Source organism: Paenibacillus sp. AK121 (assembly GCF_019042715.1).
In the GTDB taxonomy this organism is placed as follows: domain Bacteria; phylum Bacillota; class Bacilli; order Paenibacillales; family Paenibacillaceae; genus Paenibacillus; species Paenibacillus polymyxa_C.
The window spans coordinates 173,015-230,685 of sequence record NZ_JAHPJM010000010.1; the positions used below are offsets into that span (position 1 = coordinate 173,015).

At 46.0% G+C, this 57,671-nt stretch carries 59 protein-coding genes, 1 pseudogene and 1 riboswitch (2 of these 61 running past the window's edge); of the genes and pseudogenes, 43 read left to right on the plus strand and 17 right to left on the minus strand.

Translation table 11 applies throughout. The features are described 5' to 3' along the window. Window positions 1-846, plus strand: partial view of an MFS transporter gene (locus KSP24_RS18050; protein WP_216976127.1) — the 3' portion only. 531 nt of this gene lie to the left of the window's left edge; the window shows 846 of its 1,377 coding nt (coding positions 532-1,377); its start codon lies off the left edge, out of view; it ends in the stop codon at window positions 844-846. Between the two features lie 125 nt (window positions 847-971). Here KSP24_RS18050 and KSP24_RS18055 read toward each other — a convergent pair whose 3' ends face one another. The 4 genes and pseudogenes from KSP24_RS18055 to KSP24_RS18070 form a co-directional block, all read right to left on the minus strand. Then, a complete protein-coding gene (locus tag KSP24_RS18055; protein WP_013373076.1) occupies window positions 972-2,438 on the minus strand; it encodes an amino acid permease in 1,467 nt (488 codons plus the stop codon). A gap of 134 nt (window positions 2,439-2,572) precedes the next feature. After that, a riboswitch (Lysine riboswitch) is annotated at window positions 2,573-2,775 on the minus strand. 121 nt (window positions 2,776-2,896) lie between these two features. Beyond that, window positions 2,897-4,030 carry a virulence factor gene (locus tag KSP24_RS18060; RefSeq protein WP_016324726.1) on the minus strand — a complete coding sequence of 378 codons (1,134 nt, stop codon included), beginning with the start codon at window positions 4,028-4,030 and terminating at the stop codon, window positions 2,897-2,899. Window positions 4,031-4,428: 398 nt separating this feature from the next. Next, window positions 4,429-5,675, minus strand: a pseudogene (locus KSP24_RS18065) (MFS transporter). Between the two features lie 86 nt (window positions 5,676-5,761). Beyond that, a complete protein-coding gene (locus tag KSP24_RS18070; RefSeq protein WP_058710434.1) occupies window positions 5,762-6,316 on the minus strand; it encodes a MarR family winged helix-turn-helix transcriptional regulator in 555 nt (184 codons plus the stop codon). A gap of 358 nt (window positions 6,317-6,674) precedes the next feature. On the opposite strand from KSP24_RS18070, the gene KSP24_RS18075 reads away from it, so the two are divergent. The 4 genes from KSP24_RS18075 (at window position 6,675) to KSP24_RS18085 (ending at window position 10,386) form a co-directional block, all read left to right on the plus strand. After that, window positions 6,675-8,021 (plus strand): cytochrome ubiquinol oxidase subunit I, encoded by a 1,347-nt coding sequence (locus KSP24_RS18075; protein WP_013373071.1) that lies wholly within the window; start codon window positions 6,675-6,677, stop codon window positions 8,019-8,021. Next, complete coding sequence (locus KSP24_RS18080) at window positions 8,018-9,049, plus strand: cytochrome d ubiquinol oxidase subunit II (RefSeq protein WP_025674833.1); 1,032 nt, start codon at window positions 8,018-8,020, stop codon at window positions 9,047-9,049. The genes KSP24_RS18075 and KSP24_RS18080 overlap by 4 nt, the downstream gene beginning before the upstream one ends. 6 nt (window positions 9,050-9,055) lie before the next feature. Further along, the gene (cydS, locus tag KSP24_RS25730) at window positions 9,056-9,166 is read left to right on the plus strand and encodes a cytochrome bd oxidase small subunit CydS family protein (protein WP_014278118.1); all 111 of its coding nucleotides are present in this window, start codon (window positions 9,056-9,058) and stop codon (window positions 9,164-9,166) included. 209 nt (window positions 9,167-9,375) lie between these two features. Beyond that, window positions 9,376-10,386, plus strand: a complete 1,011-nt coding sequence (locus KSP24_RS18085) for an MBL fold metallo-hydrolase (protein WP_216976128.1) — start codon at window positions 9,376-9,378, stop codon at window positions 10,384-10,386. 116 nt (window positions 10,387-10,502) lie between these two features. On the opposite strand, the gene isdG is transcribed toward KSP24_RS18085, so the two are convergent. From isdG to KSP24_RS18105, 4 genes are read right to left on the minus strand one after another with little or no spacing between them, the layout of a single operon-like run. Next, window positions 10,503-10,853, minus strand: a complete 351-nt coding sequence (isdG, locus tag KSP24_RS18090) for a heme oxygenase (protein WP_025674837.1) — start codon at window positions 10,851-10,853, stop codon at window positions 10,503-10,505. A 1-nt stretch (window position 10,854) separates the two neighbouring features. Next, window positions 10,855-11,646 (minus strand): ABC transporter ATP-binding protein, encoded by a 792-nt coding sequence (locus KSP24_RS18095; RefSeq protein WP_216976130.1) that lies wholly within the window; start codon window positions 11,644-11,646, stop codon window positions 10,855-10,857. Beyond that, entirely contained in the window at window positions 11,643-12,641 is a 999-nt protein-coding gene (locus KSP24_RS18100) for a FecCD family ABC transporter permease (protein WP_216976132.1), read from the minus strand. The genes KSP24_RS18095 and KSP24_RS18100 overlap by 4 nt, the downstream gene beginning before the upstream one ends. A gap of 9 nt (window positions 12,642-12,650) precedes the next feature. Further along, a complete protein-coding gene (locus tag KSP24_RS18105) occupies window positions 12,651-13,631 on the minus strand; it encodes an ABC transporter substrate-binding protein (protein ID WP_216976134.1) in 981 nt (326 codons plus the stop codon). Window positions 13,632-14,029: 398 nt separating this feature from the next. On the opposite strand from KSP24_RS18105, the gene isdC reads away from it, so the two are divergent. The 8 genes from isdC (at window position 14,030) to KSP24_RS18145 (ending at window position 24,854) form a co-directional block, all read left to right on the plus strand. Next, window positions 14,030-14,545, plus strand: coding sequence for a heme uptake protein IsdC (isdC, locus tag KSP24_RS18110; protein WP_216976136.1), 516 nt, complete (start codon window positions 14,030-14,032; stop codon window positions 14,543-14,545). A gap of 72 nt (window positions 14,546-14,617) precedes the next feature. Beyond that, window positions 14,618-15,085, plus strand: a complete 468-nt coding sequence (locus KSP24_RS18115; RefSeq protein ID WP_013373063.1) for an NEAT domain-containing protein — start codon at window positions 14,618-14,620, stop codon at window positions 15,083-15,085. Between the two features lie 32 nt (window positions 15,086-15,117). Then, window positions 15,118-15,615, plus strand: coding sequence for an NEAT domain-containing protein (locus KSP24_RS18120; protein WP_040102878.1), 498 nt, complete (start codon window positions 15,118-15,120; stop codon window positions 15,613-15,615). Between the two features lie 99 nt (window positions 15,616-15,714). Beyond that, window positions 15,715-20,073 carry an NEAT domain-containing protein gene (locus tag KSP24_RS18125; RefSeq protein ID WP_216976138.1) on the plus strand — a complete coding sequence of 1,453 codons (4,359 nt, stop codon included), beginning with the start codon at window positions 15,715-15,717 and terminating at the stop codon, window positions 20,071-20,073. Between the two features lie 157 nt (window positions 20,074-20,230). Further along, window positions 20,231-21,190, plus strand: a complete 960-nt coding sequence (gene isdE / locus KSP24_RS18130) for a heme ABC transporter substrate-binding protein IsdE (protein ID WP_216976140.1) — start codon at window positions 20,231-20,233, stop codon at window positions 21,188-21,190. 14 nt (window positions 21,191-21,204) lie between these two features. After that, a complete protein-coding gene (locus KSP24_RS18135; RefSeq protein ID WP_013373059.1) occupies window positions 21,205-22,188 on the plus strand; it encodes a FecCD family ABC transporter permease in 984 nt (327 codons plus the stop codon). Next, window positions 22,178-23,011, plus strand: coding sequence for an ABC transporter ATP-binding protein (locus tag KSP24_RS18140; protein WP_058712535.1), 834 nt, complete (start codon window positions 22,178-22,180; stop codon window positions 23,009-23,011). Before KSP24_RS18135 ends, KSP24_RS18140 begins: the two co-directional genes overlap by 11 nt. Before the next feature lie 214 nt (window positions 23,012-23,225). Continuing rightward, window positions 23,226-24,854, plus strand: coding sequence for an ABC-F family ATP-binding cassette domain-containing protein (locus tag KSP24_RS18145; protein WP_013373057.1), 1,629 nt, complete (start codon window positions 23,226-23,228; stop codon window positions 24,852-24,854). A gap of 181 nt (window positions 24,855-25,035) precedes the next feature. Here the strand turns inward: KSP24_RS18145 and KSP24_RS18150 are convergent, their stop codons facing one another. Then, window positions 25,036-25,221 (minus strand): hypothetical protein, encoded by a 186-nt coding sequence (locus KSP24_RS18150; protein WP_007432127.1) that lies wholly within the window; start codon window positions 25,219-25,221, stop codon window positions 25,036-25,038. Between the two features lie 476 nt (window positions 25,222-25,697). Between KSP24_RS18150 and KSP24_RS18155 the strand changes: the two genes are divergently transcribed. Then, window positions 25,698-26,567, plus strand: a complete 870-nt coding sequence (locus KSP24_RS18155; protein ID WP_013373054.1) for a cation diffusion facilitator family transporter — start codon at window positions 25,698-25,700, stop codon at window positions 26,565-26,567. Window positions 26,568-26,755: 188 nt separating this feature from the next. Beyond that, window positions 26,756-27,946: a C40 family peptidase gene (locus KSP24_RS18160; protein WP_216976141.1), complete on the plus strand. Its 1,191-nt coding sequence runs from the start codon at window positions 26,756-26,758 to the stop codon at window positions 27,944-27,946. 129 nt (window positions 27,947-28,075) lie between these two features. On the opposite strand, the gene KSP24_RS18165 is transcribed toward KSP24_RS18160, so the two are convergent. Then, window positions 28,076-28,243 carry a DUF1328 domain-containing protein gene (locus tag KSP24_RS18165; RefSeq protein WP_013373051.1) on the minus strand — a complete coding sequence of 56 codons (168 nt, stop codon included), beginning with the start codon at window positions 28,241-28,243 and terminating at the stop codon, window positions 28,076-28,078. A 261-nt stretch (window positions 28,244-28,504) separates the two neighbouring features. Between KSP24_RS18165 and KSP24_RS18170 the strand changes: the two genes are divergently transcribed. The 11 genes from KSP24_RS18170 (at window position 28,505) to KSP24_RS18220 (ending at window position 40,551) form a co-directional block, all read left to right on the plus strand. Next, the gene (locus KSP24_RS18170; RefSeq protein WP_137079259.1) at window positions 28,505-29,026 is read left to right on the plus strand and encodes a DUF948 domain-containing protein; all 522 of its coding nucleotides are present in this window, start codon (window positions 28,505-28,507) and stop codon (window positions 29,024-29,026) included. Window positions 29,027-29,076: 50 nt separating this feature from the next. Further along, the gene (locus KSP24_RS18175; RefSeq protein WP_013373049.1) at window positions 29,077-29,595 is read left to right on the plus strand and encodes a hypothetical protein; all 519 of its coding nucleotides are present in this window, start codon (window positions 29,077-29,079) and stop codon (window positions 29,593-29,595) included. Window positions 29,596-29,691: 96 nt separating this feature from the next. Beyond that, window positions 29,692-30,033, plus strand: coding sequence for a YflT domain-containing protein (locus KSP24_RS18180; RefSeq protein WP_013373048.1), 342 nt, complete (start codon window positions 29,692-29,694; stop codon window positions 30,031-30,033). Between the two features lie 235 nt (window positions 30,034-30,268). Then, window positions 30,269-31,453: a PP2C family protein-serine/threonine phosphatase gene (locus tag KSP24_RS18185; protein ID WP_064963543.1), complete on the plus strand. Its 1,185-nt coding sequence runs from the start codon at window positions 30,269-30,271 to the stop codon at window positions 31,451-31,453. Then, complete coding sequence (locus tag KSP24_RS18190) at window positions 31,437-35,153, plus strand: response regulator (protein WP_216976143.1); 3,717 nt, start codon at window positions 31,437-31,439, stop codon at window positions 35,151-35,153. Before KSP24_RS18185 ends, KSP24_RS18190 begins: the two co-directional genes overlap by 17 nt. A gap of 80 nt (window positions 35,154-35,233) precedes the next feature. After that, complete coding sequence (locus tag KSP24_RS18195; protein ID WP_016820280.1) at window positions 35,234-36,103, plus strand: CheR family methyltransferase; 870 nt, start codon at window positions 35,234-35,236, stop codon at window positions 36,101-36,103. 19 nt (window positions 36,104-36,122) lie between these two features. Then, entirely contained in the window at window positions 36,123-37,793 is a 1,671-nt protein-coding gene (locus KSP24_RS18200; protein WP_064963541.1) for a response regulator, read from the plus strand. A gap of 100 nt (window positions 37,794-37,893) precedes the next feature. Then, entirely contained in the window at window positions 37,894-38,232 is a 339-nt protein-coding gene (locus KSP24_RS18205; RefSeq protein WP_013373043.1) for an STAS domain-containing protein, read from the plus strand. Window positions 38,233-38,250: 18 nt separating this feature from the next. Then, complete coding sequence (gene rsbW, locus KSP24_RS18210) at window positions 38,251-38,703, plus strand: anti-sigma B factor RsbW (protein WP_064963540.1); 453 nt, start codon at window positions 38,251-38,253, stop codon at window positions 38,701-38,703. Beyond that, the gene (locus KSP24_RS18215) at window positions 38,700-39,473 is read left to right on the plus strand and encodes a sigma-70 family RNA polymerase sigma factor (RefSeq protein WP_013373041.1); all 774 of its coding nucleotides are present in this window, start codon (window positions 38,700-38,702) and stop codon (window positions 39,471-39,473) included. Before rsbW ends, KSP24_RS18215 begins: the two co-directional genes overlap by 4 nt. A 118-nt stretch (window positions 39,474-39,591) precedes the next feature. After that, window positions 39,592-40,551: a magnesium transporter CorA family protein gene (locus tag KSP24_RS18220; protein ID WP_064963539.1), complete on the plus strand. Its 960-nt coding sequence runs from the start codon at window positions 39,592-39,594 to the stop codon at window positions 40,549-40,551. A 115-nt stretch (window positions 40,552-40,666) separates the two neighbouring features. On the opposite strand, the gene KSP24_RS18225 is transcribed toward KSP24_RS18220, so the two are convergent. From KSP24_RS18225 to KSP24_RS18240, 4 genes are all read right to left on the minus strand, one after another. Beyond that, window positions 40,667-41,137, minus strand: coding sequence for a DUF5665 domain-containing protein (locus KSP24_RS18225; RefSeq protein ID WP_044786240.1), 471 nt, complete (start codon window positions 41,135-41,137; stop codon window positions 40,667-40,669). A gap of 95 nt (window positions 41,138-41,232) precedes the next feature. After that, complete coding sequence (locus KSP24_RS18230) at window positions 41,233-41,634, minus strand: YtxH domain-containing protein (RefSeq protein WP_064963538.1); 402 nt, start codon at window positions 41,632-41,634, stop codon at window positions 41,233-41,235. Between the two features lie 42 nt (window positions 41,635-41,676). Then, window positions 41,677-41,934 (minus strand): GlsB/YeaQ/YmgE family stress response membrane protein, encoded by a 258-nt coding sequence (locus KSP24_RS18235; protein WP_039276219.1) that lies wholly within the window; start codon window positions 41,932-41,934, stop codon window positions 41,677-41,679. A gap of 140 nt (window positions 41,935-42,074) precedes the next feature. After that, a complete protein-coding gene (locus tag KSP24_RS18240; protein ID WP_064963537.1) occupies window positions 42,075-42,788 on the minus strand; it encodes a phosphatase PAP2 family protein in 714 nt (237 codons plus the stop codon). A gap of 347 nt (window positions 42,789-43,135) precedes the next feature. Between KSP24_RS18240 and KSP24_RS18245 the strand changes: the two genes are divergently transcribed. Beyond that, window positions 43,136-43,738, plus strand: coding sequence for a pirin family protein (locus tag KSP24_RS18245; RefSeq protein ID WP_254207873.1), 603 nt, complete (start codon window positions 43,136-43,138; stop codon window positions 43,736-43,738). A gap of 158 nt (window positions 43,739-43,896) precedes the next feature. Here KSP24_RS18245 and KSP24_RS18250 read toward each other — a convergent pair whose 3' ends face one another. After that, window positions 43,897-44,124 carry a DUF1128 domain-containing protein gene (locus tag KSP24_RS18250; protein ID WP_013373034.1) on the minus strand — a complete coding sequence of 76 codons (228 nt, stop codon included), beginning with the start codon at window positions 44,122-44,124 and terminating at the stop codon, window positions 43,897-43,899. Between the two features lie 120 nt (window positions 44,125-44,244). Between KSP24_RS18250 and yyaC the strand changes: the two genes are divergently transcribed. Together yyaC and KSP24_RS18260 are read left to right on the plus strand one after the other, a co-directional pair. Then, a complete protein-coding gene (gene yyaC, locus KSP24_RS18255; protein ID WP_049789364.1) occupies window positions 44,245-44,838 on the plus strand; it encodes a spore protease YyaC in 594 nt (197 codons plus the stop codon). Between the two features lie 88 nt (window positions 44,839-44,926). Further along, window positions 44,927-45,721, plus strand: coding sequence for an alpha/beta fold hydrolase (locus KSP24_RS18260; protein WP_216976145.1), 795 nt, complete (start codon window positions 44,927-44,929; stop codon window positions 45,719-45,721). 100 nt (window positions 45,722-45,821) lie between these two features. Here the strand turns inward: KSP24_RS18260 and KSP24_RS18265 are convergent, their stop codons facing one another. Next, complete coding sequence (locus tag KSP24_RS18265; RefSeq protein ID WP_216976147.1) at window positions 45,822-46,388, minus strand: pyridoxamine 5'-phosphate oxidase family protein; 567 nt, start codon at window positions 46,386-46,388, stop codon at window positions 45,822-45,824. Window positions 46,389-46,787: 399 nt separating this feature from the next. On the opposite strand from KSP24_RS18265, the gene KSP24_RS18270 reads away from it, so the two are divergent. Continuing rightward, on the plus strand, window positions 46,788-47,444 hold the full coding sequence (locus tag KSP24_RS18270) for a DUF6483 family protein (RefSeq protein WP_216976149.1): 657 nt from the start codon (window positions 46,788-46,790) through the stop codon (window positions 47,442-47,444). After that, the gene (locus tag KSP24_RS18275) at window positions 47,431-48,645 is read left to right on the plus strand and encodes a class I SAM-dependent methyltransferase (RefSeq protein WP_040102893.1); all 1,215 of its coding nucleotides are present in this window, start codon (window positions 47,431-47,433) and stop codon (window positions 48,643-48,645) included. Before KSP24_RS18270 ends, KSP24_RS18275 begins: the two co-directional genes overlap by 14 nt. A gap of 82 nt (window positions 48,646-48,727) precedes the next feature. Here KSP24_RS18275 and KSP24_RS18280 read toward each other — a convergent pair whose 3' ends face one another. Continuing rightward, a complete protein-coding gene (locus KSP24_RS18280) occupies window positions 48,728-49,051 on the minus strand; it encodes a hypothetical protein (protein WP_013373028.1) in 324 nt (107 codons plus the stop codon). Between the two features lie 145 nt (window positions 49,052-49,196). On the opposite strand from KSP24_RS18280, the gene uptA reads away from it, so the two are divergent. The 12 genes from uptA to KSP24_RS18340 form a co-directional block, all read left to right on the plus strand. Next, window positions 49,197-49,811, plus strand: a complete 615-nt coding sequence (uptA, locus tag KSP24_RS18285; protein ID WP_013373027.1) for an undecaprenyl phosphate transporter UptA — start codon at window positions 49,197-49,199, stop codon at window positions 49,809-49,811. 1 nt (window position 49,812) lies between these two features. Beyond that, complete coding sequence (locus tag KSP24_RS18290; RefSeq protein WP_013373026.1) at window positions 49,813-50,382, plus strand: thioredoxin family protein; 570 nt, start codon at window positions 49,813-49,815, stop codon at window positions 50,380-50,382. Window positions 50,383-50,385: 3 nt separating this feature from the next. Further along, window positions 50,386-51,015, plus strand: a complete 630-nt coding sequence (locus KSP24_RS18295) for an MBL fold metallo-hydrolase (RefSeq protein ID WP_013373025.1) — start codon at window positions 50,386-50,388, stop codon at window positions 51,013-51,015. Between the two features lie 244 nt (window positions 51,016-51,259). Then, the gene (locus tag KSP24_RS18300; RefSeq protein WP_025675432.1) at window positions 51,260-51,469 is read left to right on the plus strand and encodes a hypothetical protein; all 210 of its coding nucleotides are present in this window, start codon (window positions 51,260-51,262) and stop codon (window positions 51,467-51,469) included. 80 nt (window positions 51,470-51,549) lie between these two features. Continuing rightward, window positions 51,550-51,936 (plus strand): hypothetical protein, encoded by a 387-nt coding sequence (locus KSP24_RS18305; RefSeq protein ID WP_025675434.1) that lies wholly within the window; start codon window positions 51,550-51,552, stop codon window positions 51,934-51,936. A gap of 293 nt (window positions 51,937-52,229) precedes the next feature. Further along, window positions 52,230-52,517 (plus strand): Asp-tRNA(Asn)/Glu-tRNA(Gln) amidotransferase subunit GatC, encoded by a 288-nt coding sequence (gene gatC, locus KSP24_RS18310; protein WP_013373022.1) that lies wholly within the window; start codon window positions 52,230-52,232, stop codon window positions 52,515-52,517. Between the two features lie 27 nt (window positions 52,518-52,544). Next, complete coding sequence (gene gatA, locus KSP24_RS18315; RefSeq protein ID WP_025675437.1) at window positions 52,545-54,002, plus strand: Asp-tRNA(Asn)/Glu-tRNA(Gln) amidotransferase subunit GatA; 1,458 nt, start codon at window positions 52,545-52,547, stop codon at window positions 54,000-54,002. A 26-nt stretch (window positions 54,003-54,028) separates the two neighbouring features. Next, window positions 54,029-55,474: an Asp-tRNA(Asn)/Glu-tRNA(Gln) amidotransferase subunit GatB gene (gene gatB / locus KSP24_RS18320; protein WP_216976151.1), complete on the plus strand. Its 1,446-nt coding sequence runs from the start codon at window positions 54,029-54,031 to the stop codon at window positions 55,472-55,474. 131 nt (window positions 55,475-55,605) lie between these two features. Next, complete coding sequence (locus KSP24_RS18325) at window positions 55,606-56,067, plus strand: GNAT family N-acetyltransferase (protein WP_216976153.1); 462 nt, start codon at window positions 55,606-55,608, stop codon at window positions 56,065-56,067. 59 nt (window positions 56,068-56,126) lie between these two features. Beyond that, window positions 56,127-56,840, plus strand: coding sequence for an MgtC/SapB family protein (locus KSP24_RS18330; protein WP_025675440.1), 714 nt, complete (start codon window positions 56,127-56,129; stop codon window positions 56,838-56,840). An 82-nt stretch (window positions 56,841-56,922) separates the two neighbouring features. After that, entirely contained in the window at window positions 56,923-57,558 is a 636-nt protein-coding gene (locus KSP24_RS18335) for a hypothetical protein (protein WP_025675442.1), read from the plus strand. 7 nt (window positions 57,559-57,565) lie between these two features. Beyond that, on the plus strand, window positions 57,566-57,671 hold the 5' end (the start) of the coding sequence (locus KSP24_RS18340; protein WP_216976155.1) for a DUF4097 family beta strand repeat-containing protein. It continues 1,298 nt past the right edge of the window; the window shows 106 of its 1,404 coding nt (coding positions 1-106); it begins with the start codon at window positions 57,566-57,568; its stop codon lies beyond the right edge, outside the window.

Below are 57,671 nucleotides of genomic sequence, written 5' to 3' on the forward strand. Positions count from 1 at the left end.
GCGCTGATCTTCACCAGCTTGATTCGAGATCCCCTAGAGGGCAAAGCTCATTATTTGCTTCAGCCTGGAACAAGGGTACAAAATGGGGATGTCTTGGCTTCTGAGATTGTAACCGAGCCGGGACAAGGGCAACATGACTTGCCTCCAGCGCAGTTGGAAGATAAGCTGTATGGTCCGGAATCAGAGAGCCCAGCGGTGCCTCCTAAACGTAAAAAAGAAATACTGCGTGAAGGCTGGAGTCTCATCGGAGCCAGTCACAGACTGAAGGCTCTTATTTTTATGGATATGATTGACCTGCTGGGGGGATCGGTTTGGGTAGGCGCGTTCACGCTTGCCTTCGCTCAGCAGGTCTTGCACAAGAGCGAGGCATGGTGGGGATACATTAATGCGGCGTATTTTGCAGGTGCGATTGGTGGTGGCATCATAGTCCTTGCCTGCGTCAAGCATTTGCAGCGCAGACTGCTGCCCGCTATGCTGGTGGGGATGGCAGGCTACGGGCTGCTGACGGCTTGGTATGCACTGAACACATTACCGCCACTAACGCTGCTTATCGTGCTGTTGATGGGACTACCTGCGGAAATGTCGGTCGTCTCCCGCCGCACGATGATGCAAATGAGTGTGTCGGTACATGATTTGCCCAAGGTGCTGTCCGCCCAGGCTACGCTGACAAGCCTGACGTTTTGTATTTCGCTGCTTTTAATGGGCTGGATTGCAGATCATCTGGGTATCGTTAATTTGTACTTGTTTTCAGCAGTGCTAACGATGATTGCTGTCATATACGGTATTTTTAGTCGTCGTGCCTTATCTATGTCTTTATCAGCTGAAGTAGCTACTTCTTCCAAATAAACAGAAAAAGAAAAAGCCCGTCTCCGGGCATATACAGGGGAACATGCGGATAATGGTCTTGGGACCAGGTGTACCAGCGTGTTTTCCCTGATATGTGGAGACGGGTTTTTTATCACTGTGTTCTATTATTTATCCGAAGACGGATTTGAACTCAAATCACATTCTTTTAGCGGAACGATTTTAGTACGTTTGATCCATTTGTAGCCAAGCCACAGCAGAAGGAACAGCGGCACACTCATATACGTAGCGATCATCGTTTTCCAGTCAATCTCCTGTCCAGTGAAGGCATCCGTCCCTTGCCCGATAATGACAATGATACATAGAGCAAAGGCAAACAACGGTCCGAACGGGAACCAGCGGGCTTTGTAGGGAAGCTCACTCAGACTGTGACCCTGTGCAGTAAAGGCACGGCGGAAACGATAGTGGCTGACGGCAATACCGACCCACGTAATAAATCCGCACATTCCAGAGGCATTGAGCAGCCAGTTATAGACTACACCGTCTCCGTACAAGGAGGCGAGAAAAGCAAGCATACCAACAGCAGTCGTGATCAAAAGTGCATTCATAGGAATACCACGTCGATTGATACGCCCAAGGAAACGGGGAGCCTTGCCTTCCCGTGCCAAAGCGTACAGTACCCGAGTCGCTGCATACATACCCGAGTTGCCTGCTGACAATACGGAAGTCAAAATAACGGCGTTCATGACCGAGGCAGCAATGGCAAGCCCTGCTTTTTCAAATACGAGCGTGAACGGACTGACTCCGATATCACTGATATCTCCCCGCAGCAGATTCGGATTCGTATATGGAATGATCAAACCAATCACGAGAATCGCGAGAATATAAAAGAACAAGATACGCCAGAAGATTTGACGGATGGCACGTGGCACATTGTCACGCGGGTTTTCGCTTTCGCCAGCGGCTACCCCAATCAGCTCGGTTCCCTGAAAGGAAAAGCCCGCAGCCATAAATACGCCCAATACAGCGAAGAATCCACCATGGAACGGGGCATCTCCTACCGTGAAGTTGGCAAAGCCAACCGCAGGACCACCCATGATGCCGAAAATCATCAGCACCCCTACGGCCAAAAAGATGATTACAGTCACAATTTTAATCATCGCAAACCAGTATTCGGACTCACCGTAGCCTTTGACCGTCAACGCATTCAGCAAGAAGATTATGGCGAGAAATAACAGACTCCACCAGGCAGAGTGGCTTTCCGGGAACCAGTATTTGATTAGCACGGTCGCTGCTGCCAATTCGGCAGCAATCGTTACTGCCCAGTTGTACCAGAAGTTCCAGCCCATAGCAAAACCAAAAGCCGGATCAACGAAGCGACCTGCATAGGTATTAAAAGAGCCGGATTCAGGCATAAACGTAGCCAGCTCACCGAGGCTGGTCATTAAGAAGTAGACCATGAGGCCAACTGCTGCATAAGCCAGCAGGGCACCGCCGGGTCCAGCTTCGGCGACCGCGCCTCCACTGGCGAGGAATAGCCCTGTTCCGATAGAGCCGCCGAGGGCGATCATCGTCATATGACGGGCTTTGAGACTTTTACGCAAGGTTGCGTCAGATGTTGCTTTGTGTTGCACGTTCAAACACTCCTTCATGAAATTGTATTTCATGTCAGGGCAAGAGCCAGAAGGAGGGGGAGTATATAAATCAAAAGACCGCAGGGAATACGCCTGCGGTCTTGTCTATGCATTCCGCACCATACCTTCTTCTATAACAAGATAGCTCAACACACGTGTCTGTGTTAGGACATCGCGTGACAGTTCTGCTCCTTTCGGTTAGCAGCCCCAGCATACGGAGTATTTACAAAGAGTCAGCTCCGTATACTTCGGCGGGTGTACCTTTCTACTGGAATCTCAGACGGCTCTTGGCGTCTCCTCCAGTGTACTGATTACATCCGCGACCTCTACCTCATCATAAAACAGGTTGATGAGGTGTATGACATGATATTTTATTGTATAGCGAACTACAGTATACCGTACCTGTACACCTTCTGACAATCGACAATTTTTAGAAAATCCACTTATCGATTCTTAAATCAAGAGTTCCGCTTGGCCATCTGCTGCCAAACCGTACCTGCGGCTTGTTCGCCTGATTCGATGCGCTCCAGTGCCATTTTAGCTTGCAGACTGACCTCAAATTCGGGGTCATCGACGGCCTTCTCCAGCGCATCACGCGCATCCTCGGTTCCAACCTCGTATAGAAAACGGGCTGCACGCCAGCGAACCAGCTTGCTGCTGTCCGACAGGGCTCCGATCATAGCGCTGGTAGCGACGGGATCGCCAATGTCCGACAACGTGTCGCCAGCAGTGCGGCGTACTGCCGCTGAAGGATCGCGCAGCGCCTCGAACAGCAGTTCCATTGCCTCCGGTGAGCGAATATCGCCCAGATAGACGACTCCCAGCCGCCGTAGCTGCATTTTGTCGTCATGTAGCGCTTGCCGGATCAACGGCAAATGCTCAGGCGTCGGCTCCAGCCGATCCAGCGCAGCGTAGCGTGTGCGCCAGTCTTCGTGTTGGAGGGCCTGCTTCAGCTCGGCATCGCTCCACTCGCGGCGTTCCTCCACGAATTCGCTGTTGTCCGCGCCGTGGGCAATCGCCTGCTGGATAATTTGTTCCAGCCGATCCTGCGGAAAGGCTGCCTCCAATTCCTGCTCAACCTCGCGGGCAATATCCGGCAGTTCACCGTAACGGACGCCGTAATCACTCAGCTTGCGTTCTTTGATCAGTGTTGCACTTGCCACGCGGGTAACGGCTTGCACGAAGCGGTCGGACAAGGAAATTCGTTCCTCCTGCTGTCCTGCCTTAACCCTAATTTGCATGGGAAGACCGCGGAAAAATTGTACAAAAACCTGTGCTTCGCCAAACGCTTCCCCAGAGGTTTCCTCCGGTAAATCCCAGTTTGCGTCAGCACCTTCCTCGCCTAGCTGATCCCGGACTTGACCCAGAATAGTAGACCAATCCGCATTTCCTTTACGGTCAAGGGCTACAAAATCGGTCGTGTGAAACACGCTTTTGACCCCTTCAATCGCCAGCATACGCCGGATAAATGGGGGAGCGGAACGTTCATTGTCCCGTGTATATGTTCTGCGGATACCTGCTTCCAGTCGCTCATCCAGATGCAGCATCATGGTGTTCGGACTGGGAGTTGGCTCGATAGATGTTATCTTCATAGCTCGGTACAGCCTCCTGTTCAAAAGTTCTCCATATATCATATATAGCTTATCTGTATTGTACCTCATTCTGTGTATGTCTCCAAAGAGAGAGTTTTTATTTATGAAGAAAATACAATGACATATATCACACGATTTAGATGGGTTTACCTGATAAATAGAATTTTTTTTAAAATAAAAACAGGATGCTATATAAGCCAAACTCGAAAAAATGAACATGAAAACGGAGTAGGCGGAATGGTGCTGTACAAGCGTAGCGGTCGCTTTTGTCCCCGGATTTTTACCCTATTCATAGGCTTTATTCTAGAAATCCGGGGGCGGTGGCGATGGGAAGTACCATCCGACTGCGCAGTGGCACTATAGGTCACTTTTAAGTTCGGTTTTAGTTTGATGTTGTATTATGCATCCCGCTTCAGCGGATTGTTCTGACGGCGGTGAATGAGCAGAGAAGCGATAAATCCCACAGATAGAACTGCCGCCAGCAGCATAAACGTAGTCATCTGATTGCCGCCATTTCCCATCAAACGAATGGAAAGCATAGGTGCTAGACTCGTACCGGCAAACAGAATGAAGGTATACAGTGAGACGGCTATGGCCCTTGCTGTGCCGCCGAGCTGGCCAACTATTGCAATAAGTGAAGGGACACTCAGGGCAATGCCACTGACAAAACATACACTTAATACCACGATAGCTATTAGAGAATGCGTCATTCCCATCAGCGCCAAGCTGAGAATGGAAAGAAGAAGAGCTGTACGTAGTAAAAGGTGAACACCGAATTTCAGGGCCAGTTGTCCGGCGAATGGGGAGAGAAGCATGCCGATGATGCCAGCGGATCTGACGTATAGCATCTGTTTGCTATTCAGGCCAAATTCGGGACTGCCAAGGTAGCTTCCCAAAACCGTATACATGCTCACAAAGGACATCAGAAGAACAAAAGCGATTGTGTAGCTTAACCATAAAGGATACGAGCGCAGAACGGTCCCCAACTGGCCGAAGGCTGCCAAAATGCGAACCCCTCGTTGCGGAGAGGGAGCTTTAGGCAGGAAAAAAAGAACGATCAGGAAAGAACGATCAGGAAGGTGATGGCGTACAAAACACCTAGCATCCGAAATACCATATTCCATCCGATTTGTTCGCTAATGACAATACTAAATACCTGTCCGGTAATACCTGCCACGAGAAAGGCAGTGCTGATAAAGCCGATAGCTGTTACCCGTTTTTCAGTCGGAAACATATCTACGGCATATGCGAGAGCAACGGGGGAAAAGGTGGCTGCCGCCAAACCCTGAAGCAAGCGTAGTGCAACTAATACGGAATACTGACTGGTTAAGCTGAGGGAAAACGACAGGATCGTCAATGCGAGCAGTCCAGCGACGATAACCTGCTTGCGTCCAAAGCGATCAGACAATCCTCCATAAATTAGACATCCCACCGCAAAGCCTAAGGAAAAGATACTTCCCGGCAGAGCCGCTTCAGCTAGTGTTTTTTCAAATACTTTAGCGAAGAGAGGGACCAAAGGGATCGTTACATATAGGCTGGACATCACGGCAACCGCTGACCAGCATAGGATTACAGTCATCCATACATAAGGGAGAGCAACATTTTCCTTCTGTATAACGCTATCATTTGTTCGTAATTTACTCATCAATAGAACACTCCTTCATCAAATAAGTAGTTTGAGATACAAACAATTAAATATATTAGATAACCTAATTATACGTTTAAAAAAAATTATCTGCCCACCCCCAGTTTATCTTCCATATGATGATGAATTTTTTCTATAATTCGCAAAAAAACGATCTGCTCCTCGGGCTCCAAAATACTTGCTAGGGAAGCACAGGAAGACCAAAATACAGGAAGCACTTGCTGTACAAGGTGAGATCCCGCTTCTGTAATGCGTACATGAATTTTTCGCCGATCTATAGAACTATGTTCTCTGATAATCCAGCCTCGTTGCTCTGTCCAGTCCAGGAGAGATGTAACAGATGCACGACGAATTCCCAGACGGTCGGCTATCATAGAAGGGCTCATCTGGGCCTGAGATTGGTGCAGTGTCAACAGCAACAATAAATCTAGCTTACTCTCTGTCAGGCCGTAAGCAGCTAGATCCAAATCTATTGCGTCGAGCGTATTATCACTGGTCCATAGCAAGAAGAGACCAATACGGGCAAGTTGCCGATCCGTTTCTGCAAGGGCAGTTTGATCCATTAACTCCAGATAAGGTTCGGGTCCCAGACGAGGAAGAGGCTGCTGGATGGTGTCCCGCTTACTTTGTTTTGGCGGCATAAGTTCACTCTTTTCATATAATTAGGTTGTCTAACTATCACTAATATAACGTATTGCCATGCAAAAGACAATATCTAGCAAGAAATACTGCCACATTCCATACAGAAGCAGGGTTAAAAATCAGCTGAATGAACCAAACTGTGAGTAGGTTACCAAATTGCGCCAATAGATAAGTGAAGGAGGCGTTCCTATGTTCCGCAAGCAGGAAAGAACGCTCATTATTGTATGTATAGTAATTGCGGCCATTATGCTATATGCCGTAATTAAAAGCATAGCTCGCTTGACTCCCTAGTTGGTAATCAAGAGTGATTTCGAAGTTTTCCCTATTAAAAATGTGAAATGAAGGAGTGAAACCCATTTGTCTTCACTGGACCCTGTATTGCTAAGCCGGATGCTGACCGGGATTACCCTGTTTGTTCATATCGTATTTGCATCCATCGGCGTTGGTGTACCTTTAATGATTGCACTTGCAGAATGGCGCGGGCTGCGAACCGGTGATCCGCATTATACACTACTGGCCCGGAGATGGGCGCGAGGGTTTGTCATCACTGTTGCCGTGGGTGTCGTTACAGGCACCTCCATTGGTCTTCAGCTCAGCTTGCTTTGGCCTACCTTTATGCGGGTGGCTGGACAAGCGATTGCACTGCCCCTGTTTTTAGAGACGTTTGCTTTTTTTATCGAAGCAATATTCCTAGGCATCTACTTGTATACTTGGGATCGGTTTAAAAGTAAATATTTTCACTTAATGTTGCTCATCCCGGTAGCGATTGCCTCGTCTGCATCAGCGGTTTTTATTACGACTGTGAACTCGTTCATGAACCAACCTCAAGGCTTTACACTCAAAAATGGAGTCATGACCAATATTCATCCCATCGAGGCTATGCTAAACCCTGCCACGCCGACCAAAGTGTCTCATGTACTGGCTTCCTCGTATACATTGAGCGCAGGGGTGCTGATGGGGCTGGCTGCTTACAGCATGCTGCGGGGGCGTAACCACCCTTATTTTAAAAAGGCGCTGAAGCTGACGGCCACCTGTACCATTGTGTTTGCCATCAGTACAGTGATGATAGGAGACGCATCAGGTAAATTTCTGGCCAAATATCAGCCGGAGAAGCTGGCTGCCGCCGAATGGCATTTTGATACGATGACGCACGCCCCCTTTGTATATGGTGGCTTTATGGATGAAAACGGTGAAATCAAATATGCCTTGAAAGTGCCTTATGCACTTAGTGTGTTGGCCGGAAATTTGCCTAGTACGGAGGTTAAGGGGTTAAATGACTATCCGGTGGAGGAGCGTCCGCCGCTGTCTATTCATTATATGTTTGACCTCAAGATCACCACAGGAGTACTAATTCTCGTCATCCCACTGCTATATCTGATCCGCAAGCGTTTGCCAGGTCGCAAACCCTACCCCAGATGGCTACTGTTAGCGCTCATTCTGGTCGGACCGATGGCGATGGTAGCTATTGAGCTGGGCTGGATGTTTGCGGAGGTCGGCAGACAGCCGTGGATTTTACGCGGATATATGAAGGTGTCCGAAGCAGCAACTACTTCTACAAGTGTTGGGTGGATGCTAGTGTTGTTTGTTATTTTGTATCTGGTGTTGTGCTTCTCGGCCATCAAGGTACTCAGCAAACTATTCCGTAATAAGGATGCCGTGGAAGAGATAAGACAGCTGGGCCTGGAAGGGGCTGAAGGCAAGTGAACTATGAAATTGTAGGCATCGCCATTTTGTGGACCTTCCTGTTTGGATATTTGCTTGTGGCATCCATTGATTTTGGTGCAGGCTTTTTCAGCTTTTACAGTGTGCTGACAGGCCACCAGAACAAAATCCACAATATCATTCAACGGTATCTGTCTCCAGTATGGGAGGTTACGAACGTATTTCTCATCTTTTTTGTGGTGGGATTGAACGGTTTTTTCCCGGATGCAGCTTATTACTATGGGACGGCGTTACTCGTTCCCGGTAGTATTGCAATCGTGCTGCTCGCGATCCGGGGAGTATATTATGCTTACAATACGTATGGGCATTCGGGTAAAAATAATATCGTCTACATGGCGTTGTACGGTGCGACTGGATTACTGATTCCCGCGGCACTGTCGACGGTCCTCGCTATTTCGGAAGGCGGCATTATTTTGGAAAATAGCACAGGTGTTCATCTCCAATGGGGTCAGCTATTAAGCAACCCTTACACGTGGGCGGTTATTATTCTGGCGCTGGTGAGTGTATTGTATATATCGGCGATGTTTTTGTGTTTTTATGCCAAAAGGGCAGGGGACAAGGTCGCTTTCGAAATTGTACGAGGGTACGCGTTGCTCTGGAGTGCTCCTACGATTTTGGCGAGTTTGTTCGCATTTTTTCAGATTAACAAACAAAATCCGGACCATTTTGCCAATATGCTCAGTATGGCCTGGATGTTTGTCGCATCCTTCATATGCTTTGTGGGGGCAGTTTATCTGGTCTGGCAGCGGCGCCATTTGGGTCTTTCCTTTATCCTGGTGATGCTGCAATTTGCATTTGCCTGGTATGGCTATGGCCGGTCACATCTTCCGTATGTTCTGTATCCCTACATTAATGTATATGACAGCTTTACGAACTCTACGATGGCATATGCATTGATTACGGCGTTTGTTGCGGGTCTGCTAGTGCTGATTCCTTCGCTGATCCTGATATTGAGATTGTTCCTGTTCGATGCAAAGTATGTACGAGGACAAGCGGGAAAGAAAGGGTGAGTTAGAGTGGTTGCTTTCGAGCATTTTACGATCATGTATGAGTCGCCGATCATTATCGTGGTGGCGATTGTGTTTTTGTTCATTTATTCGGCACGCTTTAAGAACCCACAGGACTGACAATAACATGTGGAGCAGGCCTTCTGATAGACCCGGGAGGTCTGTTTTTGCTGTATTATCGCAGAATTTCCTTTACAGATGTGATTGAATTATACTTTACATATATCAGGATGTTGCATCATTTCATGTTCACATTTGAGTGACAATATATAGTTAAATTGAACCGTTGTGTTTTTGGAGAACGGGTCTGTCAGGGAGGGGGCTGCATCATGCCTAAAGTGCGTTTTAACAATATGGATCATGTAAATACCGATAAAACCATCAAGCAATTCAGACAATGGCGACAGGAGCGACGCAGCAAAATAAAGGATTATACGTTCGTTGTGCCAAACCATCCCCCGGAGCTGGAGTTCCTGCATCATAATCGGGAAATGGCGACGGCGACATGGGTGGGCCATTCCACCTTTTTTATTCAGTATCTTGGGCTGAATATTGTCACTGATCCGGTGTGGGCAGAGCGTATGGCTTTTGATAAAAGGCTGGCTCCACCCGGCATTCGCATTCAGGATGTGCCACCACTGGATATCATTCTGCTATCACATTCGCATTATGATCATTTACATTTGGCATCGTTGCGGAAGTTATATCGTGCAGACACATTGATGCTCGTACCCTCGGGGTTAAAGTCGAAAATGATCCGCAAAGGCTTTCGCAACTGCCATGAGCTGCAATGGTGGGAGCATTTTACGGTAGGCGGGGTGCGGATTACATTTGTTCCGGCACAGCACTGGACACGGCGTACGCCGTTTGATACCAATACTTCGCATTGGGGTGGATACGTTCTGCAAAGTGAGCAGCAGGTGATTGGTTCTGCCACGTCTGTTGCAGGCTCAGATGCTCATGCAGAATCCGATTCAGCGGAGGCACCTACGTTGTATTTTGTGGGAGATACCGGATATTTCCGTGGGTTTAAGGAGATTGGCGAGCGCTTTGCCATTGATCTGACCTTTATGCCGATTGGCGCGTATGAACCGGAATGGTTCATGACCTCACAGCATGTGACACCGGAAGAGGCGTTGCAAGGCTTTGTGGATTGCGGCGCAGATCAGATGATCCCGATGCATTATGGAGCCTTTAAGCTGGCGGACGATACGCCGAGAGAGGCGCTGGATCGTCTCGAAGTAGAGCGAGAGCGCTTGGGGATTGCAAAGGAACGCATCCATGTACTGGGGCACGGAGAGACGCTAAAAATTGGGCGCCGTTGCTCAACCAGAATCTGAGGGATTCAATAAAATACGTATATAAGAGGATTTTGCAAAAATCCAATAAGCGGCCCAGCGGACAATTAATATTGTCTGCCGAGCCGCTTTTTTTAGTTCTATGCTACCGTTCAGAATTAAACGGCTTCGATCTCACTCGCCAAAGAGGAGTCATTGTTCGCAATGGGATGACGAACGATTTTAACCTCATAGAACGTGATTTTATTTTCAATAATATAGTCTGGAATTTGACGATGGTTGTGGGATTCACGGAACGCTTCACTTTTCGTCCAGCCTTGGAAGTTCTCTTTTTCCTTCCAGCGTGTGCTAATCGTTACTTCCTCATAATCCTTCGTGTTTTCCGTCAGCAGCACTTCCAGACCGAGGAAGCCTTCCATCTTTTCAACCTGTCCTTCTTTGTTAAATCTTTCGATGAGCAAATGGGCATTGCCTGGTGTGATTTTAGATGTGTTTGTAACGATAACCATATTAAATTCCTCCTGAATGATGTGGTATGGTCGGTATAATAACCGGATAGCCATCCTCAAATTTGATGGTAGCGTTCATTTCATAAATGTCGCGAAGAAAAGCAGACGTCAAAATCTGACGGGGTTCGCCAGCAACGGCGATTCGTCCCCTTTTAAGCGCAATCATATGATGACAATAGGCCGCAGCTTGCTGCAAATCATGCAGTACCATAACAATCGTCAAGCCGGACTCGTGATTAATACGCCGCAGCATATCCATAACTTCAAATTGGTGGGCGATATCCAGAAAAGTGGTCGGTTCATCGAGCAAAAGAATACCCGTTTGTTGGGCCAAGACCATTGCAATTCGCGCTTTTTGTTGTTCACCTCCCGATAGAGTATGGAACATCCGATCTGCATAGGGCTGAATGCCCGTGATTTCCATGACATGGTCGATAATTTGCTGATCTTGTCTGGTAGGTCGTGTCCTCAAGCCCTTGGCATGAGGAGATCTTCCATAAGCGACCAGCTCATGAACCGTTAATAACGGCAGCATATCCTTCATTTGCGGCAGCATTGTAATCGTCTGAGCCAAATCACGCCGCTTGTATTCCTCCACGGGCTTGCCCAGTACAGAAACCTTGCCCTGGTCCTGCTTGAGCAGCCGGGTCAAAATCCGCAAAAGCGTAGACTTGCCTGAGCCGTTGGGACCGACAATGGCGGTGAGCTGGCCAGCGGGCAAGGTAATGTTCACATCGTCCAGCTGGAAATATCCGCGTTGTAAGGAGAGATGCTCACCCTGAATGGCTGTCATCCGAAATTCCCTCGTTTCTTGAGCAGGATTAAGAAGAACGGTGCCCCAATGACGGCCAGCAAAATACCGACAGGCAGCTCAATCGGGTCAAACCAAGAGCGTGCGACTGTATCCGCTAGGACAACCAGTGTTCCACCGCCCACAATGGAAAGGGGGAGGAGGAAACGATAATCTTCCCCGATGAGTAGCCTTATAACATGGGGAACGACCAGTCCTACGAACCCGATCAGCCCGGCTACACTGACCGCTGTGCCGGCGAGCAGGGCAGAGAGCAAGATAATGAGCATCCGTTGAAGCTCTACCCGCTGGCCTAGCAACTGTGCTGAATCGTCGCCCAGCAGCAGCAAATTCGCAGGCTTAATCGCAAACAAAGAGGCGATTAAGCCAATGATAGCATAAGGAGCCATGAACTCCAGATGATGCCAGCTGCGTCCATTTAACCCGCCAGATAGCCAAGGAAGTACTGCCTGTACGCGGTCGCTGTACATGACCATCACGCCGTTGGTGAGCGCGCCCAACAACGCGTTGATCGCAACGCCAGCCAGCACAATTTTGACAGGGGAAGCCCCTCGGTCCCAAGCCAGCAGGTAAATGACGATCGCACTCAGAAAGGCTCCCAAAAAGGCGGTTACCGGAAGAAGGTAACTAAGCTGTGGAAGCATCACCATCGTAATAACGGCAGCAAGTCCACCTCCAGCCGATACACCAATAATGCCTGGGTCAGCCAATGGATTTTTCATGACGCCTTGAAGAAGTGCTCCTGAAGCTGCGAGACAAGCGCCTACCAATAAACCTACCAATACTCTGGGGAGTCGGAGATCCATTAGGATCGTGCGATATGTGGATTCATCATTATGTAGCAAAATCTGATTGATTTCTTGAAGTGGAATCGACACCGAACCGTAGGCCAGACCGTACACAGAGACGGCTAGCAATAAGAACGGAAGGGTAATCCAGGCGATGGTGCGTCTTCTGGCGCGTTGTAGTTTGTTCATCGCCATCGCCTATTTCGCCGGATATAGCTTTTGGTGCATCAAATCCAGCGCTTTAGTGACCCGTGTCCCTGGATTTGTCCCGAACAAATCTGAAGGTAAAACCTCGACCTGGCTGTTTTGGACTGCCCGGATTCCGTTCCAAGCTGCATTTTCCTGCATTTCTTTTATAAATGCGGCTTTAACCTCTTCCGTATTGCCATGGGTCATGATGAAGATGTAGTCAGGGTCAGCCTGTACGATGCGTTCTGTGTTCAACTGCGCATATTGCGGGAAATTTTGCAGGCCCGGAAAATCAGCGGCGATATTGGAACCACCTGCAACTTCCAAAATGTTTCCGCCTAGAGAATTCGGCAGCGCTGCCATGTACGTGGCCGGGGCTCCGTAAACCAGCAACACCTTCGGTTTGGAAGTAGAGGCTGTTTCTTTTTGCAGCTTGGCTACTTGCTGGTCAATTTGTTGGTTCAGCTTTACGGCCCCGTCCTGCTTTTGCAGTAATTGTCCGAACAGCGTAATTTGTGACTGGATATCCTTAACTGAATTAGCCCCAGTCAGCAGCAGCTGTGAACCGACTCCTTCAATGGCTGGGATGTCTTTTTCATTCATAGGATAATTGCCTAGTACGACATCCGGTTTGAGCATCGTAATTTTCTCCAGATCTACTTCATGAGTGGAACCTATTTGCTGAACGTTTTCAGCAGCAGGTACGACGGAAGGTCCATTGGAGTTGGACCTGCCCACGGCTGTCCCGCCCAATGCGTAAATAATATCCAGATCGCCATTACTGAGCGCAACGATATGTTGAGGGACCTTTTGAAACGCCAACGTCCGTTTTGAGAAATCAGTAACTTGAATCGTCGCGCCGCTTGTCGTGCTTGAAGTGGTAGATACGGAAGCACTGACTGGTTTGTGATCTGCGGTCGAGGTACCATTACTACATCCGGTAACTGCCAATAAAAGCGCTGCGGATGACCACAACACATAAGATTTCATGTTATTCCTCCTGCAATTTTCAAGTTAAACAATAATGATAATCATTTTCATTTATGTATAAGAGAATGATAATGAATATCACTGAGGATTGTCAATTGAAAAAAGCAAATTTTTAAATAAATTTTGAACTAAAAATAAAAGAGAGTCATTCGAATTATAGAAGAAGGAACTACAAATTTTTATTAAAAAATAGCATATATCAAGGGATTACGTACACACAAATACATATTGACATTTTCGAAAAGTGTAAGATATATTGGTGATGGGTTTACTTGATTTTGCGAAATTATGGAATAGAGAGGTGGGGAGACAAGCTCGAAAAGAGCTATTTTTTTTAAATCATCAATTGAGAATGATAATCAATTAGTTTATTCTCGTGGGGAGGGACTGCTGTCAAAATGAAGAAGGGGTATTCTGCAATTATTGCTGTGTTTCTGCTGGTGAGTGTGCTGAGCTTTTGGCCAACTTCGTCATCTGTAGGAGCCGCTGCGGCTTCTCCAAAATTGGCGGATGGTACATACACGCTCAAATACAATATTCTCAAGGCAGAAAATGATTCGGTATCCATGGCTAATGATTATTTTGAAAAACCAGCTAAGTTGTATGTAAAGAAAGGTCAAATGACCATGCAAATTAAGCTGAATCATAGCGAATGGACAACCGGGTTTAAAGTGGATTATAAAGGCAAAATCATCGATACCGAAGTCATCCAAAAGGATGCCAAAACCGATACTCGCACCGTGCAATTTCCAATTGCGAGTATCAACAGCCCGTTGATCTCTAAAATTCATGTTACTGTCCCTGCATACAATTACGATCATGACTATACGATCCGCTTCGCTTTTGATTCCAAAAGCATCAAAAAAGTTGCAGCCGTCCAGTCAGCGAAATCAGCCAAATCTTCCAAAAAGTAAATTCAGGCTATCTTTATCGTTCATAAAATCAACATAAATTCAAGCATAAAAAATGAAGGAGTGTGTGTAGATATGAATATGGTAATGAATCGCTTTGAGCAATTTTCTTTCAAGAAGGTATTCGTAGCATTGATCATGACAGCACTTGTTTTTGCACTGATGGCTCCACTCTCTGCTAAAGCAGCAGCAGCCGACGGCACTTATAACGTAGATTATACCGTTCTGAAGGATCAAACCAATGAAACTTCTCGATTAGACAGCTATCTGACAAAGCCTGCTCAGGTTACGGTAGCCAATGGCAAAAATGTCGTTCGTCTGACTGTGAAAAGCAGCAATCTGATTACAGCGTTCAAAGTAGAGCAAAATGGCGTACTGCAAGATGCGACTGTAGTCAGCACAAATACGGCGAACAACACTCGTGTAGTGGAATTCGAAGTAGCTGACCTGAATGCAAAAGTAAATGCTTACGCTGAAATCACAATCCCAGTAGTTAACTACACAGGCAAGTACGATGTACAACTGCAATTCGACGAAATCTAATCCAAAATAAAACGTAAAAGGAGATTGAAAACATGAACATGATTATGAATCGTATGGAGAAGTTGTCTCTGAAAAAAGTAATGCTCACTGTATTGATGGCTGCGCTTGTTTTTGTGGTACTAGCCCCATTCTCAGCTAATCAAGCGAACGCGGCTTTGCCTAATGGAACGTATCAATTGCCTTATACCGTTTATAAGGATGGAACCACTCAGCCATCTTACATGGATACCAATGGTTATGTGAAAAAACCAGCTACACTGATTGTTACGAATGGTCAATACAAAGTGCGTGTAGCTATTACCAAAAGTGCTTGGGTTACTGAATTTAAAACTCAACAAAACGGTCAGTATGTGAATGCGACTGTGGTCAGCACATCCGGCGATACAAGAATAGTTGAATTCCCGGTAACTAGCTCGTCTCAAAAATTGAATGTCAAACTGCATGTAAGCGTACCTAAAGAATACACTGGCGGTATTCCTTACGATCACGACTATGTTGTTCAGTTCCAATTCGACGACAGCGATATCTAAGGGTTTCTTTTTGAAAATATGATTTTGAATTGAATACTCATTTGGAGCTCAGTTCCAGAGCTCCAAATGAGTATATTTTAAGTAGGGGGATACATCACCTTGAAAAGCCGATTTAACAAATATATTACGACATTCGCTGCTATTCTAATGTTGTTTTCTTTATTTTCACCATACGCAGGAGCAACACCCGAGGGTGAATCCACTTCGTCGAATTTGCCTGACTCAAGCACTACAGTGACTAGTGCTACGTATGCTACTTATGAGTATCCGGTAGAACTGCCCGGTCCATATGTTGAGCCTACCCATGCTATAACTACTACTGAAGCGACTTATGCAGATGGAGAATACCTGATTGATTATAAGCCTTTACGAAAGACAGTCAGCGGAAGCACCAAGGACTCGAGTTTTAAAACAAACTATACCTATCCTGGAGACTTGATCATTAAAGATGGAAAATACCATTTTTCATTTAAATTTGCGGAGGCTCAAGGACTTTCGAAATTTTTAGTAGAACAAAACGGGGAAACGGTTCCCGCCAAAATAGAAGTAGATTCCGGAAAAGCTTCGGGAACTGTTAGCTTCGATGTTTATGATTTTCATCAAAATGTAAATACAGAGTTTGGATTTAACAGCAGTTCTCCATGGTATGTAGATACCGATCCAGACCGTTCAGTGAAGGAATGGATTGAGTTTGATCCTTCCAGTTTGAGACTTAAAAACTCAACGGAGAATCCAACCGTTCCACCAGTGACACCGCCGGTAACGCCTCCTAGCACAGGAGAAAAATTAGCTGATTTGGACTTTACCCTCTTGAAAGATGGAACAGATGAAAAGTCTATGATGGATGGGTATACAGAGAAACCAGGCTCACTAATAGAGCGTGGAGGTAAACAATATGCCCGGTTTACATTAAAGAATAGCAAGCAAATTGATGGCTTCAAAGTAGAGCAAAATGGAGTTTTAACCGATACCTCTATTGTAAGTGAAGATCAAAATGCGAATACACGAGTTATCGAGTTTGAAGTAAAAGAACTGCCAGCCAAGCTGAACGCATGGGTGAGCATCAACTGGCCTGAGCTTAGCTACGTGCATACTTATAATGTAGATCTTCAGCTGTCTTCTGTACCTGTACCAACAACTTTGGCGGATGGAACGTACGCTATTAACTTTAATACCCTGCACGCAACTAAAGATCAGCCATCAGCCATGGCGCAATATCTGTTGTCTCCAGCGACTTTGACAGTAGCGAAAGGACAAAAAGAAGTTTCTTTCACCATTAAAGACAGCACTACTGTAACAGAATTCAAAACAGAGCAAAACGGGACACTTACGGATGCAGATATTGTAAGTGAGGACAAGACAGTCAATACGCGTGTTGTGAAATTCAAAGTAGCCGATTTGGACGCGATTTTGAATGCACAGGTACATGTGAGTACGACTTATCCAGGTGGGGTTTATGAGATGGATCATAAACTTCGTCTTCAGTTCGATAAAAATAGTATCACAGAAAATGGAACCTCTCCGGAAACAAAATCCAATCTGGACTTCACTCTTTTGAAGGATGGAACGAATGAAAAGTCTATGATAGATGGGTATACAGAGAAACCAGGCACCTTGATTGAACGTAATGGCAAGAAGTATGTCCGTTTTACCTTGAAAAACAGTAAGCAAATTGACGGCTTTAAGGTAGAGCAAAACGGAGTATTAACTAATGTTGCTACAGTAAGTGAAGACAAAACTGCAAATACACGAGTTATTGAATTCGAGGTTAAAGAAATACCTGCTAAGTTAAGCGCATGGGTAAGCATCAACTGGCCTGAGCTGGGCTACGTGCATACTTATAATGTAGATCTTCAATTGGCATCTGTGCCCACATCACCTAGCTTGGCGGATGGAACGTATTCTATTAACTTTAACACCCTGTACGCAACCAAAGATCAGCCATCAACCATGGCACAATATCTGTTGTCTCCAGCGACTTTGACGGTATTGAAGGGACAAAAAGAAGTTTCTTTCACCATTAAAGACAGCACTACTGTAACAGAATTCAAAACAGAGCAAAACGGGACACTTACGGATGCAGATATTGTAAGTGAGGATAAGACAGCCAATACGCGTGTTGTGAAATTCAAAGTAGCCGATTTGGATGCAATTTTGAATGCACAAGTGCATGTGAGCACCACCTATCCAGGTGGGGTTTATGAGATGGATCATAAGCTTCGTCTTCAATTTGATAAAAACAGCATTACGAATGCTCCAACCCCGGTTGATCCTGGGACGCCAGGCACGCCCGGAAAGAATTTAGCTGATGGAACGTATTCGATCAATTTCGATGCGCTGCACGCAACCAAAGATCAAAAATCGGCCATGGCGCAATATTTATTATCTCCGGCCACGCTGACGGTATCAAAAGGCAAGTATGAAGCCTCCTTTACCATCAAAGACAGCACCACCGTGACAGAGTTTAAAACAGAACAAAACGGAACGTTGGCAGATGCAGATATCGTAAGTGAGGACAAGAATGCTAATACACGTGTTGTGAAATTCAAAGTAGCCGATTTGGACGCTATTCTGAATGCACAGGTCCATGTGAGCACCACCTATCCAGGTGGGGTTTATGAGATGGATCATAAGCTTCGTCTTCAATTTGACCGCAGCAGCATTACAGCTAAGGGACCGGATAACGGAACCACAACCCCAGTTGAAAATGGCAGATACAGCATTGATTTCTCCGTACTCAAAAACGGAAGCAATGAAATATCTGTGATGGATGGGTATATGCAAAAGCCAGCTACACTGTTAAAACAGTCTGGTAAAAATATCATTCAAATTAAAATGGACAAGAGCAGCTGGATTAAAACGTTTAAAGTAAATGGTTCTGAAGCTCAGGTGGTTGAACAGTCCACCTCTGCAGATACAAGAACAGTACAATTTGAAGTGCCTAATCTTTCAGATAAAGTTACAGTGAACACGCATGTCATCGTACCTGGATTGGATTTGGGTGGCATCCCTTACGACCACGTATATGGTGTGCAGTTCCAATTCGAGCCTGCTACCATTCGCAGCTTTGTGGAGCCTACTTCTTCAGGGGCAGCTGATCCTATCGTTAAATTGGATTTCGACAAGCTTGCCAATGGTAAATATGCATTGAAATTCAGCATTGTGCTGCCAGATGGTGTCACAGGATCTGATTCTCCGGCTCAACGCTTCATCACTAATGAACCAGCGCAATTGGTCGTGGAAGGCGACAAACGGTTTGTAGGTCTGAAGCTGCAAAACAGTAATGAAGTTAAGGCGCTGCGCATTTGGGATAACGCAAGTGGAGGTTATCAGGATGCAGAAGTGACCCGGGAAGATGCAGCAAGTAATACGAAGGACGTTCGTTTCAGTGTGAGTGACTTTAAGAACAACGTAAAAGGTCAACTGGTTGTCTACGAAGCTCCTAAAGTGGCAAGTAGCGCGCCGATGGTTTTCAAGGCGGAGGATCGAGTAGAAAAGGTATATGATTTTGAATTTAAATTCGATACCAGTAATGTATCTTATCACAACGAAACCAAAGCAGACAAAGTAGAACAGGGGAAAAATAACTTAGCCGATGGAGAGTACACTGCGAACTTCCGTGTGCTTGCGAACGGAACGGACAAGGATTCTTTGGTGGCTCCATTTGTACAGAGTCTGGCGAAGTTGATTGTGAAAAATGGTAAGGTCCAGGCCCATGTAACCGTAACGGACAATCAGGCTTTGAAATTATTCCAAACGGACTTTGAGGGCCGTTATGCTAATCCAACGATTGTGGCTTCCGACACAAAAGGGGATACACACACAATTGCCTTCGAAGTACCTGATCTGGATAAAAAGCTGAGTGTGTACACACAGGTATATCTGCCTGAGAAGTACATTTTTAATGAGAAATTCGGCGGACAGATTCAATTTGACCGTGCGTCACTTAAAGGTGAGGGAGTTAATGCAGCAACAACTGCAACCGCTACTGAACCGACAGCAGCTTCTACGGACAAAGCAGCAGAAACGACCACACCGGTAGCTGAAGCAAAACCAGCAGTTGAGCAACCAGTTCAAACGGCTTCCGAGAAGCAATACACGATCAATTACAACGTATTTAAAGACAAAACAAATGAAGCGTCCGTTATGGATGGTTATCTCGATAAACCAGCCACATTGATTGAAAAGGGAGACAAGCGTTATATCCAAGTCTCTTTGAAAAACAGCTCTTGGATGCCAACCCTACAAGTGGAGCAAAACGGTACCCTAAAAGATGTGGAAGTGATCTCGACATCCGGTGATACACGTATCGTCCAATTTGAGGTAGGGGACTTGTCCCAGAAAATCAGTGCTTACACACACGTCATTGTGCCTGGTTTGGTCCTTGGCGGAGTACCATATGATCACTGGTATACGGTTCAGTTCCAATTTGATGAAGCAAGCCTAAAGGTGAAATAACCTCAGGTTATGACATCAATAAAGCCTGAATAACAGCAAAGCTTGTATGCGAGCAAGTCTTGGTGCCCCGGCATCAAGACTTGTCAGCATTTACATACCCGAAAAATTGGGACCCACGCTGTTGCTCTATATTTTGAATTGAGGTGATTGGATTTTCATGAAACAGTATGCAGCTTTGACTCAAAAGAAATCGTTTGGTTTCTATATGTTAATCGGCATCATGATCTTATTGCTGGCCGGATGCTCCGGGGGAGCACAGGCTGGACAGAACCCTAGCGATGGTTCGACTTCAACGGCAGCATCAGATGCAACTGGAAAGTCGTCTAATGATAAAACAGCAACTCCACGTATTGTGGCGACTACAGTAGCCATTTCTGAAATTACGGATGCGCTGGGCTTGGATTTGGCCGGCAAGCCGACAAGCACCAAAGTATTACCTGATCGTTACAAGGATGTCCCTGATGTGGGAAATCCAATGAGTCCTGATATGGAAAAAGTAATGTCCTTAAAACCTACAGATGTACTATCGGTGACCACACTCAAATATGATTTGGAGCCCAAGTTTAAGGACCTGAACATCAATGCTGAATTTTTGAATTTTGAAAGCCTTGCGAACATGCAAAAGGAAATTCAAAAGCTGGGAGACCGATTTGATAAAGCTGAAAAGGCGAAAGAGATTAATGGGGCCTTGGATGCCAAAGTTGCTGAGATTCAGCAAAAAATCAAAAGCAAAAAGTCTCCTAAAGTACTAATTCTGCTGGGTGTTCCGGGAAGCTATCTGGTGGCTACCGAACATTCCTATATTGGAGATCTGGTTAAAATCGCAGGCGGAACAAATGTAGTTCAAGGCGAGAAAGTGGAGTTTATAGCCCATAATACCGAAGCCTTGCAGCAATCCAACCCCGATATCATTTTGCGTGCTGCACACGGGATGCCGGATGAGGTCGTAAAAATGTTCGATGAAGAGTTCAAAACTAACGATATCTGGAAGCATTTCAACGCTGTGAAAAAAGGGCATGTTTATGACCTGCCTGAACCGTTGTTTGGCACCACAGGGAATTTAGCGGCAAGCTCTGCGCTGGATGAGCTGATGAAAATGCTGTATCCTTCGAATTAAAGGAAGCTGATGACATGTCCAAAAAATTATGGAGCCTTATTGTTGTAATTGTCTTACTCGTCGCTGTCATGCTGTATTCAGCGATGACAGGCAGCCTCAAGGTGAATTTGAGCCAGTTGGTGACCGGATTGTGGACAGGTACAGATGATCAGGTGAATGTGGTCAAGGACCTCAGACTACCGAGAATTATCGTAGCTGTGATGGCGGGAGCAGCACTTGCGGTGGCGGGCGTTTTGCTGCAAGCTGTCATGAAAAACCCGCTGGCGGATTCTGGCGTTATCGGCATTTCTTCGGGAGCGGCCTTGGTCTCGCTGATCGCGGTGACCATCTTTCCCGCGCTTTATTTCTGGATGCCGTTCTTTTCATTTATTGGCGGTGCGTTGGCCTGTCTAATGGTCTACGGATTTTCATGGAAATCCGGCTTGCATCCCATTCGCCTTATTCTGATTGGGGTGGCAGTAAACGCCATCTTTTCCGGCCTAGGTCAGTCGTTTAACTATCGGGGCAGTTATGCGGTCACCAGCATTAATCAGGTCACCACCTCAACCTTGTCTATGAAAAAATGGGTAGATGTTGAGGTAATTGTGACCTATGGCGGGATTGGGCTAATTTTAGCCATGCTCGTCTTCTCCTGGTGTAATTTCTTGTCACTTCAAGATAAAACGGCTAAAAATTTGGGTCTTAACGTGACGCGCGCACGACTTTTGATTTCTGTGATTGCAGTGCTGCTTGCAGCAACTGCTACAGCTATCGCAGGGGTGATTGCTTTTATCGGCCTGCTCGTTCCGCATTGCGCCCGCTACCTGGTTGGTTCGGATCATAAGTGGCTGATTCCGTTCTCTGCCTTATGCGGCGGTTTGCTGCTGTTGCTTGCGGATACACTGGGGCGAACGGTGCTTGCTCCCAATGAAATTCCAGCCTCTATTATTATGGCAGTCATTGGCGGACCGTTCCTAATATTCCTGATCAGAAAGGCGGATCGCACCTATGGACATTAAAGATATAACCTTCTCCTATGATCGGAAAACAGACCGTTTACATGCGATCAATGCTGTTATTGAGCGGGGACGAATTACTACGATTATTGGCCCCAATGGATGTGGCAAATCGACACTGCTCAGCGTGATGTCCAACAATGCTGTTCCTCGCATGGGCCAGGTGATTCTGGACGGCAAGGAGATAGCCCACTACAAGCCCAAGGAGCTGGCCCGTCAATTAGCGGTAGTTCATCAGCAGAACGAAGCTCCCTCCGACCTGACAGTAGAAAAACTTGTCAGCTTCGGAAGACTGCCTCATAAGAGCATGTTCACAACCAGCCGAGACGAGGACGAGGAAGCAGTCGAATGGGCTATAGCCTGCACCAATCTGGAGGAACGCAGAACACATACACTGGATCAGCTCTCAGGAGGAGAACGGCAGCGTGTGTGGATTGCGATGGCCTTGGCACAGCGAACGCCGATTTTATTTTTGGATGAGCCGACCACCTATCTGGATATGTATTACCAGCTTGAGATTTTGGAGCTTATTCGGCAGCTCAATCGGGAGCACGGACTGACCATCGTGATGGTCCTGCATGATATTAATCAGGCTATTCGGTATAGCGACGTGATGATCGCTATGAAGGAAGGACGCATAATAGCGAATGGTCCGCCTAAAGAGGTCGTTACATCCGAACTGATTCAGGCAGTCTATGGTGTCAAAGTAGTCATAAGACAGGACGAGGAGGCGGGGATGTATCTTATTCCGATAGGCGTCGGAGCTTCCGAACATTTACAAGTACAGAGAGAGTGTAAGGTATCTGTCCTTGAGTTATCTCATTGAATTTGAAACATAAAAATGGTTCTGGTCGAGGTGTTTGTCAGGTGACAATCGTGAAGACAGAAGCATTTTTTTATTTTATTTATAAGATATTGGATGAGATTCAGAGACAGTTCTGCTTAGACTACGGTTCGAATCCGATCTTTTGTGTGTTATACTATTGCCGTCGGTAATTTTGTGTTTAGCACTTTACTAATGATAAGGATGGTATGCTTATATGATCAGTACAAGCGGCGTAACGCTTCGTTATGGTAAACGCCCACTTTTTGAAGACGTAAATATCAAATTTACTCCTGGGAACTGCTACGGCCTGATTGGGGCGAATGGCGCGGGTAAGTCCACCTTTTTGAAAATTCTTTCCGGTGAAATCGAAGCCAATTCAGGTGAGGTTCACATGACACCGGGCGAACGGATGGCTGTCCTCAAGCAGAACCATTATGAATACGATGAATTTCCGGTTCTGGAAACCGTTATTATGGGTCATACGCGTCTGTATGAAATCATGAAGGAAAAGGATGCACTGTACGCTAAAGCGGAGTTTTCCGAAGCAGACGGTTTGCGTGCTGGTGAATTGGAAGGCGAATTTGCAGAGCTGAACGGTTGGGATGCCGAGCCGGATGCGGCTGCATTGCTGATCGGTCTCGGTATTCCGCGTGATCTGCATGACAAAAAAATGGCTGAGATGAGCGGCAACGACAAAGTGCGCGTTCTGTTGGCACAAGCGTTGTTTGGTCGTCCGAACAATTTGCTGCTTGATGAGCCTACCAACCATTTGGACCTCGAATCCATTCAGTGGCTGGAGAACTTCCTGATGGACTATGAAGGCACCGTCATCGTTGTATCCCATGACCGTCACTTCCTGAACAAGGTATGTACGCATATTGCGGATATTGATTTTGGTAAAATCCAGATGTATGTCGGCAATTATGACTTCTGGTACGAATCCAGCCAGCTTGCGCTTACACTGGCTCGCGATGCGAACAAGAAGAAAGAAGAAAAAATCAAAGAACTGCAAGCCTTTATTCAGCGCTTTTCTGCGAATGCTTCCAAGTCCAAACAGGCGACTTCGCGTAAAAAGCAACTGGATAAAATTACGCTGGACGACATCCGTCCATCGAACCGTAAATATCCGTTCATTAACTTCAAGCCTGAGCGTGAAGCGGGCAAACAATTGCTGACTGTAGATAGTGTCAGCAAAACCGTGGAAGGCGAGCAAGTGCTTAACGAGTTCAGTCTGGTTGTGAACAAAGGCGATAAAATTGCTTTTGTAGGTCCAAACGGTCTGCCTAAAACGACGCTCTTCCAGATCTTGATGAACGAACTGGAAGCGGATAAAGGTGAATTTTCCTGGGGGATTACAACGAGCCAAGCGTATTTCCCGAAAGATAACTCCACTTATTTTGAAGGTGTGGATCTGAACCTTGTGGACTGGTTGCGTCAATATTCCAAGGATCAGGATGAAACGTTCCTGCGCGGCTTCCTGGGACGTATGCTTTTCTCAGGCGAAGAAGCGCTTAAGAAAGCAAGTGTACTGTCCGGGGGAGAAAAGGTTCGCTGTATGCTGGCGAAAATGATGTTGAACGGTGCTAACGTACTGCTTCTGGAAGAACCGACCAACCACTTGGATCTGGAGTCCATCACAGCGCTGAACAATGGTCTGATCGACTTTGACGGGACTATTTTGTTCACTTCTCATGACCATCAGTTCATTCAAACCATTGCGAATCGCATCGTGGAAATTACACCAAACGGCGTAATCGACCGTACGATGAGCTATGATGAATACTTGGAAAATGAAGAAATCGCTAAATTACGTGAACGCATGTACCCGGTAGAAATCGGCTAACATCCGAACTGCTAATTTCAGCAAATAGATAAACGAAAGAGGAGCTCCATCAGGCCATTGATATGGCCGGGAGACTCCTCTTTTTTCGTTTTGTGCCATGCCCTTAGCTTAATCGGTTCCGAGAATGAGGTAAGATAGATCTTGCCTGCTCTTCGGTACCCTATATAGCCTATGGGGTGGCTTATGATCCGCCTGTACGACGGCGTTGGTTGTTCGGCTTCTTCGTATTTTGGCTTTTCAGTGTTTTGGTGGAACCGCCTTGAAAGCCGCCCTGCTGTGAAGCGCCGGACTGCTGTTTTTTTTGTGCCAGCTTTTCCCGAATGGCATCTGCGAGATTAATTTTACGTGGTTCGTTAGCATCGCTCATGAATAAATTCCTCCTGTTGCCGCCAGATTCAAGTCAATCATGCTGGATTGAAGAAAAACGCGGCTGTGTCCTCATTTTATACGTTTTTAAAAGAAGGGACAAGGGCAACAATGATAACACATCGCTGGAGTAAGGCAGGAGGGAAAATGTCTGTTTTTTGCATGAAGGAAAAATTGTTTTGTGTAACCTACAGGGATGGTGCCTGGCAATACTTTTTCGTTGTTCCTACAGCGATGTAGAGCGGAAAGACTGTTTCTCTAGACCCACACAAAGTACGTCTGTTATCCTGAAAATAACAGTTATCCAAAGGAAAATTGTTATTTTTAGTAGCAGCTTTGCTGCTTGTTTGAGGAGTAGTGTAAGGACAGCTGTGCTGCTTATTTTAAAGAATGGTACGACGGCAGCTATGCTGCTATTTTTATTTCTGGGCAGGTCTCTATGCTGCAAACTATCTATTTGAAGGAGTGTCCTCGGTTGTGGTAAATGTCTATGATGAAATACGAAAAGGTGAGCGAGGGGCGTGGGTGAGTATTGCTGCTTATCTCTTGCTGTCCGCCTTTAAGCTGATTAGCGGATATATATTTGCTTCTAGCGCGTTGCTGGCCGATGGATTCAACAATGTCACCGATATTGTGGTGTCGATTGCTGTATTAATCGGTCTAAGAATCTCCCAGAAACCACCAGATTCCGACCATACCTATGGACATTTTCGGGCCGAAACGATCGCGGCGTTGCTGGCGTCCTTTATTATGGCTGTCGTTGGTTTGCAGGTGCTGATTGACGGAATCGGAAGCATTTTTAAGGGAGGGAAGCAAACACCGGATATTACCTCTGCGGGTGTGGCTGTGATTTGTGCAGTGATTATGTTGGGAGTGTACCTGTACAATAACAGGCTGGCTCGGCAAATCAACAACAAGGCGTTGCTGGCGGCGGCCAAGGATAATCTATCGGATGCACTTGTCAGTGTTGGAGCAGCAGTGGGCATTATCGGGGCACAGTTTGGGCTGCCGTGGTTGGATACTGTTGCGGCGATTGTGGTAGGGTTCATCATTTGTAAAACAGCGTGGGAGATTTTTAGGGATTCCACACATAGCTTGACTGATGGATTTGATGAGCAAGAACTGTCCGACTTACGGAGTACGATTGCTCTTATACCTGGAGTGGAGGGAATTCGTGACGTTAAGGCACGGGTACACGGTAACCATGCGCTGGTGGATGTGGTCATTGAGGTCAATCCGCAGCTCAGTTTGATCGAAGGACATCGGATCAGCGACCGGATTGAGGAACGTCTACAAGAGGTTCATAATACGATGCACGTTCATGTTCATGTAGAACCTAAATTATAGATTAATTATTAAATAATTAGCATAAAAAGTGACTTTAGACCTATACCTAAAATGGTGTACACGCTATCTTTTGTGACGTTTGGATTATATCTCTCTTCCTGCTGCTTTTACTATAATGAAGGCATGTCCGGCTATATTCGTCGGAATTATGCTCTTCAAATTCGTAAAAACAGCCAGGAGGTGCAACATTGAGAAGACGCGTGATGGGAATGCTCATGACGTCAGCCGCGCTGTTGGCAGCAATTCATGTGGCGCCGGGTCAGGTTGACGCAGCGGCATCGACTACAGCATCCACAGGACAGAAGGCGGTTATCCAGGCGGCTGTAAAGCTTAGATCTGGCCCTTCCACTACGGGCGATGTAGTCAGCTTTATGAAGCAGGGAGAGGCCGTAACGGTATTGGAGAAAACAAACAACTATTGGTATAAGGTCAAGACTTCTGATGGAGTAACCGGCTACACAAGCAGCTCTGACAAGTACATAAAAGTTGGCGCTACCAGCGTCGCTGCTGCTGCCACGTCGTCTGTCAGCCGTAAAACGGAAGCCTCAGAGTCAGCTAAAACTGTTTCAGCTTCAGTTAAAAATGTTTCAACTAAAGAGGCTTCGGCTTCAGTGAATAGTTCTGCCGGTCAAACGAAAGCTACGATTCAAACGTCCGTTCGTTTGCGGGCGGAGGCATCCACTTCTTCCGAGGTTCTGGGCTATATGAACACAGGGGATGTCGTTACGATTACCGATTCAAGCAACGCGTATTGGTTCAAGGTCACCACTGCTGACGGTACAGTAGGCTATGTCAGCTCATCTCCACAATATATTCGTATTGGTGAGGGCGTTGTTGTGCAGCAGGCAGTAGCTTCTGCGGCTGCACCAGCTTCAGATACTACTGCTCTACCTGCGGTAGCCTCTCCTGTATCGACGGTTAGCTTGTCTTCTGGTGATGCAGCGGCTGCAATCGAACAGGTTATTGACACAGGTATGACGTATCTCGGAACACCATATGAATATGGTTCTGATCGCAACAGTACGGCTACTTTTGATTGCTCGGCATTTACTCGCCAAATTTTCCGTCAGGCTGTAGGTATCCAGCTTCCGGCAGATTCTCGTTCACAGGGTGAGTGGATCAAGCAGAACAGCCAGCCGAATACGGATATGACTACACTGAAGCGTGGTGATCTGCTCTTTTTTACAAATTATAATGCATCTTCAGGGGCGTACACGTCCTTGGATAATTCCTCCCAAACGATTACGCATGTAGCCGTATACTTGGGAGACAACAAGCTTCTCCATACGTTTTCTGTAGCGGCCGGTGGTGTAAAAGTTACGGATTTCAGCAAGCCTTGGCAGGATCGTTTCCTGTTTGGAGGCAGTGTGATCCAATAGAAACGCCGTTCACTGTTAAAAGTTGCATCAAAAAAGGATGTTCCACAACTCTGTTGACCAGGGTGGGAACATCCTTTTTTGATAAGCATATGATACATAACACTTTTGGGCGTTGCAATCATCCAATGCCTATGAGGCTCGTTTTCTTCCGGTAAAGAGTGAAATAACGAATAACACCAAAAATAGCACAAATAACATTTTGGCGATTGTAGCGGCTACGGAGACGACGATACCAAAAAAACCTAAAATCCCGGCGATCACAGCAAAAACTAAGAATAAAGCCGACCATTTCAGCATGTTCTGTATCCTCCTTTGATTGTATATAATGTGGCATACTCGCGCCCTGATCGAGCGTGGTAGCAGATGACGGTGACTTCTACAGATTAAGCGTGGCTGTGCCATCATTATATGGTGTTTTAAACGGTGCAAGGGCCTGTGAATCATAACGTTTGGAGCACAAGAAGCTACCAGTGTGGACGTTGTTTCGTGTCCGAATGTAGAGGGTAACTATGCAGTAATCATAAACATCATCGTGAAAGACGAAAGAGAGGTTACGCTATGTTAACACAGGTCAGCATTTTTATTATTGCTATCGCATTTGCCGTTCTCGTTATTTACCTTATTAAGACTTTGAAAGCAGCCCAAGGTTCTCTGGATAAGGTGACTCAAACCTTGCAGGAAGTACAAAAGACAGTCGATGAACTGAGTTATGAAGTAAAACAAACGGTTCGACATGCAAATGACATCACCGCAGATGTTGATCATAAATTGAAGCAAGTGGAACCAGTGATGGAGTCGGTTAAAAACCTGGGGGAGGTACTTAGTGAAGTGACGCTGGCCGCCAAGCAGGCTTCAACAGCGTTAATGACACGGCTTCAGAAGTCGCGAAGCACTGCGAGCAGCCCTTCCGGAACGGAGAAGACAGTCAAGTCAACGGTATCGAACAGACCTTTGACTGCAACAGAGCGGACGGTTCAGAGCTACAATGCCACTTATGGGGAACCTGCGGGCAAGCCGGCTAAGAACTGGCTGGGTTATGTAGACATCGCTGCTGGGGTGTGGCAGAAAATGCGTCAGTAGTATAGTGCTGAACCGTAAACTATTGGAAATTCATTGAAAGGGTGAGAATTATGATGAAGACATTATTACTAGCCGCTGGTTTGCTCACTCCCTTTTCCGGACAGGATACGGTTCAGCAAACCGTCTCCCCGCAGACAGCGGGGCATATGGTAAGGGCTGTTCAGACGATAACTGCTCCACATGCTGTGCCAGCTGATTTTCAGACCTTAAATGGCATATCTCTGGATGATACTCGTGCGGATGTGTTAAAAAAACTGGGCAAGCCACTTCGAGTCAAGAAGGATATGTTGCTGCTTTCTACAGAATATCAATATCCGGATGTCGTGGTAGGTATGCGTGATGACGTCGTCTCTTATGTGCATGTAGATCCTGCTGCCGGTCGAATCAAAGTGAATGATAAGTGGCTGCCACTGCAACGGAAAACGCTGGATCAGGCGCTAGGCGGCTCGCAATTTACGGCAGAAGACGGAGAAGTATATGTACGCGGGCAGCGTGCGATCAAAGTGTTTACGGATAAGACGTCTGATAAGCCGAAGTATGTTGAGTTTTTTGATGAAACGGAGTGGTGATCGATTTTTTCAAGGCGTGACATCATATGGAAGTTTCAAATGGATGAATGAAGTGTAATAGTCAGAGAAGTCAATCCTTAAAGGAGCGTGAGAAACATGAATCAGACCAATCATAAATCTTATGCCAAGGTGGTAGAGAACGGTGTACAAGCCGTTGAAGCTGTGAATGAGTTGCGTAACACGGGCTATCGTTATGAGGATGTGTTCGTGCTCGCTCATGATCAGGATCGGACGGATCGTATCGCCGATACGGTGGCTGCCAAGGAAATCGGGATTAAGGAAGAAGGCGTTTTCGACTCATTAGCGAATTTGTTCCGTTCCCGTGGCGATGAGCTCCGTGCCAAAATCACTTCCTTGGGTTTTACAGATACGGAAGCAGATTTTTATGAAAAAGAATTAGATCAGGGTAAAGTGCTGGTTATTGCGAAAAAAGCGTGATATTTCCAGCTCATCATAGGATCAAACAAGCTTAGATTTGAAAAAGAGGATGTTGGCCGCAGCACAAGTGTTTCGCGGGTCCTCCAAAAACATAGATAAGGAATGGGGCTTCAGCCCCATTCCTTATCTATGTTTTTGGAACGCCTGCTTACGGAAACGCTATTTCCAATCAACAAGGGTGTTGCCCCCTAAGCAGGTATAGTATAATACATGGGTTACAGATAAGGAGAGAGCAATGAGAATTCTAATTGTTGACGATAATCCAACGAATGTCATTATTATTCGTGAAATACTAAAAAAAGAAAATTATCGCGATGTAATCTCTGCCAGCTCGGCCGCAGAAATGCTGGAGCATCTAGGAATCGGCGACCGTACCATTAGTCTCCGGCCCCGTCCTTCGGATATTGATTTGGTGCTGCTGGATATGATGATGCCTGAAATGGATGGCATTGAAGCTTGCAGTATCGTGCAGGAATATGAACATTTAAAAGATATTCCGATTATTATGGTCACCGCTGTAGGCGATTCTAAAAAATTGGCCGAGGCTCTGGATGTGGGAGCCGTCGATTATGTCACGAAGCCGATTAACAAGGTAGAGCTAATGGCTCGTATTCGATCTGCATTGCGTCTCAAGCAGGAAAAGGACTGGCATAAGGACCGGGATCAGCGAATCCAGGATGAATTGAAGCTGGCTGCGATGGTGCAGCAGGCGGTACTGAGTCCTGCCATTCAGGACCCGATGCTGCAAGCGAATGCACTGTACCAGCCTTCCTTTGAACTGGCGGGGGATTTATATTCATGGTATCCGCTAGGGGAAGGGAGATATGCTGTCATTTTGCTCGATATGATGGGCCATGGCATTTCTTCTTCTCTGTTTTGCATGTTCATTGCGTCTGTACTCAAGGATACGGTGACCACGTATGTGGAGCCGGAGAAGGTCATACAAGAGCTGAATCGTCGTTTTAATCAACTGGATTTGGGCAAGCAACTGGTACAGTATTATTTTACGGCGATTTATATGGTGATTGATACTCGTTCACGGCGAATTGACTATGTAAATGCAGGGCATCCTCCCGGCTTGCTGTTCAATCAGAACGGCAGTATAACCAAATTAGACCATGCGTGTAGCCCGGTCGGATTGTTTGATAAAATTGATGCAGAGATGCACACGATTTATTACGAAGGAACTGGGCATATCGCTTTGTATACAGATGGCTTACTGGAGGCGGTAGAAGGTGAATATGAGGAACAATTGGAGTATCTGACTGCCTGCCTGCGTAAGTATGAGGAATGGAATGAAGAAGCGATGCTGGATGCATTTTTTCGTAATGACGGGGGACCGCAGGATCGCGATGATGATAAGTGCCTGATCTGGATTTCATTGAAAGAGGGAGAGAGCTTGCATGAAAATCAGAAATAAACTGCTGATTGGCTTTGGATCGCTTATGGCGATCCTCCTTGTGCTGACGCTAATCAGCTATGACCGGATGGGGAGCTTGAATGAACAGCTGAACCAGGTTTACCAAGAACGATATGTGAAGGTCCGCAAAACAACGGCTATACGCGGACAGGTGAACGATATGGCTAAAGTGATGGCCAATCTGATCTTGAATCCAGGCTCCTCTGTCGGCGAGGCCAAGCGCGAGATGGATGATATTTCTGCTACTGGAACAAAAGTGCTGGCTAGTCTGCAAACGGATTCCGGTACGAGTGAAGAGCAACAGCAGATTGACCGGGTGGCTGTTGCCTGGGAAGATTTCCTAAACTATGAAGAGAGACTCGTTTCCTTATTGGAGCAAGATCGTATTGAGGAAGCTAATGCTTTCCGTAATAGTACGGGCCTGCCTGCTCAAGAGGAGGCAATGGACAGCATTAATACCCTTGCTGTTTTTCAAGACCGGGAAATTGATAACGATATGAAGCAGGCCAATCTGGCTTATGAGGAATCTGTGCAGATTACTACAATCCTGATGGCGGCCGGTCTTATGATGGGCTTACTGGTTATTTTGTGGGTGCTTCCTAGCATTGCCAAAGGTCTAAATACCGTTAACCTCATGATGAACGGTTTTGGCAAGGGAAAGTACAGGGCTATCGGCCGGATGAGTGTGGCCTCCAAAGATGAAATCGGAGAGGTTGCTCGTGTGTTTCAACAATTGGCTGGAGACTTGGATGAAAAAAGGAAATTCGAGCATTCCGTCCTTCAAACGCAGAAGGACCAAACTTGGCTTAATGCCAATACTGCTCGGTTGACTGAGCTGTTTCGCGGCGTGAATTCACTGGAACAGGTTGCTCAGATGTTCATTAGTGAGTTTACGCCAATCTTGGGAGGTAGTTACGGAGCTATCTATCTGCAAGGAAAAGATGTAGAAGATAACCGATTTAAGTTGTACGGCTCTTATGCAAAGGTGACTGGCGAAGGCTCGATTAGAGACGTTATCCAGGTGGGCGAAGGTTTGCTTGGACAGTGTGTTCTGGATCGTAAGCCGATCTTGATTACAGAGGCGCCTGACGATTACTTGTTCATTGGCTCCGCCTTAGGAGAAAGTAAGCCAGTGGGAATTATGATTTTCCCTATTTTGTTCGAGGATGAATGCATTGGTGCCGTAGAAATAGCGTCACTGGATCGCTTCAGTGATCTGGAAACGAAGCTGTTTGCTCAGCTAATGGAGAGCTTGGGGATCATTTTGAACAACATCAGGGGACGGATGCGGGTTGAGCAACTGTTGCGCGAATCACAAGCACTTACCGAGGAATTGCAATGCCAGTCTGAAGAGCTGCAAACTCAGCAAGAAGAGCTCAAGCGTTCTAACGAGAATTTGGAGCAGCAAACAGAGGAGCTTAAGCGTTCCGAGGAATTGTTACAGCGTCAGCAGGAAGAATTGGAGCATTTTAATACTGAACTGATTGCCAAAACGAGAGCACTGGAAGAACAGGTTCGAGAAGTGGAAGAAAAGAACGATGAGATCGAACGTGCACGAGCCCAATTGGAGCAGCAGGCCATGCAGCTTGGGATCACAAGCAAATACAAATCCGAGTTTTTGGCCAATATGTCGCATGAACTGCGTACTCCGCTAAATAGCTTGCTCATTCTTTCTCAGCTGCTGTCTGAGAACAAGGAAGGCAATCTTAAGCCCAAACAAGTCGAATATGCACAAACCATTTATATGTCAGGCGCGGATTTGTTGAAAATGATTGATGAAATTCTGGATTTATCCAAAGTGGATGCTGGAAAAATGGATATTAATCATGAAACGGTCCATTTGGAGGAGCTGGAGCTGTTTGTTGAACAGAATTTTGCTCCGGTCGCAGCCAAACGTGAGCTTCAACTGCATACCGAAATTGAAGAGAACTTGCCAGATGCCATTATTAGTGACGGTTATCGTCTCAAACAAATTTTACGTAACTTGCTGTCCAATGCGTTCAAGTTCACCACCGAAGGCTCTATTCGTTTCAAGGTATCTCGGGCAAACGGAGAGCAGCTTCCAGATATGTTAGATTCACGAAAATCCTATCTGGCTCTATCTGTGCGTGATACGGGCATCGGAATTGCTTCAGACAAAACAGATCTGATCTTCGAAGCCTTCCAACAGGTAGACGGTACGACTAGCCGGAAATACGGGGGAACAGGGCTAGGGCTGTCGATCAGCCGTGAGCTTTCCAAATTGTTGGGCGGTGCCATTACGGTGGAATCCGAGCAGGGGCAGGGCAGTTGCTTCACACTGTATTTGCCGGAACAAACGCCTACCGAAAAGAATATGGATTCTCATTCGAGAGAGGCGTTTGACAGTACAGATGTACATCCGGATTATGAGGGTGTCGCTGCTTCAGCGGAAGCAGATCTTCCAATGATTATGCCTGCTGAACGCTTACCTGTGTATCAGATGCCTGCGAAGAGCGGAGCGGAGGACATACATCCGGGTGACGACCGAAACGAGATTACCCCGCAGGATAAGGTGCTGCTGATTATTGAGGATGATATTAATTTTGCTAATATTTTGTACGACATGGCCCGTAGCCGAGGCTTTAAGGCGCTGATCGCTCTCAAGGGAGACGATGGGCTGAACATGGCTCATTCTTATCTGCCGGACGCTATTATATTAGATATTCAGTTACCTGTGATGGATGGCTGGTCCATTTTGGGCGAGCTGAAAGGAAACTCATCGACACGTCATATTCCAGTACATGTTATTTCGGTCATTGATGATGTGAAGCAGGGCTTGATGATGGGCGCGATTGCCTATCTCAAAAAGCCTTCTTCGAAGGAGAGTCTGGATAAGGCATTTTCACACATAAAATCGTATACGGACCAAATGGTAAAACGCCTCCTTGTGGTCGAGGATGACGATAATCAGCGCAAGTCCATTATTGAGCTCATCGACCATGATGATGTGGCCATTACGGCGGTCTCGACAGGTAAAGAAGCACTAAACGAGCTGGCCACCCAGCGGTATGACTGCATGGTACTGGATCTGATGCTCAGTGACATGACAGGCTTTGAGTTGCTCGACCGCATTCGGGAAAATGAGCAGCTCACCGATCTGCCGATCATTATTTATACAGGCAAAGATCTGGATAGTAAGGAAGAAACACAACTTCGAAAATATGCAGAGTCTATTATTATTAAGGATGTCAAATCGCCGGAACGACTTTTGGATGAGACTACGTTGTTCCTGCATCGGGTGGAGGCCAATCTTCCTGAGGACAAACGTAAAATTTTGCAGAAGCTTTATAACAAGGAAGAGTTGTTTGAAGGCAAAAAAATATTGTTGGTAGACGATGATATTCGTAATGTATTTGCTCTGTCCAGTGTGCTGGAAAGCTATCGTATGGAGGTTACCTTTGCTGAAAATGGAAGGGAAGCACTGGAAATGCTTGAGCAGACGCCAGATTTTGATCTGGTGCTGATGGATATGATGATGCCTGAAATGGATGGATATGAAGCGATGCGACGTATTCGGTTAATGCCACAATTCGAGAAGTTGCCTATTATTGCCCTGACAGCCAAAGCGATGAAGGATGATCGTTCCAAGTGTATTGAGGCAGGCGCTTCCGATTATGTAAAAAAACCGATTCAAACCGAACAGCTTTTATCATTAATGCGGGTGTGGTTGTATTCGTAATCCAAAAAAATGGGTAATATAAATTGACACTTGATTGAGAGCGGTACAGGCAAAACCTATTTAGGAATTGGAGAGAGATTATGACATCGAAGGATATGGCGGATAATGCTGCTAATGAAGTGAAATCGAATGACAATGAGCGGGAAATGATTGAGATTGAGCTGTTGCTGGAAGGTATACATCGGCTGTACGGCTACGATTTTCGCAACTACGCTCTGCCATCGATCAAGCGGCGTATTTATTATCATGCGCAGTCCGAGAACGTAAGCACGATATCAGGACTTCAGGAGAAGGTGCTGCATGATCGCAGCGCCTTTGATAGACTGGTACAGAGTCTTTCCATTCCGGTGACCGAGATGTTTCGCGACCCGGAGCTGTTTTTAATTTTTAGGCAAAAAATCATTCCTATTTTGCGGACGTATCCGTATATCCGAATATGGCATGCAGGTTGCTCCACAGGTGAGGAAGTATATTCTATGGCAATCTTGCTGCATGAGGAAGGCTTATATGACAAGGCCCGTATTTATGCGACGGATATGAATAACCTGTCTTTACAGCAAGCGAAGGAAGGGGTATATGGGATCGACCGAATGAAGCTGTATACCAAAAATTATTTGGAATCTGGGGGCACACAATCGTTCTCTGAATATTATACAGCCAAGTATGATTCGGTGATGTTTCACCCCTTTTTACGAAAAAATATCATTTTTGCTGAGCACAATTTAGCGACAGACCGGTCTTTTAACGAGTTCAATGTTATTTTTTGCCGGAATGTTATGATTTATTTCAACGATGAACTTCGCAACCACGTACATGGGTTGTTTTACGATAGCTTGAGTCATTTTGGTGTGTTGGTGCTTGGGGCCAAGGAATCCATACATTTCACCGATTATAGTGATTCCTACGAGCCGCTGGACCGGGTAGAGAAGATATACCGGAAGATTAAATAGAGATGCTTAGGAGGATTTCATGGGGCTTCATGAACCGATTCATATATTGCTGGTAGATGACAGACCTGAGAACCTGCTCGCTCTTGAGGCAGTGCTGGAGAGTGAACAATATAATTTGGTAAAGGCCACATCTGGGGAAGAAGCGTTGCGATGTCTATTAAAAGATGAATTTGCACTCGTTGTCCTCGATGTGCAAATGCCGGGTATGGATGGAATTGAGACCGCAAAGTTAATCAAGGCCAGAGAGAAGACGAAGGATATTCCGATTATCTTTATTTCAGCTAACAGCAAGGAAGCGGAGCATTTGTTTGCGGGATATTCAGCGGGCGGTATTGATTATATGGTAAAGCCGTTCATCCCTCAAATTCTCAAGTCCAAAATTGAAGGCTTCGTACAAATGTATCTAACAAACAAGCGCTTGAAAACACAGTCCATGCTGCTTCATCAGAAGACGCAGGAGCTGGAAAAGATGAACAGCGAACTGATTGCCGCCAAGGAGGCGGCAGAGATTGCTGCCAATGCCAAAACCGAATTTTTGGCAATGATGAGCCATGAGATTCGCACGCCTATGAACGGTGTCATTGGTATGATTGATCTGCTGATGGAGACAGAGCTGCAAAACGATCAACAGGAATATGCCGATATCATCCGTCGCAGTGCGGACGCGCTGGTCGCAGTCATTAATGATATTCTGGACTTTACCAAGCTGGAGTCAGGCAAGATGGAAGTTGAGGAGTATCCATTTGATTTGGTTTCCTGTATCAAGGAAGTTTTCAGCCTATTTACCGTAGAGGTGAACCGCAAGAATTTGGAACTGGTTTATTTTCTCGATGAACAGATGCCTCCCGTGTTATATGGGGATATGGGCAGATTGCGGCAAGTGCTGATTAACCTGGTTTCCAATGCCGTCAAATTTACAGATCAGGGCGGGGTATATGTCTTCGCATCGGTCAAAGAACGTAGCGACAATGGTCTCACGGTTGAGTTTTCTGTAAAAGACACAGGCATTGGTATTGATCCCGCTAAGGTTGGAAGGCTATTTCATCCCTTTTCCCAACTGGATTCTTCAATGACACGCAAATATGGTGGAACGGGTCTAGGACTCGCTATTTGCAAAACCTTAGTGGATATGATGGGCGGAGATATCCGTGTGGATACAAGTGGAGAACAGGGTGTGGCGTTTCATTTTACAATGAAGCTTGGCGTTGCCAAGGAAAATGAACTGGAGGGGGAGTCCAGCCACGATTGGGAAATTCCACAACAGGAGCCCCCCACCCGTAAACCTGTACTGGTCGTGGATGACCATCCCATCAACCAGAAGCTGATGGTGAATATACTGGATAAGCTCGGTTTGGCTTCAGACGTGGCAGCAGATGGGCAACAGGCGCTTGATATGGTCACTGCGAATCAAGACTACGACTATATCTTTATGGACTTGCAGATGCCTGTAATGGACGGTCTGGAGTGTACGAGTAGAGTACGTGAACAATTGGCGGGAAGATCTCAACCTGCCATTATCGCTATGACAGCTAACGTCATGGAGGGGATTCAGCCCCGATGTATTGAAGCTGGAATGAACGATTATATTAGTAAGCCCGTTAAAATCAGCAGTGTAAAACAGGCGTTGCTCCGACATTCTCCGGACCATTTTCCAATGCAGCCAGGTAAAGACCGAATCAATGAAGCCTAGCTGGTGGTATTTGACAGGTGTATAAAAAGTTATAACGTGATTCAAACACTCGTATATTGGGTTAGTATGTAGGGAAATCTTTTTTTGGGAGAGTAGGCCAATGAATACTAATAAAAATGAGAAGTTCAATGCGATCACAGAAACAGCTGATGGTGTAAATACCGTTTATCTGAGTGGAGAATTGGATCTTTCGGTAGCACCTGATTTTCGTCTGGTCATGGAGCCTTTAGTGGGGGAATCCAGCCAGGATTTGATTGTTAACTTGAGAGACCTTAAATACATTGACAGCACAGGCATTGGTATTTTGTTATCTATTTTAAAAGCAAGGCATGGGATGGAGTCCCGGTTTACGGTTCAAGAGGTACCGCCTCAGATTCAAAAACTGTTTGATATGACCGGTATTGCCAAATTCTTTGCCCCCCAGGAGAATTCCCAATAGGAAAGGAAAGAAAAAGAAATGAATGCTCAAATTCAAAAAGTAGTTCTTAATTTGCCGGCCACAGCTGACTTTGTTGATATTGTAAGATTAAATTTATATGGTATTGCCGCGAAAATGGGATTCTCTTATGAGGAGATTGAAGACATGAAAGTGGCCGTATCGGAAGCCTGTAATAACTCTGTCCTCTATGCATATGGTCATGAGGGAGGAGTCGTGGAAGTAACATTCGAATTTGACGAAGCTTCGTTGTCCATTCGTGTCAAAGATGAAGGGGAGAGCTTTGAACGCGTGGAGGACCCGTCCCGTATTGCATCCTTGCATGACAAGGAGTTGAATGATGCGCAGATCGGCGGATTGGGCTTTTATCTCATGCAGGCGCTTATGGACGATGTTCATATCTTGAATGAGACAGGAAAAGGCACCGAAGTGGTGTTGGTAAAGCGTCTGACCAGAAGTGAGGAAACAGTATGAATGAAAAGGTAACTCCCCCGGAGTCGATGGATGAAGCCGTTGGTCTAATCTGGGAGTACCAGCAAACCAAAGATAACGAAATTGCTACCGTGCTGATCCGCAAGTATGAGCCTATGGTCAAGATGGCTGCCGGGAAGATATCCCGTAACCGTCCGGACTTATACGAGGATTTATATCAGACCGGTCAGATGGCTTTGATACGTCTGCTCCAGCAATACGATATCAGCTTGGGTATCCCATTTGAGCCGTACGCTATGAAAAGTATGCTGGGACATATGAAAAATTATTTGCGCGATAAATCCTGGTACATACAGGTTCCTCGCCGTATCAAGGAAAAGGGAGCGCTTGTTCAACATGCCATTGATGAGCTGACCGTCAAATTAGAACGCTCACCCAATGTGAACGAGATTGCGGAGTATCTGGACCTTACCGTTGAGGAGACGATCGAGGTGCTTGCTGGTCGCGAGTGCTATCACTATGTTTCACTGGACTCGCCATTATCTCAGGAAGAGAGTGCAGCTACGTTAGGTGAGCTTATTAGCTCAGATGCTAACGATTTTGACACTGTGGAAAAACGGATGGATCTTCAGCAGGCTTTAAGCCAACTGAAAGAGCAGGAACAGAAAGTGCTTCTTCTGGCATTTCAGGATGGTCAATCTCAACGTGCGATTGCACAGACGTTGGGTGTATCACAGATGAGCGTTTCCCGTATTCAGAAGCGGGCAACAGAAAAGTTGAAGCAGATTATGTCTAATTCCTCTATTTCATGACAAGATCGCTGAATTCATGGCTTATAATATTTGACGTCCCATCGTAAGGACACGTTATTCCAATTAGGGAAGCGTGTCCTTTTTATAAAGCGGAAAAAACAAAGAAAGGATGGAATCCATGACAGCATTTGAACAGATTTCTACCTTTCGTGGAGGCTGGGAATGGTGGGACATCTGTGCTGCGGACTGGCAGGATTCAGTCATACAGCACTTGAAGGAGAAGCTCCCAGAAGCCGCAGAGTGGCTGGATAAGGTAGAGGACATTCCATCCAGTTTTATTTCTGTGCGCTTTCCAGATGGCAATCAGCCGTTGATGTGCGGATCGTTGATCTACTCCGTTCAGGAGGAGATCGACAGTCAGCGCAATTGCAACAAGTTTTATTTTCTAGTCCTAGACCAGAAGCTAGTGACCTTAAATCTAGACCAAAATACCCGTGAAATTATGCATACCGCAGAACGCCAAACCATGCTGGAACAGTGTGAGGATGCAGCAGACGGCATGTTCGTTTTGGCGAGAGCCGTGCTTCATTATTTTCATACGGGAATGGATAAGTTTGAGATCAACCTGAGAAGACTGGAAGAGGACATGGAGAAAAGGAATGCACGTACGCTGATGGATTCTATATTGAATGCGCGTTTCGAACTGTTGTATTGGAGCAATATGTTCATCCCTTTTTCAGAGCTGGTCACGGCTTCCCGCGAAGCATATCTGGATAAGCTGGAGGAGAATCGCTTTTTTAAGCAGTTATTGTACCGTGTCACTCGGATGGAGGGACTTTTCCGCCATTATGAAAAGGAAATCGACACATTGATCTCCATAGATGATGCCATTTCCGCATTTAGGGGCAATGAGATTACGAAGACGCTCACCATTGTGACCGCTGTATTTACGCCTGCCACTGTAGTGGGTGCTATTTGGGGCATGAACTTTGAAAATCTGCCTTGGATTAAAACAGGCTGGGGCTTCACCATTGTGATTGTTGCTACTCTGCTAAGTATGGCGGGGATGTACGGCTGGCTGATGATGAAGGGGTGGACGGGAGATTTATTAAAAACAAACAAGCGTAACAAATTGTAGTGGCTGCTTACACTAATTACAATGTGCATTCAAAAAACGATCCATCGCAACCGAGAGCATTTTGGGAGCTCAATACCGGTTACGATGGATCGTTTTTATATGAGATAGAAGACAATTACTTAGTACCTTGGCTCATTTTGATATATCCTAACAATTCGGCGATGAAATCTCCGATGACCGGAAGATTTAACTGCACCAGGAAGCTGAGCAACCAAGCGAGTAAGGCGAGTACGACCACTGTACCCAGTGTAAGGCCAAGACCTCGTGAAATCCCAGCCGTCAGATTGCTGATAATTCTTCTTTTCGTGCTGGAGTAGTTCTCTATAATATCTTTGAATTCTGCTTTTTCCAATGTATCTGCGATTTGATCTAGACGTTTGTTAAGCCGCTTGACCTCATGACGTAGCTCAAAAGGATGTTCATCCACATCAAAATCTCTTTCATGATCATGCTTTTTAACATGAGTAGGTGAGGTCTGCTTGGATGAAACCTCGTCTGGTTGATCTTGTGTCTGCAGGGGGTGAAAGGTTCTCTTGTTGTTCCGGGCAAGATCATCTCCATAGGAGTTTGGTTTGTTCATGGTCATCCCAGCCTTTCTATCATTTAAAAACAGCCAGCTTCTTGCATGCTGGCTGTTCAGTGTTTGGAGCTTATTTTGGTTGTAATCGAAATATGTTGTTATTAGGAATTTGCATTTAATTGCTTCTGAGTGTCCTTGGCTGCCTGAGCCGTTGCATCCATAACTTCTTTATCCGCTTTGGCCGCTTCATTAGCGACATCCGCAGAGGCTTTAGTTACGCTGGATACGATGTTGTCTTTGCTCTCGGCTACCGTTTTGGCTACATCTGCTGTTTTGGTGGAAACGGTTTTAGCCAAATCCGTTGCTTTGCTGCTGACTACGGATGCGACATCCTTGGTTTTATCGGAGACAACGGTCATTTTTTCGGACAGATCGCTACGCAAATCGCGGCCTGGTTTTGGAGCGAACAGCAGGGCTGCCGCAGCACCAATCAAACCTCCAATGAATAAACCCTTTGCAAAACCTGAAGTGCTTGCCATATTTTGATTGTCCATGTTACTCATGATATATCACTCCTTTTATAGAATAAAAAATATATATAAATGTTAGGTAGCCCTTCTTAATAGTTTGGACACAAGTCCGAGCAAGAACACGAACAATGCGGTTCCAAGTATGGCTGGAATGACTGCAAAATCTCCGATGACTGGGCCCCAGTCTCCTAGAATCATGGCACCGAGCCAAGCTCCTACAAATCCAGCAATCATAGAGCCCGCAATGCCGCCAGGCATTTCATGACCAGCTAGTGCATCGCCAATCAATCCGATAATAATAGCCATTACAATACTTAGGACAATTCCCCACACAAGGATCGCCTCCTTTATCTTGAGTTCACACAACGATAATGTTTTTGATGAATCTCTGAGCTTTCGTTATTTCTTCGCCTTGCTTACTTCGTATATAAACGTTGTGACCGTGAGTGAAACAAAAAGCCATCTTAGAGCGCTTATGGACGGGGGAGAGATGAAGGGGAGGAAGGCCACAGACGCGCTTGCCAATAGACCACGGGAATGGTAAATACCAGCCAGATCATACCTGCAATATAGCCGCCTACAATGTCGGTAGGAAAATGAACTCCTAAATATACACGGCTGAGGCCAATCAAGAGAATGAGCAATGCACCAAGAACACACGGAAGGAAGAATGTTCGCTTATGAACCATTCGTTCTATAGCCCAAATGGCAAATATCATTCCGTAAAATCCCATGGAAATCATCGCATGACCGCTGGGGAAACTGTAACCCCCCGCTTCCACCAAATGTTGAAGAGACGGGCGTTCCCGTTGTAAAAATTCTTTTATGATCGTATTTAGCACCCACATCGCGGTAAAGCTGCTTAGGATGGCAAAGGAGTACGCTTTTGAACGGAGATAGACCCAGCACAAGATTGCGGTACCGATTGCTATCAGTAATGATATGCGGAATGAGCCTAACGATGTAATGAAGATGGCGACGGGTAGCAGTTGGTAATGAGTAGCAGCTGTGTCTGGAAAAACAATATCTTGAATGCGCTCATCCCAATATAGAAAAGGAGCTGTGCCAATCCATCTTACTGAATAGGCAATGAGAAGTAAGACAGCGATCATGATCATAGATGCGGATAGACTGCGACGCAAATAGCTTGGTAAGAATCGGAATCGTTGAGGTTCATGGGATAGCATATGTAGTAAATCGCCTCCTTATGGCTGTGATAGATTGATTTTGTGTACTATTAACTTAACGAAAAATGAACTGGAGAGCAAAATCAGACAGAGACAATAGGCTGATTGACGCATATAAGTGCGGGGTAAAGGGATCGTATTACAGCGTTTGTAATGCCAGGGCCGGAAGTGGATTAGGAATCACGAAGTAAGGGCTGCTTTACGGAACTGAAATCCATGGAGGTGTTAAGGATGATTAAAATAGTGACATCAGCAGAGAGACATACCTCAAATAAAGGATGGATTCATAGTGAGTTTAGCTTTCGTTTGCAGATTATGAAGATCCGAGCAATGCCCATTTTGGATGTATGCTGGCCCATAATGATAATGAGCTTAAACCGCAGCAAGGGTTCAAAAGACATCCGCATCATGATTTGGAAATCGTTACCTATGTAATTGAAGGTCTTCTGCATCATAGCGACAGCTTGGGCCACGAACAGGATCTGAAAAGCGGCTCGATCCAGGTTATGAGTGCAGGCACCGGGATTGAACATGAGGAGCGAAATCCTGGGGATGAAAAACCGGTTCGCTTTTTGCAAATGTGGTTTCTACCTGAGAGTCCTGGCCTTCAGCCTTCTTATCAGGTACAAAGATTCAAGCATAGTGAACGCCTAAATCGACTTCAGCCTGTAGTGTCTGGTTCAGAGGTGGAGGGAGCGCTATCCATTGCACAGGATATAAATCTGTATCTGAGTAGATTGGAAAAGGGACAGCAGCTTGAATATCCGCAGCAAGAAGAGCGCCGTACTCACATTTATATCATTAGCGGTCATGTCGAAGTTACGTGTCAGGATGGGGAATTTCAGTTAAGACCTGGTGATGCCGCGCGAATTCAAAAAAGCTGTACATTAAAGATACTAGCTACAGGGAATGAGGAAATATCTGAACTGGTATTAGTAGATTTGCCTTGAAGTGTCCATGGGTAAAGGAAGAAGTGTATGAAAATACGTATATACATCGAAAAAATAAAGCTCGTATCCCTTGTGCGTCTGTTAAGACGACTGGAGATACGAGCTTTATTTATGGTGACAAACTTAAAATAGCCAAGCTGTCTGTCCTACAAGCTGGTTTAGGAGGACTTACGCAATCTACCCAGTTCGGAGACAATGGCTTCAACCTCTGAAATGCTGAGGTTAGGCTTGCTGATCACCATATCGTAGACATCATGGATGTCCTCGTATTGCTCTAGCGAGAAAGCGGAAGCCTGCATAGCAGCACCACTCGCCATACGAAGCTTGGTTTTAATGCCCTCAATCATATACTCAATGTTGGCATGAGACGGTACAGACAAATCCATCGTTAATGTTCCATCCTTTCATAACAGGGGAAGTTGCCTGTATTGTATCATGTTTTTGTTGTAGAATGTACTGATAGCCAGATTACCGATATACAACTGAATGAAGGAGGATGGACAAAGTTGTCTTTGTATAATCGAGCTTCTACATCCGGTCGCTCACCCTTAGAACCTACTAATGTAGAGAAAACAGATCGCGACGGACTCGCACCGTTTTTCCGAGAAATTCAACATCAGCATGCTATGGATAAGTTGACTTTTGTATGTATCGGTACAGATCGCTCGTCGGGTGACTCACTCGGGCCACTGGTAGGCACCATGCTCAAGGAGCAAGGCTTTCCGAATGTGATTGGCACAATGACGGAGCCTTGTGATGCGGATCATCTGGTTTCATACTTGGAGCGTATTCCCCAAGATCATCATGTGATCGCCATAGATGCTTGTCTTGGACAGCATGGCTCAACGGGAATGTTCCTTGTTGCCCGCGAACCGCTAACCCCTGCGCGATCGGTTGGTCTGTCTCTGCCGTCTGTCGGGCATTATAGCGTTGCAGCGATTGTGAATGAGCGCAGTGCCAAACCGTACTGGACACTCCAGATGACGTCGCTTCACCTGGTCATGACGATGGCTGCATATATTGCAGATGCAGCGGCTTGTGAATTTGGCTTTAAAACAGCTTCGCAAGATTTTCCAGCGGGTTACCGTTTCAGATATTGATGGTCTGCTTAATAATATACATCAGCACGTTCTACTTACTAATATATTCAGAACGAATAGATTATATACAGAGAAAGAAGGGTTCCACATGGAAAAGGTATTATGCGAAGGAACGACGATTTGCTATGCCGAACAAGGAAAAGGAGATCCGATCATTCTATTGCACGGATTTTGCGGAAGCTCCTCCTATTGGGATGAGGTTGTTCCCTTGCTATCCCCAAGCTATCGTTGTATTGTTCCAGACTTGCGTGGACACGGACGCAGCGATGCTCCACTCGGAGCCTATACGATTGATCAAATGGCAGACGATGTGCTTAAACTTCAGGAACAATTGGACATTCCTCAGGCTGCATGGTTTGGTCACTCCCTAGGAGGCTACTTGGCCCTTTCCGCGGCCCAGAGACATGCAGAGCGTCTTACGGCCTTTGGATTGATTCATTCGACGGCTTATGCAGATACGGACGAAGGTAAAGAAAAGCGGAACAAGGCTGTATCCACCATTCAAACGGAAGGAATTACAACCTTTGTAGATGGACTCGTACCGGGGTTGTTTGCTCCTGAACATGTGGAGTCGATGCCAAACCAACTACTCAAAGTCAAAGAAATTGGCTACAAAACACCTCCTCAAGGAGCCGTAGGAGCATCACTGGCTATGCGCGAGCGCCCGGACCGTCGGGATGTGCTGTCGGCTTCTGCATTGCCAGCTCTTTTAGTAGCAGGGGAGCAGGATCAGACGGTTCCTCCAGCACGGACGTTTACAACAGATCGAACCGGGGTAACCCAGGTTACTCTACCGCAGTCTGGACACATGAGCTTGATCGAAGCACCGCAGTTATTAGCGAATGCCATCTTGTCATTTTTAGACCAGAACTTGAAAAAGTAGAGTAAGGTAAGTCTAGAAACCGGAACCTTCTGATGTGGTATTAGAGGGGATCCGGTTTTTTGCTGACTTGTTGCTTCCTATTGGTTAATGTGCAAAATGCCTAAGTCATATTGTTTTTGTTCAAGGCAAACGCCGTCGGCAAACCGTCAATACTCTCTAAATTCTTCCCGTATGCATACTTTTTAAGTGCTTCTTCGCCCATCTGAATCGCCACGTCCTTCAGCTTTTCCCGTTCGCTCGTGTAAGTCATGAAGGGAACTGCAAAACCACATGAATGTTGCACCATATGAACATCAACAACAATGATTTGTCTTGCTCCAGGCAGTGGATTGAAGAGAGGATAGAGCTCATTCCAACGCTTTGTATTGGGCAACACGACTGTGCCAGTACCAAAGAGCCTTAATACACAGGGCTCGCCTTCAAATGCACAGAACATGATGGTTACCCGTCCGTTCTCTATAATGTGCGCACTTGTCTCGTTGCCACTTCCCGACAAGTCGAGATAGGCTACCTTATGATCTGACAATATACGAAAAGAATCGTAGCCCTTGGGGGAAATATTCACATGCCCCGTCTCAGATACAGGTGCTGATCCTACAAAGAAAATATGCTGCCGCTGTATGAACTCCTTATATTCCGGTAGTATCGAACTAAATTGTTTTCCCATACTTCAACATCCTTCCCGTAAAATATTAACTCATAATTTTGTTTCTCGAGAAAATAAATATTATATTTTATTTCGCGAATTAATATGTTAAAAAGATTATTTTTGTTTCTTATGAAACAAAAATAACATGAGACTAACGGAGAATCAATATCAAAATTTCGAATACTTGTATTTGAAGTTGGTTACATGATCGGCTACAAAACACTGTGCTACCCGAATGTTACGTGTTATACGTGATTTTCTGAGTGCCGGATCATTGATGCTATAAATGATTTGTAATTGTGCTAAATGAGTTTACGCCATGTCGGCGGCATTTGGCTTTTAGACAAGGATGTCTTACAATCAGAAGGGACAGGGTTGCTGGGTCTCTAGGCATCAGGATGAAAGGAAGGGAACGGCTTGCTTAGAAAAGATTATTTGCTTAGCATGATGAAAGAATTGACATCAGCAGTGGCATCGGTGCTCGGTCTGAGGCGTGAAAATAAACACGTTGAAGCGCTAAAACAACTAGATGAACTACTTAACAAGCAGTTTCGCCTTCGTTCAGATTTGCTCAGACGATTGCCGCCGGAACAAATTATTGAGCTTTTCCGAATGGGCCCTGGGATGGAAGCGGATGAGCTTCAGCAAGTGGCTCGCATTCTGGAAGAAGAAGCTGTTATATACATGGAGACCAGCAGATTAGACGAGGGCATACGAATTTTAATGAAATCTCTTCATTTATATTTGTACAGCGATCTGAATGGCGCGACTCGTGATCTACAGGTCCTGCCTGAACGAATAGCGTGTATCGTAAAACTGCTTCATGAATATGAACTCTCTCCGGAAACCAGCAAGCTGTTAGCTGTTCATTATGAGCGGGAAAACAGGCTGGACCAAGCCGCAGATGTCTGGTTTGGATTGGCATGGGAGCAGCCGGAGCTGAGATCAGAAGCAGAGACATTTTACAGTCAGTTACTGGATAAGACCGATGCAGAGCTAGAACGGGGTGGAATTTCACGCCAGGAAATCATCGAGGGTTTGTCCGAGATCACCCAATTACATGAAAGAAAGTGAGATGTACCTTTTGGATTCACTGCGCGAACTTGTATACCAATTGACCACGGGAGGATCCCTCATAACAGCAACGCTGAGTCAGCTGCGCAAACGTGAGGATGCTTCTTTTACTAAAGTACAAATCAAACCTGTGGAATTGAAAAACAAACTGCATTACCAGTTTGCCTTTCATTACAGCAACAAAGTCATTCATGAAAATCTGACCCCTGACGAAGCTAATGAGCGCATGACTGCCTTGTTTGAGGACACATTCCGCCAAGGGCTTCTATGTGCCAAGGATGCAGACTACCAGGTGCTAATCAGTAAAAAATATAAAGTATCCATTCTGACAAAGTCACCGAGCAAAAGTAAAGCCGATCTGTCTCATAATCGCAAAAAGCAATATGTGCTTGAGGAAGGAGAGCGTATTCCTTTCCTGATTGAGCTGGGGATTATGAATGAGGACGGTAAGGTACTGGCCCGCAAATACGATAAATTCCGTCAAATCAACCGTTTTCTCGAAATGGTGCAGGATGTATTGCCCAGCCTTCCGGTAGGCCGTCCATTGACGATTGTAGATTTTGGCTGCGGCAAGTCGTATTTGACCTTTGCCTTATATCATTATTTGGCAGTACAGCAAAAACGACCTTTGCAGATTGTCGGTTTGGACTTGAAGGCAGATGTCATTGAAACCTGTAATCTTCTGGCTCAAAAGCTGCAATATCGACAGTTGGAGTTTCTGGTCGGAGATATCGCAGACTACAATGAACTGGAGCAAGTGGATATGGTCGTTACCTTGCATGCATGCGATACAGCAACAGATGCAGCGCTGGAAAAGGCTGTCCGCTGGGGAGCGTCTGTCATTTTATCAGTTCCGTGCTGCCAGCATGAGCTGTTTAGCCAACTGGAAAATCCGGTATTGGAGCCTTTGCTCTCCCATGGCATTTTAAAAGAGCGTTTTTCTGCACTGGCAACGGATGGACTCCGGGCCAAGCTGCTGGATATGATGGGGTATCGGACACAGCTCTTGGAATTTATCGACATGGAGCATACGCCTAAAAATATTCTGATTCGTGCTGTCAAAGGCCAAGCGGGAGAACGGTCCGTTCTGTGGCGTGAGTATACAGCATTTCGGGATTTTATACATGCTGATCCTTATTTGGAACGTGCCTGTGCGGATTTGCTTCCCGAAGGGGCGGGACAGCAGCAGACACACAGCTAAGAATATAGCAAAAAAGTGGAGCCACCGCAGGGTGGCTCCACTTTTTTGTAGTTTACAGTTCATGGTTGCTGTACGCAAACATCTAACCGCCATAGGCACTTCTAAAAGCGGTGCACAAGACATCACGGTCCACCTTCCACAATGCCGCGAGCTCCTCGCTGACATCTTCGTCCCACCAGTCGCACAGTAGTTTGCGATTACTATGGTTTTCCGCAATCCAGATGAGGTGGCCGACGACCTTGCGGCAATATAGCTCCTCGCCCTGCTTGACCAGATCAGGAGCAATGTGAACAGGCAGACGTTTGCAGGTTCGGTACAGCTCTTTGCTGCATGCGCGGCGGATACCACGAGCCGTGGGTAAACGGGATTGTGGATTGTCATGTTTGGGGAATTTGCCGGGAGGCATATTGTACCCCCTCCTCTCTCTCACAACTTATGCGGGCACAGGAGCTGGGGTCACTGACCGCCCTAATGGAGCGAAGTGGCGACTTGTTCTGCCGCTGTGATACACTAATGAAAATAGAGAAACAGGCAGGGAGTGGGAAGGAAAAATGGACCATATATCTAGTATCATTAATTATTTGTTTGAGATCATTCGCAGTCTTGGGTATTTTGGTATTATGCTAGGCTTGATGGTGGAGGTCATTCCAAGTGAAATTGTCCTCGCTTATGGCGGTTTTTTAGTGTCCTCGGGTCATATTAATTTTTTTGGCGCAGTCGTGTTTGGAACGATTGGCGGGGTGCTGGCCCAGCTGTTTATTTACTGGATCGGACGCTATGGCGGCAGACCCGTATTAGATAAGTATGGTAAATACATACTCATCAAAAAAAGTCATGTTGACCACGCTGAAGCCTGGTTCAATAAATATGGCACAGGGGTCATTTTTACAGCTCGCTTTATCCCTGTTGTTCGTCACGCGATCTCAATCCCTGCCGGGTTGGCTCGAATGAACGTATGGCGCTTTATTATTTTGACGACGCTGGCGATTATACCTTGGTCTGTTTTGTTTATATATTTAGGTATGCTGCTGGGAGACAAGTGGGAGCAAATTGACGAAGTGGCGGCACCTTATATCAAACCCATTTTGCTGGTTGCTCTTGCGCTCTTGATCATTTATTTTGTTATCAAATGGATTGTAGCCAAAAACAAAAAAGGAAGTGTATAACATGAGCCGTACTAACGTATCGCAATATTTCGGCAAGGGCTTGAGTCCTGAACAATTTATGGAGGGCATGGAAAAGAACAAGGAAGCCTTCCGCTCTGGATACGATCAGTTTGTGTGGAGCAGCGAAGAGGATCGGGAGTTTTTTGAAAGCCTGAACCATCGTGATGATCTGCGTGTGCTTATTTTGGCTGCCGACTGGTGTGGGGATGTCGTACGCAATGTGCCAGTTGTGTTCCGCGCGCTGGAGAATAGCGGTATTCCAACCGAAGTATTGATTCTAGAAAATCATCAGGCGCTGATGGACGACTTCCTGACAATGGGCGGACGTGCTGTGCCGATTGTGATTTTTGCGGATACAGGAGGTCATGTACTTGGCCACTGGGGACCACGCCCTGCACATGTCCAACAAATTATGATCGAATTCAAACGTGAAAATCCAGATCGGGAAGCCGATGACTATCAAGAAAAAATTGCAGTAGCTCGCAAAGAAATGGCTGAAAAATATGGGGAGGGAACCGAGGTCCATCCTGTGATTGTTCAGGAATTACGCGAGCTGATCTCGGGATTTTAACTTATGACCTTATCAATTCGCAGCTTTAATCTGGGTCCACTTCAAACAAATGCTTATTTGCTTCAAGGGGATGATCCACAGCGCGCCGTTATTATTGATCCAGGAATGAATCCGGGTCCTTTGCTGAGAGCGATTGAGTCTCTAACCATTGAAGCTATTCTGCTGACTCATGCCCATTTTGACCATATTGGAGGGGTGGAGGAGATTCGCAATGCGAAAGGATGCCCGGTGTATCTGCACGCTTTGGAGCAAGACTGGCTCACATCTCCTAAGCTGAATGGCTCCCTGATGTGGCCAGAGGCATCTCCACCGATCTCGACAGGACCTGCCGAATATGATTTGGCGGAAGGTCAGCAATTAAAACTAATCGGACACACGTTCAAGGTGCTCCATACACCGGGGCATTCACCCGGAAGTGTTAGCTTCTTGTGTGGCAAAGATCTTTTCTCAGGGGATGTGCTATTCCGTCAGGGCGTCGGACGCACAGATCTGACTGGTGGTCGGGAACGCGACTTGTATGATTCCATTCAGAATAAGTTGTTTCCGCTTGGAGATGACGTTACAGTTTATCCTGGTCACGGACCCAAAACATCCATTGGTTATGAGAAAGCTAACAATCCGTATATTCGGTAAATTTGATAAACGTTAATTAATTGAGGCAAAATCAAAGAAGTGACAGGTTTTGCCTCAATTCGACAACAAAATATAAATTATGTATAGACAAAGGTTTTTATTTTTGTTAACATAAATTTATTAAAGTTACATACTAAACTCGCGAAGCACGCAAGCTGTGGATGAATCCCGGTTTGCGTTCTTTTTTTTGCCCATTAAGAGGATAAAGAGGCATGAGGCCATCAGATCACAAGGGGGAGCAAGAATGAAAAGAAAACATATATATGGTGTACAACGTGAGAACGAAGGCAGTTTCCGTCTTTCCGAAATAGTAGATATTGAAGATGTTGTGGTAGGTTCCGAGCCGAAGATCATAACTTGGAAAAAGGTAAAACGGCGGGGCGGAACCCTTACGCAAAACTGGCATATACGGCTTAATGAGCATAGATTTGGACGTGGAGACGATCGATTATGAAGATACATAGATGATATAGACAAGCTACCTTTTTTTTAGTAGACTTAGCAGATAAGTTCAGACAAACGGGGGGGCTAACGATGCATCATTTAGGAGCTAGAATTATGATCGTCGCGGATGCTTTTGAGCAGAATCTTCCTGTGGGCGAACATGGTTATATCATTGCTTACGACCGTAATGCGGACAATGCTTTTGACTATGTCATTCGCGTACCGAAGGTGAACCGCAATTTTTTTGTACCATCCGGAGACATCGAGCTGGAAGAGAGTATTCTCAAGCTGGAAGCCGAGCGGATTGAGCGTGAAGCGCTGATAGATTATGCCCTTGCTACCCATAATGAGCAACTGTTCATGCATGTGATGAACGGTGGTATTGATTCGGTAGAGACTGAGGAAGAAGAAACCGCGGCGGAGTTGTTGTCACAGGCTGATTTTATCAGACAAGTCAATTTGCGTGCTTGGATATAGGAATCGGCTGTTGCCGACTCTTTTTAACAATATATAATGGGCACGATTTCAGCTGCTATAGTTTTCTTGAAAGAGCACCGAAAGGTGCTTTTTTTATATTCTTTTAGTAACATTTACCTCATTAATGTACAGTCTGCTTCTGTACCGCGTCAAAGATTGAATTGTATAGGGTTCTATCCTATAATTAAAAACGTTATTTCAAAGTTCGGTGTAACATTTTTGATACCAGGATTTTGCAAAATCCGATTCCAGTCGCTTATTGGATTTTTATATATACATGAGGAGGGTTTTGAATGAACATTTCCAAGGAAGATGTCCGTCACGTAGCCAGGCTGTCCCGGTTGAATTTGACCGAGAATGAGGAAGAAACGATGACAGGGCAATTAAACGCCATTCTCCATTATGCGGAGAAGCTGAATGAGCTGGATACGGAGCAGGTAAAACCGACCACTCATGTGCTGCACGTCAGCAATGTCATGCGGGACGACGAAGTTCGCGAAAGTTTGACGCATGAGCAAGTGATGCGTAATGCACCTGAAGAAGAAGATGGACAGTTTAAAGTTCCTGCTGTTCTGGAATAGATTTCACATTTGAAAGGAGGATGCAAATTGAGCTTGTTTAATAACACATTGCCGGAAATACATAACAAGCTGCATCAAAAGGAAATTTCCGTGAGTGATCTGGTGGGGCACGCTCTGGAGACAATTGATGCGCGGGAAGACAAGATCAGAGCCTATATTACCGTTGACGAGGAACAGGCCCGGGCATCCGCACGTCAGCTGGATGATCAGCTGATTTCCGGAGAGGAAAGAGGATTGTTGTTTGGCCTGCCGGTTGGTATTAAGGATAATATCGTGACGGAAGGGCTACGCACAACATGTGGCAGTCAGTTTTTGAAAAATTTTGATCCCGTTTACGATGCCACAGTGGTTGGCAAGTTACGCGCAGCGCAAACCGTGACACTTGGTAAAATGAACATGGACGAATTCGCTATGGGTGGTTCTAACGAGAACTCCAGCTTTTTCCCCGCACGTAACCCTTGGGATTTAGAACGTGTTCCCGGCGGTTCCAGTGGCGGCTCGGCTGCAGCTGTTGCGGCGGGTGAAGCTTATTTCACGCTCGGTTCCGATACAGGCGGCTCCATTCGCCAGCCCGCTTCTTATTGCGGCGTAGTTGGCCTAAAACCAACCTATGGTCTGGTATCCCGTTTTGGACTGGTGGCCTTTGCTTCATCTTTAGACCAAATCGGTCCGATTACAAAAAATGTTCAGGATTCGGCCTATGTCCTGCAAGCCATTGCAGGCTATGACCAGAAGGACTCCACCTCTGCGAAGGTAGACATTCCTGATTATTTGAACGCTTTAACCGGAGATGTAAAAGGTCTTCGTATCGCTGTACCTAAAGAGTATCTTGGTGAAGGCGTAGACCCACAGGTCAAGGAAAAGGTGCTTGATGCACTGAAAACACTGGAAGGATTGGGCGCTGTATGGGAAGAGGTATCTCTTCCACACACGGAATATGCGGTTGCGACATACTACCTGCTGGCTTCATCCGAAGCATCGTCCAATCTGGCCCGCTTTGACGGTGTGCGCTATGGTGTGCGCGCTGACAATCCAGATAACCTGCTTGATCTGTACCATCAGTCCCGTACGCAAGGGTTTGGTCCTGAGGTGAAGCGTCGGATTATGCTCGGTACCTATGCACTCAGCTCCGGGTACTACGATGCTTATTATTTGAAAGCTCAAAAAGTGCGCACACTGATCAAACAGGATTTTGATCGTGTATTTGAACAATATGATGTGATTATCGGACCTACTGCACCGACTACCGCTTTCAAAATCGGCTCCCAAGTGGACGACCCGTTGACGATGTATTTGAACGATATTTTGACGATTCCGGTGAGTTTAGCTGGCGTGCCGGCGATCAGTATTCCTTGTGGTCTTGCAGATGGAATGCCAGTCGGACTACAAATTATCGGGAAAGCCTTTGACGAGTCTTCTGTACTGCGCGTAGCGCATGCATTCGAACAAAATACTGAATTTCACAAGCAGCGTCCGCAGCTGTAATTTGGCAAAAAGGAGGGAACCTATTCATGTCTACAACTACATCGAAGTATGAGACGGTCATTGGACTTGAAGTCCATGTGGAATTGCATACGAAGTCCAAAATATTTTGTGGATGCTCGACATCCTTCGGAGCGCCGCCAAACTCTCATACATGTCCGGTCTGTCTTGGACATCCTGGAGTATTGCCTGTATTGAATCGTCAAGCCGTTGATTATGCGATGAAAGCGGCAATGGCGCTCAATTGCACCATTGCTGATGTGAGCAAGTTTGACCGCAAAAACTATTTCTACCCCGATTCACCGAAGGCTTACCAAATTTCGCAATATGACCAGCCGATCGGCGAGAACGGCTGGATTGATATTGAAGTGAACGGTGAAACCAAGCGTATCGGTATTACCCGGTTGCATCTGGAAGAGGATGCGGGGAAATTAACCCATGTTGATGGTGGCTATGCGTCTTTGGTTGATTTTAACCGGGTCGGCACACCATTGGTTGAAATCGTTTCGGAGCCGGATATATCTTCGCCGGAAGAAGCCAAGGCTTATCTGGAAAAAATACGTGCCATTATGCAGTATTGTGACGTATCCGATGTGAAGATGGAGGAAGGCTCGCTTCGTTGCGATGCCAATATCAGTCTTCGTCCGCATGGTCAAAAAGAGCTGGGAACCAAAGCGGAACTGAAAAACATGAACTCCTTCCGTGGTGTACAGCGCGGACTGGAATATGAGCAGTTCCGGCAAGAACAGACCCTGGACGAAGGTGGAACGATCGTACAGGAAACACGTCGCTGGGATGAGGCACAGGGTAAAACCCTGTCCATGCGTGGTAAGGAACAGGCGCACGACTATCGTTACTTCCCGGACCCGGATCTCGTTACACTGCATATTGATGAGGAGTGGAAAGAACGTATCCGTGCTTCGATTCCTGAATTACCCGACCAGCGCAAAACACGTTACACTTCGGAATATGGATTACCTGAGTATGATGCACAGGTAATTACGTCCTCCAAACCATTGGCTGATTTGTTCGAGGATAGCCTTCAGTTCACCAAGGATGCCAAAGTAGTATCCAACTGGATTATGGGGGATCTACTCGGTTATTTGAACAGCGCCGGTGTGGAACTGTCGCAGGTTAAATTGACCGGTCGGGGCTTGGGTGAAATGATCGGACTGCTGGAGAAGGGAACGATCAATAGCAAAATCGCTAAAACGGTCTTCAAGGAAATGCTGGAAAGTGATAAACTGCCACAGCAAATTGTCGAAGAAAAAGGGCTTGTACAAATCAGTGATGAGGGTGCGATCCTTACAATTGTCGAACAAGTTGTAGCAGCTAACCCGCAATCAGTTGAGGATTACAAAGCTGGCAAGCAAAAGGCCATCGGCTTCCTAGTCGGTCAAGTGATGAAGGAGAGCAAGGGGAAGGCAAACCCTGGCCTTGCTAATAAGTTGCTGACGGAAGTGTTGAACCGTTAATGGCATAGTTATGAAAGGGGCTTGTCTTTTAGGGACAGGCCTCTTTTGCATAATTGCAGAGAACGTATGGGCATCGAACAAGTATCAGAATCGTAATGACATATTATAGTTTCCTTAGGAGGGCAAACAGCATGGTTACCCTATGTTCATTGGAAGATGATGATATTGTCAGTCAGATATGGCGTCTTCAGCACGTCGCTTATAGACTGGAAGCTGAGCTGATTGGATTTGATGAGATTCCTCCACTGATGGATACATTGGAGACACTTAGAAGCTGTGGAGAGTCTTTTTATGGGTGGTTGGAGGATGATGAACTGCTAGGAGCGCTAGCTGTGCAGTCTGAATCGTCTGGTTCGCTTACCCTTACACGTATGATGGTTCATCCATATCATTTTCGCAAAGGGATTGCGGACTCCTTAATGAAGCATGTTTTGAATGAATATCAGAATGTCCCGCTGTTTATCGTCACCACAGGAACTTTAAACACTCCTGCAGTGACACTTTATCGAAAACATGGTTTTCGACCCGTTTCCGCGGCAGAAGTGGCCCCAGGTGTGGAATTAACCACCTACCATTTGCATAACGTGGAATAATACTCACAAACCGCGTGCCCGGACAAGGAAGCACGACACAACCGGGAGGAGAGACTCGAATGAATAATCCGTGGATTATAGATGATTCACATATCATTTTACGGCTATTACTGTCCATGCTACTCGGTGGATTCATTGGCTTTGAGCGAGAACGTTCCAATCACGCTGCTGGTTTGCGGACTCACATTATGGTCAGTCTTGGTTCGACGCTGATTATGCTGCTCTCCATTTACGGCTTTGCTGATTTTATTAAAGAAGCTAATGTGCGTATAGATCCAGCTCGTTTGGCTACGGCGGTGATTACTGGCGTAGGCTTTTTGGGGGCAGGTACAATTATGTTCACAGGTAAATCCATTACTGGACTCACGACGGCTGCTTCCATTTGGGTCGTAGCTGCCATTGGCCTTGGGGTGGGAGCAGGCTTCTATTTACCTTCTATAGCAGCAACGGTGCTCGTATTTTTAAATTTATGGGTGTTCAACAAATTAGAACTTCGGTATATGCGTGGACGCAAGCCTCATCTTATTACACTGTACGGATTGTCCTCTCACGGATTGCTCGATCAAATTTCGACTTATTTAGAGCAAGAAAAAGTGGAAATACGTAAAATTATGATTAAAGAACATGAGCATGTTCCATTTCATGAATTGCATCCGGATCGTCAGAGTATGGAGGTTTCCCTGGAGGTGCTGGCCCGACATGACTTTAATGCGGTACGTATTGCAGCTGATTTACGACAATGGGAAGATATAGCTGCAGTCTCCGTTGAGTGACCATAACCCTTTTTTTACAGTTACTATCAAATCTGATTGGGGTACTATGTAACCATCAAAGCATTTTTCAGCGGAGCTACGTATGGAATTCAAAGGGGAGGATGGCATGAACTCGGAACAACCGTTACCGTCTGGACAGCCTGGGCAGCCACATGGACAGAAACAGCGAGGACGTCTGCAATACGCTAAATTTCGCAAAGTAATTGCTATTATCATGGCAGCACTGATACCAGGAATGGGACATCTTTTCTTAGGATTGTTTATTAGGGGACTTACATTTATTGTATTGCTCCTGCTAGATATTTTTGCGATGCTGTATGTTTCCTCAGATGGATTGAGGATTAACATCCCATTACTTATTTTGCTTGGATTGTTCATACCCGTATTATATTTTTATAATGTATATGATGTACTACAGTCAGCGGATTACATGGTTCGTTATCGGCGCAAGCCGGATCAATATGCACGAATGGATGCTAGAGGTCAGCAAAGCAGTCCTTTTTATGCATGGGAAAGAGGTTTTGCTTTTGCAGTGCTACTGGTGGCAGGCGGTGGACTTATGATTCTGTTCCGCATGAAACCTCGCTGGTTAAGCATTTTCTTCGAAGATTATGGATTTCTGACGCTGGCCATTATATTAATGATGATCGGTTTATTCCTTTTTCTAAGGGAAGCCTTTCTATCCTTTAAACGTAAAAAGTTGAAAGAAAGAGGGTGAAGCAGGCGTGCACCGCAAAATAAGAGTCGGCCGCTACACCTCTTCGCTTCTGTTGATGGCTGTAGGCATTTTGCTGATTGTAGATGTGCTTCAGAACACGGAATATATGCTTC

Coding starts and splice junctions, on each gene's coding strand:
- KSP24_RS18060 (WP_016324726.1), bottom strand. CDS start 4,030: ATGAAGATAACATCTATCGAGCCAACTCCCAGTCCGAACACCATGATG.
- KSP24_RS18070 (WP_058710434.1), bottom strand. CDS start 6,316: ATGCCGCCAAAACAAAGTAAGCGGGACACCATCCAGCAGCCTCTTCCT.
- KSP24_RS18085 (WP_216976128.1), top strand. CDS start 9,376: ATGCCTAAAGTGCGTTTTAACAATATGGATCATGTAAATACCGATAAA.
- isdG (WP_025674837.1), bottom strand. CDS start 10,853: ATGGTTATCGTTACAAACACATCTAAAATCACACCAGGCAATGCCCAT.
- KSP24_RS18095 (WP_216976130.1), bottom strand. CDS start 11,646: ATGACAGCCATTCAGGGTGAGCATCTCTCCTTACAACGCGGATATTTC.
- KSP24_RS18100 (WP_216976132.1), bottom strand. CDS start 12,641: ATGAACAAACTACAACGCGCCAGAAGACGCACCATCGCCTGGATTACC.
- KSP24_RS18105 (WP_216976134.1), bottom strand. CDS start 13,631: ATGAAATCTTATGTGTTGTGGTCATCCGCAGCGCTTTTATTGGCAGTT.
- isdC (WP_216976136.1), top strand. CDS start 14,030: ATGAAGAAGGGGTATTCTGCAATTATTGCTGTGTTTCTGCTGGTGAGT.
- KSP24_RS18115 (WP_013373063.1), top strand. CDS start 14,618: ATGAATATGGTAATGAATCGCTTTGAGCAATTTTCTTTCAAGAAGGTA.
- KSP24_RS18120 (WP_040102878.1), top strand. CDS start 15,118: ATGAACATGATTATGAATCGTATGGAGAAGTTGTCTCTGAAAAAAGTA.
- isdE (WP_216976140.1), top strand. CDS start 20,231: ATGAAACAGTATGCAGCTTTGACTCAAAAGAAATCGTTTGGTTTCTAT.
- KSP24_RS18135 (WP_013373059.1), top strand. CDS start 21,205: ATGTCCAAAAAATTATGGAGCCTTATTGTTGTAATTGTCTTACTCGTC.
- KSP24_RS18140 (WP_058712535.1), top strand. CDS start 22,178: ATGGACATTAAAGATATAACCTTCTCCTATGATCGGAAAACAGACCGT.
- KSP24_RS18145 (WP_013373057.1), top strand. CDS start 23,226: ATGATCAGTACAAGCGGCGTAACGCTTCGTTATGGTAAACGCCCACTT.
- KSP24_RS18150 (WP_007432127.1), bottom strand. CDS start 25,221: ATGAGCGATGCTAACGAACCACGTAAAATTAATCTCGCAGATGCCATT.
- KSP24_RS18165 (WP_013373051.1), bottom strand. CDS start 28,243: ATGCTGAAATGGTCGGCTTTATTCTTAGTTTTTGCTGTGATCGCCGGG.
- KSP24_RS18170 (WP_137079259.1), top strand. CDS start 28,505: ATGTTAACACAGGTCAGCATTTTTATTATTGCTATCGCATTTGCCGTT.
- KSP24_RS18175 (WP_013373049.1), top strand. CDS start 29,077: ATGATGAAGACATTATTACTAGCCGCTGGTTTGCTCACTCCCTTTTCC.
- KSP24_RS18180 (WP_013373048.1), top strand. CDS start 29,692: ATGAATCAGACCAATCATAAATCTTATGCCAAGGTGGTAGAGAACGGT.
- KSP24_RS18185 (WP_064963543.1), top strand. CDS start 30,269: ATGAGAATTCTAATTGTTGACGATAATCCAACGAATGTCATTATTATT.
- KSP24_RS18190 (WP_216976143.1), top strand. CDS start 31,437: ATGAAAATCAGAAATAAACTGCTGATTGGCTTTGGATCGCTTATGGCG.
- KSP24_RS18195 (WP_016820280.1), top strand. CDS start 35,234: ATGACATCGAAGGATATGGCGGATAATGCTGCTAATGAAGTGAAATCG.
- KSP24_RS18200 (WP_064963541.1), top strand. CDS start 36,123: ATGGGGCTTCATGAACCGATTCATATATTGCTGGTAGATGACAGACCT.
- KSP24_RS18205 (WP_013373043.1), top strand. CDS start 37,894: ATGAATACTAATAAAAATGAGAAGTTCAATGCGATCACAGAAACAGCT.
- rsbW (WP_064963540.1), top strand. CDS start 38,251: ATGAATGCTCAAATTCAAAAAGTAGTTCTTAATTTGCCGGCCACAGCT.
- KSP24_RS18215 (WP_013373041.1), top strand. CDS start 38,700: ATGAATGAAAAGGTAACTCCCCCGGAGTCGATGGATGAAGCCGTTGGT.
- KSP24_RS18220 (WP_064963539.1), top strand. CDS start 39,592: ATGACAGCATTTGAACAGATTTCTACCTTTCGTGGAGGCTGGGAATGG.
- KSP24_RS18225 (WP_044786240.1), bottom strand. CDS start 41,137: ATGACCATGAACAAACCAAACTCCTATGGAGATGATCTTGCCCGGAAC.
- KSP24_RS18230 (WP_064963538.1), bottom strand. CDS start 41,634: ATGAGTAACATGGACAATCAAAATATGGCAAGCACTTCAGGTTTTGCA.
- KSP24_RS18240 (WP_064963537.1), bottom strand. CDS start 42,788: ATGCTATCCCATGAACCTCAACGATTCCGATTCTTACCAAGCTATTTG.
- KSP24_RS18245 (WP_254207873.1), top strand. CDS start 43,136: ATGCTGGCCCATAATGATAATGAGCTTAAACCGCAGCAAGGGTTCAAA.
- KSP24_RS18250 (WP_013373034.1), bottom strand. CDS start 44,124: ATGGATTTGTCTGTACCGTCTCATGCCAACATTGAGTATATGATTGAG.
- KSP24_RS18260 (WP_216976145.1), top strand. CDS start 44,927: ATGGAAAAGGTATTATGCGAAGGAACGACGATTTGCTATGCCGAACAA.
- KSP24_RS18265 (WP_216976147.1), bottom strand. CDS start 46,388: ATGGGAAAACAATTTAGTTCGATACTACCGGAATATAAGGAGTTCATA.
- KSP24_RS18275 (WP_040102893.1), top strand. CDS start 47,431: ATGAAAGAAAGTGAGATGTACCTTTTGGATTCACTGCGCGAACTTGTA.
- KSP24_RS18280 (WP_013373028.1), bottom strand. CDS start 49,051: ATGCCTCCCGGCAAATTCCCCAAACATGACAATCCACAATCCCGTTTA.
- uptA (WP_013373027.1), top strand. CDS start 49,197: ATGGACCATATATCTAGTATCATTAATTATTTGTTTGAGATCATTCGC.
- KSP24_RS18290 (WP_013373026.1), top strand. CDS start 49,813: ATGAGCCGTACTAACGTATCGCAATATTTCGGCAAGGGCTTGAGTCCT.
- KSP24_RS18295 (WP_013373025.1), top strand. CDS start 50,386: ATGACCTTATCAATTCGCAGCTTTAATCTGGGTCCACTTCAAACAAAT.
- KSP24_RS18300 (WP_025675432.1), top strand. CDS start 51,260: ATGAAAAGAAAACATATATATGGTGTACAACGTGAGAACGAAGGCAGT.
- KSP24_RS18305 (WP_025675434.1), top strand. CDS start 51,550: ATGCATCATTTAGGAGCTAGAATTATGATCGTCGCGGATGCTTTTGAG.
- gatC (WP_013373022.1), top strand. CDS start 52,230: ATGAACATTTCCAAGGAAGATGTCCGTCACGTAGCCAGGCTGTCCCGG.
- gatB (WP_216976151.1), top strand. CDS start 54,029: ATGTCTACAACTACATCGAAGTATGAGACGGTCATTGGACTTGAAGTC.
- KSP24_RS18325 (WP_216976153.1), top strand. CDS start 55,606: ATGGTTACCCTATGTTCATTGGAAGATGATGATATTGTCAGTCAGATA.
- KSP24_RS18330 (WP_025675440.1), top strand. CDS start 56,127: ATGAATAATCCGTGGATTATAGATGATTCACATATCATTTTACGGCTA.
- KSP24_RS18335 (WP_025675442.1), top strand. CDS start 56,923: ATGGAATTCAAAGGGGAGGATGGCATGAACTCGGAACAACCGTTACCG.